The sequence below is a fragment of the Paenibacillus silvestris genome, assembly GCF_009882985.1.
In the GTDB taxonomy this organism is placed as follows: Bacteria; Bacillota; Bacilli; order Paenibacillales; family NBRC-103111; genus Paenibacillus_E; species Paenibacillus_E silvestris.
In genome coordinates, this window is sequence record NZ_WTUZ01000022.1 from 870,436 (window position 1) to 928,106 (window position 57,671).

Below are 57,671 nucleotides of genomic sequence, written 5' to 3' on the forward strand. Positions count from 1 at the left end.
GGCCAAACTTGTGGGCTTAATAGGTGAGACATAATGAGAGCGATGTATCTTTTGCAGAAAATGGGACGTTCCTTAATGATTCCGATTGCGGTGCTGCCGGCGGCATCCATTCTTTTACGTATAGGCAAAATGACGTTCAGTGATCCATTTCTTATGCAGGTGGCTCATATTTTTGAGTCAGGCGGAAGCGCGATTTTTGATAATTTGCCATTAATTTTTGCGATCGGTATTGCCATCGGATTGACGTCCGGAGATGGTGTCGCTGCCTTGGCGGCTACGGTTGGGTATCTCGTGTTTAATAATGTTTTGCAGCTTTTTCATACAGGGACGGACTCGGCTGAGCGCTTGGATATGGGGGTACTAGGAGGGATGCTTGTTGGCGTCCTGTCCGCCTCTCTCTTTAATCGCTTCCAGCATATACAGCTGCCTAAAGCTTTAGGTTTTTTTGGCGGGAAGCGTTTTGTTCCGCTGCTAACAGCGTTGGTGATGGTTTTTCTAGGGCTGGTGATGGGCTCCATCTGGCCTCCGGTGCAAAGAGCGATTAGCGTATTCGGATTATGGATTGTTGATAATGGGAATGTCGGCGTGCTCATCTATGGCATTATGAATCGGCTGCTGATTCCTACAGGCTTGCATCACATCATTAACAATATCGCCTGGTTTCAAATAGGGGATTACAGTACGGCAACGGGTAAAATCGTACATGGCGACATCTCCAGATTTTTCGCAGGCGATCCAGAAGCGGGTATGTTCATGACCGGGTTTTATCCCGTGATTATGTTCGGACTTCCGGCAGCAGCCTTAGCTTTAATCAAAAGTTCACCAAAGGTCAATAAACCATTGGTTGTTCCAGTTTTGCTAAGCGCCGGTTTGACGAGCTTTTTAACAGGTGTAACAGAGCCGATTGAGTTTGCGTTTATGTTCGTTGCTCCTGGCTTATACGTCATCCATGCCTGCTTAACGGGCATTTCCATGCTGCTTATGAACGTGCTTCAAGTAAAAATGGGATTTGGTTTTTCAGCAGGATTTATCGATTTTTTACTTAATTGGCACATCTCTACGAACCCATATCTCATTCTCATTGTTGGAATTGGATATTTCATTCTCTATTATGCAACGTTCCGGGTGTATCTGCATGTCTTTCCGATGAAAGCTTCTGTTCGTGATGAAACGGCTGAAATAGAAACGGTGGATGCAAGTCCTCCTATTGAGACGAAAGAAGATCGTCCGAGCCGCATTTTAAGACATATTGGTGGATCTTCAAACATCATTTCGATTGACGCATGCATCACGCGATTACGCTTGCTTGTTAATGAAGAGAAACTTGTGATGGATAATGAACTCAAGGATCTCGGTGCAATAGGGGTTATCAGGCTTGGAAAAGGGAATGTTCACGTTGTATTCGGCACGGAATCTGAGCAGATTCGCGAGAGTATTAAACCGATGCTTCACACACATAAAGACAAATCAGGACAAGCCTAAATATCCCCCACAAAGTGACGTATGCCTTCGAAGTCTATGCCATTTACTTTGCGGGGATCCCGAAATAAAGATTAGGAGGCGTCTTATGATTGAACGGACGATCATTCATGTACTCTCACACAATGTGGTGATGGCGCATTTGACATCAGGGAAAAATTCGATAGCTTTTGGTAAGGGGATCGGCTTTAAAAAGACGCCAGGCATGCCAATTGATGAAACGGAAATTACGCAAGAATTTCTGCTGCATACATCAGAAGTGCTTAAGAACTATGAACAAATTCTCAATGCGGTAGATGTGAAAATTATTGGGATCACCGAAGAGGTGATCGCCTATGCGCAGAGCATGCTGGAAGGCGATTTCTCGGAGACGATTCATGCTTCATTAGTAGACCATATCAATTTTGCGGTTGAGCGGCAGAAACGAGGCATTTTCATCACAAATCCCTTTGCCTATGAAATTGGTTATATGTACCCGGAGGAGTATAAAGTAGCCAAGAAGTCAGTCGAATTCCTCAACGATCATCTTGATGTCAAATTACCAGAGGATGAGGTTGCCTTTTTGACGATGCACTTTAATAGTGCACGCAAAAAGGAGCAGGCCTCGGATTCCTTGGCGGTAGTCAGAATCGTATCGAAAACAATCGAATCGGCCAAAGAGTTAGGTTTTAATTTCGACGATTCCTTCTCTACATTGCGGTTCATCAGCCATTTGAAGGGTGTCATTGAACGGGTCAAGCAAAAAAAGACGCTTCAAAATATGCTGTTGGATAAAATCAAAGAAGAATACGGGGACACCTATGTGAAAGCAAAAGTGCTCTCACTTATGCTCAGCGATGCGCTTCAATTGGAAGTGCCGGATGACGAGACTGGTTATCTTACGATGCACTTGGAACGACTACTTATGCGCTCAGAAGTATAGCGTTTGGCTAGTGAAATCTATTTCCTTGCAACCTTCGTGGAGCAGGGATTTTTTGTTTGAAAAAATGACTTTAAGCCTTACTTCGGATTGCATAATTGGGCATTGTCAGCTAAACTGACTGTTAGAGTCATTAGAGAACGGAGTGCATAGGACATGCTGTATAAGAAGTTAGCAAAACCGATTTTGTTTCGAATGGACCCTGAGAAGGCGCATCATCTGACCATTGACGGTCTAAGTGCGGTAACTCGTTTCCCAGGCGGAGCGCAATTACTTAAATCGATGTACGGAGTGCAGAACTCGCCTCTCATGAACCAGCGAATATGGGGACTTGAGTTCGCCAACCCGGTTGGCTTAGCCGCAGGATTAGACAAGAATGCAAAAGCGGTGAAAGGTTTCTCTCAGTTAGGGTTTGGATTCATGGAGGTTGGTACGATCACTCCCAAGCCGCAATCAGGCAATGAGCTGCCGCGGTTATTTCGTTTACCTGAAGACAGAGCGCTTATCAATCGGATGGGCTTCAATAATGTAGGGACGGACGAGATGGCGCACAACCTGCAAAAGACAGGCAAGCGTGAGATCCCTGTAGCGATCAACATAGGCAAAAACAAAACGACTCCAAATGAGCAGGCCGAAGAGGATTATCGGGCTTGTATCCGGGAGTTATATACATATGGCGACTTCTTTGTCGTCAATATTAGCTCACCAAATACGCCGGATTTGCGTAATTTACAACATGGGAATGATTTGAAGCGATTGCTTGATGCGGTTACGGCCGAGATGCAGCTTCAACAGCAAAAGAATGGCCATGCAGGTAAGCCAGTTCTTGTAAAAATAGCGCCGGATCTCACGGATGATGAGTTGGAATTAACCGTGCACGCGATTAAGGACAGCGGTGTATCTGGCATCATCGCGACGAACACAACGCTGAGCAGAGCAGGACTCGTCCATGCGAATCGTTCGCAAGCAGGCGGGCTCAGTGGAAGTCCGCTCACAGCGCGATCCACTGACGTCATTCGACGCGTCTATCAATTGACCGAAGGCAAGCTTCCGATCATTGGGGCAGGCGGGATATTTACGGCTAAGGACGCTTATGACAAGATTCGTGCTGGCGCCAGCTTAGTTGAAGTTTATACAGGATTAATCTATGAAGGTCCAGGCATTCTTACGAGTATTAATCAAGGACTTCAAGATTTACTTAAAAAAGATGGATATACTCATATTTCCCAGGCAATCGGTGCAGATCACAACTGACTTCATTCGGAATGGAGGAAAAATCAATGGATGGACGAGACTGGAAGAAATTTCTCCTGCCTTACGAACAAGCGGTAGAAGAGTTGAAAGTAAAATTTAAAACGCTGCGCGGCGAACTCAAAAGCAGGGAAGAATATGCCCCCATTGAATTCGTAACAGGCCGCGTTAAGAAAATATCAAGCATGTTGGAAAAAGCGAATCGATTGAACGTACCGATGGATCAATTAGAATCGGGCATTGAGGATATTGCTGGTATCCGGATAATGTGTCAGTTCGTTGAGGACATCGAGCGTCTGGCGGAACTCATTCGAAGTAGGCAGGATATGACGATTGTCTATGAGAAGGATTATATTACCAATAAGAAGCCAAGCGGATATCGAAGCTTTCATATCATTATTGAATATCCGGTACAAACGGCTTTAGGCATGAAGCGAATATTGGCCGAGGTGCAAATTCGAACACTTGCCATGAACTTCTGGGCTACGATTGAACATTCCTTGAATTATAAATATAAAGAGCAATTACCAGCTGATGTTAGGGCTCGTCTAAGCAAGGCGGCAGAGGCTGCCTATCTGTTAGATCAGGAAATGTCCAGCATTCGTGGGGAAATCGTCGAATCGCAGAAAATGTTTGAGGATAACTCGAATTTAGTTAATAAAGTACTCAGCAACATTCAGGAGCTTTATTTCTATCATAGATTTCGGGAAGCAGCGCAATTTCAGCTAAGATTCAACGAGATTTGGGAAACGGAAGACGGTTTAAGCGACTTATCTTCCGATCTTGAGATCGCAATCGCCCGAGCGAAAAAAGGAGATCAGAACTGATCTATGGCTGCTTACGATCGATTATATGTTGCTTACTTATATTATTTTAATGAGCTGCGCGATTATTTTGAATGTCATGAAGTGATGGAGGAGCTCTGGCTGGAAGAAGGCCGGAGCCCTCTATATCAAGGTCTACTGCAGATTGCAGTGGGCCTTTATCATCATGCGAATGGAAACGTAAGCGGTTCCATCAAGCTTTTTAGCGCAGGATTAGATAAGTTAGCGCCATACCCGGTGGATTCCCTTGGCATCGATTTAGGAAGATTGATTAACGAGAGCACGACCTATGTGACGAAACTGCACCGGATTAAAGAAGAACCATTCGCTCCGTACGACCTAACCATTCATCTCATAGACCCGGAACTAAGTGATCTTCTGGATGACATGAAGCTGCATCCACCCCAGCATGAGGAGGAGGAAGGCCATGATTGAGGTTCGCAAGCTGAGCAAATGGTATCAAGTTCACGAGCGTGAGCCAGGTTTCATTGCATCATTCAAAAGCTTGTTCCACCGTAAATTCCGCACGGTTAAAGCCGTAGATGATGTGTCCTTTTTCATCCCCGAAGGAGAAATCGTTGCCTTTCTTGGCCCGAATGGGGCTGGCAAAACAACAACGATGAAAGTCCTCACTGGACTGCTGCATCCTTCAGATGGTGAAGTGAATGTAGGCGGTTTCGTTCCATTTCAGCATAAAAAAGAATTCAAGAAGCAGATTTCTCTGGTCATGGGGCAGAAAAGCCAATTAATCTGGGATCTTCCCGCTGCAGAAACATTTCTCGTCAATAAAGTGATCTACGAAATACCTGATCAGGATTACGAGGAGACATTGGGTGACTTGGTACAGCTCCTGCAGCTGGAGGAAGTCATCCGCAAGCCAGTCAGGCAGCTCTCACTTGGAGAGCGAATGAAATGTGAGCTAGCTGCTGCGCTTCTGCATCGGCCAAGAATCGTGTTCCTCGATGAGCCGACGATTGGGCTTGATGTGAATATGCAGGAAGTCATGCGCCGGTTCATCCAGGATTACAGCCGCAAATATAAAGCAACCATTCTGCTCACTAGTCATTACATGGCTGATGTTACAGCATTATGTGAGCGTGTGCTTGTCATCGGCAAAGGGCGTCTGCTTTATGATGGGGCGATTAATCAGCTGATAGACAAGTACGCGCCTAACAAGCGTATTCGTCTTCAATTGGCCAAGCGTGCGCACGAGCGCGAGCTGGAGGATGTTATCCATGGAATGGGAACCATAGTCCACTATGCGTTTCCAGATCTCGATGTGGATGTACCCAGAGAGCAAGTTTCTGAGCTTTCGGCAAGGCTTCTATCCAAGCTGAATGTGCTGGATTTGACGATCGAAGATCCATCCATGGAATCGGTGATTGCCCAAGCTTTTGAGGCGAGGACCGAAGGGGGAAGCGCGGGAGCATGAGGGGATTAGCTTTATTTTGGCAAAAATATCGCGTCTTGCTTCGGGTGGAGTGGGCGGTTATGTTTGCATACCGCAGTGAGTCGCTGATCTGGATGGTTGGCGCTTTTATACAACCACTTGTCTCTATGGCCGTGTGGCTGTCTATTTCCAACAATCAAGCTATTGGCGGATATGATGCTCATGATTATATGGTGTATTTTCTTGGTGTTCTGCTGGTTGATCGTTTAACGAGTACCTGGGATGTATGGGAGCTAGACGCAAGTATTCAGGATGGATCGTTGTCTTCCAAGCTAGTTCGTCCTTTACACCCGGTTCATTGGAGCATCTCCCAAAACCTTGTGTACAAACTTTTTTTTGCGTTGCTCTTAATTCCTGCTTGGGCGATTGCCGCAGCATTGTTCCCTATGTTAAGGCTGACTATTTCCTTGGAAATAATTTTTCTTTTTTTATGCGCTATCGCGGTCTCTTCAGCCATCCGTTTTCTGATCGGTTTTGAATTTGGCTTGCTGGCCTTCTGGACGAATCGAGCTACGGCGATTTACAGCCTTTACGAGGGGTTCCATCTCTTTCTTGCTGGTCGAATAGCGCCCCTAAGCATGTTTCCTTCTTGGGTTGAAGACGTGGCTGCTTGGTTGCCTTTTTATGGTACAGTTGGTTTTCCTGTAGAGCTCCTAGTTGGTAAAATCGATCCAGGTTCGCCCGCAATCCTTCGGAATTTCGCGATTCAACTTGCTTGGCTCATCATTCTATTCGTAACATTCCGATTGCTGTGGAGAAAAGGTATTAAGAAATATGGCGCTGTTGGCGGATGAGAATGGAGGGGAGCCTTCGATGAAATATATTCGGTTATTTCGCGAATTTATGCGTGCGTGCTTGGTGGAGGAGTTCGAGTATCGCGCTAATTTTGCAGCGAATATGCTGTCGACGGTGTTTTGGCTGGTGATGGCGATCCTGACCGTGCAGTTATATTTTTATCGGACACAGGAGATTGGTGGTTGGGATTTCTATGAAGTGCTTGTCCTGCTGGGTATTTTCAATGCGGTGCATGGGTTTATTGAATTTATCTTACAGCCCAATATGTCTCGTCTAGTTAATCATATTCGCAAAGGAACATTGGATTTTGTATTGACGAAGCCCGTAGACAGCCAGTTTTATATTAGCTTCAGGCATCTTGTCTTCTGGCGCTTATCTGACGTGGTGCTTGGATTTGGCTTAGTTGCTTATGCACTCTGGCAGCTCCACGCTGTACCTAGCTTCGTCGAGCTCCTACAGTTTGCTATTGTGTTTCTGGCGTCTCTAGTCGTCGTTTATTCGCTTTGGATGGGGATGATGATGTTTTCCTTCTGGGCTGTAAAAGTCGATAATTTATCCTACTTATTCGGCTCATTTTTTGAAACGGCAAGGTTTCCGGTTTCTGTCTACAAAGGTTTTTTACGGTTTACGTTAACGTATATCTTCCCGATTGCTTTTATTACAACCTTTCCTGCTTCAGCACTTATTGGACGTATTAGTAGCTGGCAGGTCGCCTCAAGTGTAGGGATTGCCGTCATTTGTCTGACTTTGACACGCATCTTATGGAAGTTTGCGTTGCGGCATTATACAAGTGCAAGCAGTTGAAATTGTATAGGAATAAAGAGGACTTCTCCCCTTACGGTGGCAGAGGTCCTTTTTGTTTGGCCTCGGATTCGCCATACATAATTATGAGAGTCGAAGGGAAAACTTCCCACTAGATGAATTGATTTCAAATAGAGCTTGGTGGTGGCGATAATTAAAAATTCTTGGACCAAGACGCTACATCAACTATTCAACCATACAAGAACTCCAAGCACGCACTCCGAAGAGCAGGATGACCCTCTTGCGCATATAAGTCTTCTAAGCGATAGTTTATTGAATATCGAACAAGTCAAAGCGACTTTTGGAAACAGTGACGATCTCAAGACAGGTGAAATGTACCTGGAACTGGAGACTAACTACAAAATTGGCTTCGCCTTCCTTGAGCAGATGGTGGACAGAAACCTATTCCAGGATATTATGAATGGTTTGACTGCAAAATCGTCTGAACTCATGGAAGCCATGGAAACAGGGTTCTATGAACTGCCTGACTTAATGAAAAATATTCTTCAGACCTTAGGGGAAGTAAGAACGATCAAGGACTATCAAGAGGTATGCTATCGGATTTTGTCCGGAGAAACTGTGGTTTTTATCGATAGTTATACACAGGTGTTATCTGTGAATACGGCGGCTGAAGAACAGCGCTCGGTAGAGGAGCCGATGACGCAGTCCGTTGTGAGGGGCCCTCGCGATGGTTTTACGGAGTCGATAGGCACGAACATTTCACTTATTCGCAAGCGTATCAAAAGTCCGAATTTGTGGCTGGAGAGCATGACAATAGGCAGAGTTACCCAAACAACGGTTTCGATGATGTATATAAACGGGATTGTGAATGACAAAATTGTAGATGAAGTACGGCAGCGGCTTGAGCGAATTGATATTGACGGCATTCTTGAAAGTGGCAATATCGAGGAACTTATCCAAGACGAGACGTTCACGCCTTTCCCGACCGTATACAATACGGAGAGGCCTGATGTGATTGCATCTGGCTTGCTAGAGGGCCGCGTAGCCATTCTGGTGGATGGAACCCCCTTTGTGCTCGAAGCACCTGTCATCTTCACGCAGTTTTTTCAATCTTCGGAGGACTATTATCAACGAGCTGAATTTGCAACACTGATCCGCATATTGCGATATATGTGTTTTTTCATCTCTTTGATGGCGCCTTCCTTCTATATTGCGATGACGACCTTTCACCAAGAACTCGTACCCAGCTCACTATTATTTAACCTTGCAGCGCAGCGGGAAGGTATCCCTTTTCCTGCTTTTGTCGAAGCCTTATTAATGGAAGTGACGTTTGAGATTCTACGTGAAGCTGGCGTGCGACTTCCTAAGACGGTGGGACAAGCAGTTTCTATCGTAGGTGCGTTGGTTATTGGGCAGGGTGCTGTGGATGCAGGGCTCGTTTCACCAGCTATGGTCATTGTTGTTGCAATTACAGCAATTGCTAACTTTGTTATTCCAGCATTTAGTATGGGGATTCCTATACGCATCATCCGGTTTATTTTAATGGTATTTGCAGCTACATTCGGTCTATTCGGGATTACCGTTGGTTTAATCGCGATGGTTCAGCATCTATGTTCGCTTCGTTCATTCGGAGTGCCGTACATGTCTCCGATGGCTCCGTTCGTAATGGCTGATCAGAAGGATACTATTCTCAGATTGCCGCAATGGAGCTTATTCTCCAGACCTCGATTTATTAGTCAAAAGAACAATATTCGTGAAAATAATGCCCCGACAACTAAACCAAAACGCAAATAAAGGGGGAAAAGCCAATGAGAAGGTTAGGTCGTATACTGTGTACACTAAGCTTACTTGGCCTTGTACTCTCAGGGTGTTGGGATCGGCATGAATTGAATGATTTGGCCATTACAGTTGGTGTGGGATTTGATAAAAGCGGAGATGAATACTTAGTTACTGCGCAAATCGTAAATCCCAATGAGGTAGCTTCGAAAAAAGGGGCAGGCTACAGTACGCCTATCACAACCCTTTCAGCGACGGGGATTTCAACATTGGAAGCGGCAAGGAAATTAACGACTTCTGCTCCTCGTAAATTGTTTGCTTCCCATTTGCGGATTATCGTGATCGGTGAGGAGCTTGCGCGTGAAGGGGTTGCCAAGGTCTTGGATGGCATCACCAGAGATCATGAAATCCGATCTGATTTCTATATCATCGTTGCCAGAGGTACGACAGCCGCTAAAGTACTACAAATATTAACGCCGATTGAGAGGATTCCTGCTAATAAAATGTTCAAGACGTTAGAGACGTCAGAGAAAGCGTGGGCACCAACGGTCAGCGTGCGTATCGATCAGTTCATAACAAAGCTTAGTGAACCGACGACTGAATCCGTATTAACAGGAATTCGCATTGAAGGTGATGCAAAGAAAGGAAGCTCGAAGTCATCCCTTGCGGAGACAGAACCAATTACGAACTTGCAGTACACGGGGCTCGCACTTTTTAAAGAGGATAAATTGGTTGATTGGTTAAATGAGGAAGAAAGTAAAGGGTATAACTATATCATTGGAAACGTCAAAAGCACGATGGGGCATTTGAGATGTCCAAAAGGCGGAACGATAACGGTAGAAATTGTCCGTGCTAATTCCAAGATCAAAGGAGCAGTGAAAAATGGGAAGCCTGAAATCAACATCCATGTCATGTTAGAAGATAATATAAGTGAAGTTCAGTGTGATATTGATTTGCTAGACCCGGATACGATCCTTGAACTTGAGAAAATTGCGGCCAATTCCCTGAAAAAAGTTATGTATGATTCCATTAAAAAAGCAAAAGAGAATAAAGCGGATATTTTCGGTTTCGGTGAGGCTATTGAGGATGTAGCTCCAAAAGCATGGAAAAAGCTGGAGCCGGATTGGCCAAATGAATTCGCAGAGCTGCAAGTAAATATCTCCACAGACTTACACATCCGGCGCCTAGGTACAACGAATAACTCCATCATTATGCGCCCCGAAGAGGAGAGATGAGATGGGGGTTATCCTTTCAGTTTTGATCATTGCGACTCTCGCGGGGCTGCTTGAACTCCCGCAGCTGCTACGCAAACAGCTAATTGTCGAAAGCTGGGTATTTTCTTCGCTCTTATTCATAGGATCTGTGCTTTGCATTCTGCATTTTGAGAGGGTGAAGCTTCCGAATCCACTGGATTGGATTACGTATATCTATCGACCAATCAGTCAATTTGTTTTTGGCATTCTAAAATAGAGGTGATTCACATGATTGAGAAGGGTAGGATAGGCGTTCATCAGTTTACGATATTGACTGTTCTATTTACGATTGGCAGCGCTATCCTCATCGCTCCTTCGGGACTTGCCTATGATGCCAAACAGGATGCTTGGATTGCCGCTATTCTAGGACTTCTAGTAGGCCTGCTGCTCGTTCTCTTATACCTTGCTATTGGTCAACGTTTTCCTCAGAAAACACTGGCTGAATACTGCGAGGAGTTAATGGGGAAATGGATTGGAAAAGCCATTAGTTTGCTTTATTTCTGCTTTTTCTTCATTTTAGCTGCGCTGGTGCTTCGTAATTTAGGCGATTTCATTTCAACCCAAGTCCTTGTGGATACACCACTGCAATTTACACATATTTTCTTTTTGGCGATCGTCATCTTGGGCATTCGAAACGGGCTAGAAACCTTCACACGCACATCGGAAATATTCCTGCCATGGGTGCTGCTCTTTTTTTTCCTCATGTTCATTCTGCTGCCAACGCAAATGAAAACAACCAACATACTTCCAATACTCGGGTATGGCTTCAAACCTGTGGTACGTGCATCCCTTCCATTGATTGGAACCCCTTATTTGGAGCTTGTTGTCTTGTTAACGATTCTGCCTTTCGTAAATCAAACGCAAAAACTGGGAAAAGCTTTTCTTACTGGGGTTTCCATCGGAGGCAGCTTAATTGTTATCATTTCGCTTTTATCAATTCTTGTGTTGGGGGATGATTTGACTTCGGTTCAAATGTATCCTAGCTTCTCATTGGCCAGAAGAATTTCTATTGGCAGCTTCCTTGAACGACTTGAGGTTGTCATGGCGGGGATTTGGTTTATCACCATTTACTTTAAGCTAACGTTATGCCTGTATGCGTCTGCTGTGACCCTAGGCGCGATTTTTAAACTGAGTGAAATCCGGCAGTTATATCTTCCCTTGGGCATGAGCTTAGTTGTACTTTCGGTCATCGCGTACCCGAATTCCGCCTATTTCATTCAGTTTGCATCTAAAATATGGCTTTTTTACTCGGGAACCTTCGGGCTCATCATCCCTTTATTGCTCTTAGGTCTAGCTATCTTTCGAAAAAAAACCGGAAGCCATTGAAAAAAAAGCAGCGGAATCCGCTGCTTTTGTCGTACATATTAGCCTTTATATTTCTGGAAAAAAGCTTTAAACATTTCGGGCGTATTACCACCAGTAGCGCCAGCTTCAGGAACACCGCCAACAATGCGATCAACTTCCTTGCCATCTTTGTAGTAGATGAGAGTCGGCGTAGAGTCAACTTTGTACTTCTCCCAACCGTCTTTGAATTCTTCCAAATTGAATTGTTTGACATCAATGCCAAGCTCTTTTTCAATAGGAACAAGAACAGGAGTCGTGATTTTACAGTGCGGGCAAGTGGATGCGTAGTAGTACTGGAAAAAAGTTTCTTTGTTTTTCAACCTTTGATCGAGATCTTTAGGTAGAATTAGATTCTGGTAGTTCGGATCGTTCAATTGTTTCACAGTTTCCGGATTCAGCTTGGATGCCGCTACACCGTAAGGATTACCAGCGTTGGCTTGATCCGATGATTTGGTAGACTGCTGATTAACGAAATATAAACCCCCGAATAAAATAACGACAATGCCTAGATAAATAAGCAGCTTCTTCATTTCATGCACCTCATCTTGTGTTGTATACTAACTACTAAATTCGATAAAAAGTATAGCATATCCTGTGCATATTTTGAAAATAATTGGCTGTTTCGTGACAGTTCAGCTATAATAGCGGAGATAAAAGAGGAAAGAGAAGATGTCAGATGACCAAACAACTACCTCCCTTATTTAGGGATAAAATGATTGATTTATTAGGGGAAGAGGAATTTGAGCTCTTTCTGGCCTCTTACGACCAGCCGAGATCATTTGGTTTGAGGGTGAATACAGGTAAAATCACGAAAGCGGATTTTTTGGATAAAAGTCCGTTCGCGTTGGAACCCGTGCCGTGGGCGTCGGAAGGATTTTACTATGAAGAAGGAGAACGTCCTGGCAAGCATCCGTATTATCATACAGGACTTTATTATATTCAAGAACCAAGCGCTATGGCGCCAGTGGAGCTGCTTCAGGTGCAGCCTGGCGAAAAAGTGCTCGATTTGTGCGCAGCTCCCGGCGGGAAATCTACTCAAATTGCAGCCAAACTGCAGGGCGAGGGAGTTCTTGTTGTGAATGACAACCACTCGGACCGGGTGAAGGCGCTAGTTAAAAATTTAGAGCTTTTTGGCGTTCGAAATGCGGTCGTTTTGAATGAGCGGCCAGAGCGGATGCTGAATGTGTTTCAAGGTTATTTCGATAAAATATTAATTGATGCGCCTTGTTCGGGCGAAGGGATGTTCCGCAAGGAAGAAGATATGATGCAGCAATGGGAGCGTCATACGGTACAGGAATTTGCCGACATGCAGAGGGAATTACTTGGACAAGCAGCGCAAATGTTAGCGCCAGGCGGTACAATCGTGTATTCTACCTGCACGTTTTCTCCAGAGGAGAATGAGGCGCAGATTGCGGAATTTTTGGACAATCATCCAACGTTTGATGTAGTACCGGTTGAGCATTTCGACCATGGACAGCCGAATTGGCTTCGTGAACCTTGGTGTGAGGAGCATTACTCGGATCGCGCTCGCGAAGCGGTTGCTGGGACTGCGCGGCTTTGGCCTCATCGTTTGCGTGGTGAGGGGCATTATGTGGCTGTGCTGCGGTGTGGTGATGAGGGTGTTGGTGCGGATGTTGGAGAGATTGTCAGGGTGGATGCTGGTGGTAAAGCGAAGGCGGACGCTGGAGTGATAGCGATGTCGGATGCTGGAGTGAGAGCGATGTCGGATGCTGGAGTGAGAGCGATGTCGGATGCTGGAGTGATAGTGAAGGCAGATGCAGGAGTAAGAGCGATGGCGGATGCTGGAGTGATAGTGAAGGCAGATGCAGGAGTAAGAGCGATGGCGGATGCTGGAATGAGAGCGAAGACCAATGCTGGAGTGATAGCGAAGGCAGATGCAGGAGCGAAGGCAAGGACGGACGCAGGAGCGGGGCGCAGCGGACGTGATGCGCTGCGTGGGAAGGGCCGCGCGGGGACGGAGTCCCGCGTGAGCTTGGAGCCGCTTCAGGCGTTCGAAGACGAGCTGCTGCGCAGCGAGCCTTTCGCCGCTTTGCGGCTCGTCTGTTACGGCGAGCACGCGTATGCGTCGCCGGTGGGTTTGCCTGAGCTGCACGGACTGAAAGTCGTGCGGCCTGGCTGGTACATCGGCGCGCTGCACCGCGGCCGATTCGAGCCGTCCCATGCGCTAGCCATGGGACTGCGCATGCGCGAAGCCAAGCGAGTGCTGAGCTTGGCTTCGCGCGACGAGCGAGCCCTTCGGTACCTGAAGGGCGAGACGCTCGAAGTCGCGGAGAGCGAGATTATCCGCGATCCGGAAGTGACCAAGGCAGCCAAAGGCTACTGCCTTGTCTGCATTGACGACCATCCTGTCGGCTGGGGCAAATGGCTGGACGGGATGCTGAAGAACGAATACCCGCCTGGCTGGAGGTGGACCTAAGCGGTCATGAAACAAACACAACGGCTCGATAAAATACTCGCCCACGTGGGCATTGGCTCGCGCTCTGAACTCAAGCGCCTTGCGAAAGAAGGCGCAATATATGTGAACGGCGCGAAGGTCAAAGACAGCGGGATGCAAGTCAATCCCGATAAGGACACCATTATGGTAAACGGGGAAACTGTTCGCTACAGGGAGTTCGTTTACCTGATGATGAATAAACCGCAAGGCGTGGTTTCTGCAACTGAGGATAATCGTGATCGCACCGTGGTGGATCTTTTGGATGCGGCCTATGCGCCATTCGAAGTTTTCCCGGTGGGCCGGTTAGACAAGGATACCGAAGGTTTTCTTTTGCTTACCAATGATGGGAAGCTGTCGCACAACCTGCTTTCTCCTCGTAAGCATGTCCCTAAGACTTATTTTGCTAAGGTTGAGTGGGAAGTTACCGAGAAAGATATTGAGGCATTTTCGCAAGGAGTGACCTTGGATGATGGGTATGAGACGCTCCCGGGTATCTTGAAAATTCTTAGTGTCGGCAACGAAGCTGGTGGAGTGGTTTCCGAGATTGAATTAACGATCATGGAAGGTAAGTTTCATCAGGTGAAACGGATGTTTCAAGCAGTAGGTAAAAAAGTTGCCTACCTTAAGCGCATTTCCATGGGCCCGCTTGCCTTGGATTCAAGCCTAGCATTAGGTGAAGTGAGAGAGTTGACGGATGAGGAGCTTACAGCTCTGAGAAATGCCCACGACATTCAAAATTAGACATTTACAAAAATACTAGTATATGGTATTTTTGGAGTAATACAAACGTTTTGTGCGGAAGAACCGCCCATGTCATCGTTGAGTTTTGTGCATCGCGATGGTAGGGTGGTTTTTTATGTTTTTTTTGTTGTTGTATACCAAATATGTTAGTTGTTAGAAATGAAAGAGAGGTTCATTATGAAAAAAAGATTCTCTATATTGGGTATTACAGTGCTTTGTGCAGTATCCATAGGACTCAATGTCATGGATTCCTCGGCTCAGAGTCCATCTCGTTTCAATGACATTTTACAGCATTGGGCGGAATCGTCTATTCTAGCTGCTGTTCAAAAGAAGTACGTTGACGGTTACGAAGATGGTACTTTTAAACCTGATACCCCAATAAGCCGTGCTGAATTTATCAAAATGGTAGCGTTGGCAACAGGTGAGAAGGTTAACAAAGTCAATGGGGATGGTTGGTTTCAGCCCTACGTAGATCGTTTGAAAGAGCAGGGAATAATCCCTGATGAGTTTCCAGAGAGGTATAACGAACCGCTGCAAAGATATGAGATGTCAATTTTGAGTGTGCGAAGTGTTGATAAAACTTTGAAAGGATCTATGGTTGATTCTACTAGAATGGGACTAATTCATGGCGTAAGTAGAACTGATCTGGACGTTTATGGAACGAGTTCGCGTGCTCAGGCGATTACGGTTATTGAGCGGATTCTGGCTGCCAAGAATGGAGAGAAACTGCAGGTTGATAAGTATGCGGCGAGTGCGGCTGAGATTGCTGAAACTGGGAGTAATGTTGGGACTATGTTGGGGTTAAAAGCAAGGGAAGTAGGGACTGAATGGCCATATGGCACTGGTGTGACTGTGAAGTTGAACCAATTAATCATTGCTGATCCATCTGATCCTGATGATCCATATATGAATTTGATTAAGATGAGTACATTTGATAACGAGTTAGATAAGACAGAAAATGTTGTTGTTCTTGCTAACTTTACTGTAAAAGTTGAGGTTGCAGGAGTAAACAATGGTGAGCTACATCCTTATCAATTACTTACTTTGCTTGATCAAACTGATCAAATGTTACTAGCTGAGCAGCAATTGAAGCGTTGGATTCGGTTTGATGAACCACAAATTCAAACAGGCTTTGTCGCTTTTTCCAGGCTGAGAAGTAGCACCATTAATGGATTTACATTCGACATTTTAGGAAAGAAAGTCCCTATGGCGACGATGTGAGGGGTGGAGAAACTGCGAATTTATTTGCATTGCTCAATCGTGATTTTATTATTCTCTGAATTATTATTTCCGATTTTTGGGATTAATTCTGCTCAAGCATCTGGAATAAAGAGATTATATTATAATTATGAAACGGCTACCTACCTTGAAACGATAATTGAAACTCAGTATTCTTCCTCGTCAGTAAAAAGTTTTACTGAGGATATTAGTTCTTATATCATTGGTTCTATAAGTAGTGTCAGTCTAAAGAACAATGGAGTTGATAGATCTTCGAATGTCACGTTCTCAGGTACATCAGTTTCAGTCGGTAATCTAGAAGGCTCGAGTATAACTGTATATGGAAAATCAGAGACTAAACCAATGCATCAAATTTATCGTCAACCGAAAGGTCAGATATGGGAACATAAGGGAAGTAAAACAGTTGCAATAGAATTTAACGGTGTTTACGGATTTCCTAAGTCTCCCTATCCAGGAGCTATTCCTCTATATGGTCGCGAAAGATATAGTACAACCCCATTTAATTACTCATCAATCACTAGCAATGGCCCTGATTTAAGGTATTCATACAGTTCCAGTCAATATTTAAAAGATGGTCAAACAAACATAAATGGTCATGTTGCAAGTGGAGATAAGGTCAAAGATTATAATAAAGAAGGTTACGCAGTTACTTCTGCTTACGAAGTTACCAGACCAGATAAATGGTTTAGTTTAGCTTCAGTAGCATCACTTGACCCGCTTGATCCAAATGCAATTATTTCAGACGGGGATAAGCTTGCACAGAATTCTATAGAAATCTATGATGCCCAGAAATATAAATCATCATATGGAGCTATTCCCTTATCTGTAGGCCAAGGAACACTAGCAGGTCAAGGTATGATTCGTACAATGATGTTGCTGGATGATTCTGTTCCGGAAGAGCAAATTGAAGAATCCCCAGATTCCGACGGCTCAGGAGGCCTATCCCGGAATTACCAAATGTACGCCATAGGCCTATGGAAAGGAGAAACCTACAAATACCAAACCTACATCGAAGTCACCTACACCCCACCAAACAAACCCGATCTAGCGGCAATATCGATCGATGCCGGCAGTTGTGTCCTATCGGGATCAAGCACGAACCTCACCATCAAGTTCAAAAACACTGGAATTTCCATCCCGAGTGGCAGCTCATTCAAAGTAACAGTAGCTGCCGACGGCGCAGTGTTTAGAACGTTCACCTACACGGCAGGACTTCCGCCAGGAGAGACCAAAACCGAGACAGTCCCCTTCACATTCAACAGTACTAAATCCATTACGCTCACCGTAGATTCCAATGATGATATTTCAGAAACCTCCTCTACCAATAATGTGATTTCTCAAATCATTACTCCACAAGCTAGCTGTGCACCTACTGGCGGTAGCTACTCGGGGAAAACCTCAGCAGACAAACCTACAGTGCCATGGAAAGATTCAAACTTGATCAAAGCGGACTGGACAATTCCATCCAGTTGTACACCAGTTAGAGGGCGTTTTATTTTATCTCAAGCAACTGGAGAATATGTTCAATATGGGTGGAGTTCGCTCAATAGCACATCTGTGAACGATATGTCTATTTTTGCTTACGGGATGATGGGCTTCATTGGCTATCCAGGCAACATGCAAAGTGGACAAGTAGATATTTCTTATAAACTTGAGGATAGTTGTGGTGGAACTTCTTATTTTTATGAGGGGAAGTTTACGCTAGGTCCCAAGCCTCCGAATAGACCGCCACAATTCGAAATCGGATGGTTCCCAGAAAATGATTACAACAGTCGTACCCCCATGTCGGAGGCTGTAGTTGGGGACAAGCTAAACGTACGTTTACTGCCTGAAATTGCGCCTAACCATTATGATCCTGATGATGATTTTGTTACTTTTGAATGGTTGTTTGCGAACAGCTCAAGTGATTGGGTCAAAGGTTTTCCTTCGATGGGTTATTCTAAAGGCGAGGATAAACTGACATGGTTAACAGCTTCAACAGCAGGAGAACACACAATTACGGCAAAAATGTGCGATGACAAAGGAGCTTGTACGCAAAAAGATGCCACAATAACTATCATGCGTCCAGAGCCGGTTCCGTGCATAAATGTTCCAAACCGCGTCGTGCAAAATCGCCCTCTGGTGCCAAATGCTATTAATGGGGCTTGTAGTCGGCCAGCCAAGAACAGGACAATTTCGCAATACTTTTGGACGAATAATCTTGCTGTATACCCCAATGTTGGCATGGAGACTGTCACTCTTGAGGTCAAAGATAACTATGGCATACGAAGCTTGCTAGAGAATATAGCAATCAAAACCATCAATGTTGTCGAGGACAAACCACCTATTGCTGCAATTAATCTTCCGCTTTTTGCGGTTCGTGGAAACATTCCATTTCGAGATATGTCTTTTAGTCCCGACGGAGATGTCATTATTGAAACTACGATAAGCTTTGTATATGACAGCAATAATGATGGGATTTTTAACGATCACATGCCATTTCAACTACCTATTACCGTAGGCGGAATGGCACAACTACCTGCCGATAAGGTTGGTAAGTATAAGTTAACAGTCAAAACGAAGGAAGATTGGGGGCTAACAGACAGGAAATCCTTTGTGATCGATATCAAAAATGACTCGCCTGAGGTCGCATTCACAGTAACAAGTGCAAATCCAGAACCTCCTTTGTTTCAAACCATAAATGAGAACGAAATGCTGATGGCATTCGGAGAGCAGTGGGAAGGTTCATCACTTGCAAATACAAGTTTACATAAAACAAAGGATATTGGATTCACATACAACCCTATTACGAAAGGATTTACATCTCATTTTGGAAAATCGCCATATAAAGCTCCTGCCAATGGTTTAATTTTTACTCGTGCTATGGAAACCGTTGGGGTTGAAGTGGGAAGCAGCTTTAGCATGCCACTATTGTATGGCACTCAATTTATAGGTAATAAAAGTGGATCGGCAGTTCGTGGTGCTATCTCCTACACAATGCAATTAGCTAATAGGTATGGAGTCCCCTACGGCACGCCAACGACAATACAGCTTAATGGTATTGGTATTACCGCATCACCAACAGCGAGCAATCCGGGCAATTATTTAGTATATGACGCCAAAGGCGGCAGCTATAGTTTATCTTGTAGATATTTTTATGAAAATGACTCGGATGATAATGATACTTATCATTGGTGGTGTGACTATACAAGGAAAAATGCTTCTGGTCAGACTTCCTGGATCAAAAGCTTTGAGAATTACAGCAAGACGATTTCCAGTTATTTCGAGCTGCCAACACAGCCTTATCATATTGGCAATGCTAATAACATGGAGATTAATGATGATGGTTCCAAAATAAAAATACCTTACGTTCTTTTTAACCCCAGTTATTGTTTCTACTGTGGTGGCGGTGATCTCTCACGTTGGTATGATGTGGAATCAGGATTAGAGGTACCTTCTGGAACCATTACGAGGCCAAGTTCAGGGAATGGAGCTGTATATGAAGACGCGGAGGTAGCCTTATATGCTCATCAAGATTATACGAGCACCTATAGCCATTCTAATTATTCAAATAGTGGCAGCAGCTCGGCTGATAGAGGAACATACATCAATTATTTGACTTCGTATAACAAACAAACGGGTATTACTAAGCGATTAGATGTCAGTACGGTCAATCGAGATGATAGCAGTCAATCTCTGAATGGAATTGTTATTAGAGGTGAGGGTTGGAGTCGTTCAACTAGCTCGATCGTGGAAGTAAAGTGGGATGTTTCTGAGGATGGATACGTGTATATTGTAGACGGGTTTAACAAGGTAATAGTGGCTGATAAATTTGCTACTAAAATAGCAGAATACACGACGGCAAATTTACGTCCAATGAACAACTCAAGTAATGAACAACTTTTATTTGAAAAAAGACAGTTTACAATTAGCGCCTCAGGATTTGGGGATGACGGTGAATATTATTTACAGCTCCAAGAACGATACTACAAACTAAGAAGATATAATTTTAAGTGGGCGTCTTGTGGCGGTTGCAATGGAGGCAGTTACGTCTCAAGTTATGACGAAGATTCCACGGGTTCTTTTAACAAGTTTTATACGTATACGCTAAAGGGTACTACTGCTAGTGCTAAAATCTATGCATCTTCTGAGGTTGGCCAAGTTTTGAAAAAGGACACTGATATAGCCGATGCGGATTACTACTTTGACTTTATGCAATCGAGTTTGAATGTTAGCTTGAACTCACCTTCGGGGTTTATTTTTCGAGCACAAAACAATAGGAACATGTATAGGCTGGAGCTGACATCAAATTCGATTTCTCTATCCAAAATTGTGAACGGGAATCGTACTGTACTTAGAACAAGTCCTATTCATCTTAACACGACTGATTTTTTAAACCTTAAAATTTCGGTGAGAGGGTCCAAAATGAAGGTCCGGTTAGGACAACTCCCCGTTATTGAAGTATCGGATTCTACGTTCACTTCTGGCACTTATGGAGCATTCATCGGGGGATTCGGTTCTCATTATCGCAATGTTTTTGTGAAAATTCCTATAGTAGATAACACGACAATTAGCGATGTAGGAATAGCTGGAGAAGAGTTAATTTACGGGATAACGTATGAGGACGCTGAAAAAGATCCGCATTTAGTTGTTAAAGACAAATGGAAATATGAGCACACGGATTCGATGAAATTTTTGGATGCTGGTGATGGAAAAAGCGGCTTGTCTGGTTATCATGGTCAAACATTAATAGGCGCTCCAATGAAAATACTTGATAAAGTTGGTTTATATAAACTGACGTACATTGGTGCTGATGATCCTGCTCCACCAAGTTATGCTTATCCTAATGCAACTTTTGCTGATTACTTGTCTGAGTCAGATCCTTATTCGAGAAATGTTTTGATTCATCGCAAACCAATTAGCAAGTTAAACTGCAGCCAAGATTTGTATTATAAGGTGACATGCGATGATTCTCAAAGCCATGACCCAGATCGATGGTTAAGTGCAACTAATTACTCTTCAGAGTCAACAGGTATTAACTATGACTCAACCAAAGGAATCCTTGATCGCAGATATGAACATATCCTTCCGGACGGAACTACAGTGCCTGGACTAATCGATCGAGTCAAAGAAATAGGACTCTATACTTTCCGGGTAGCTGTAAAAGATGAGTACAATGCTTGGTCTGACTGGGCAGAATCGTATATTTGGTTAGAGGCACCGCCAACCAATCATGCCCCTTTTGCAGATATAACGAACCCTGCCAGTACGGACTTTAATAACCCATCTGGGGCGGCATCAGCAAACCCGCTATTTACTTGGAATGCAGTAGACTATGATGCGGATAGTTCCATTGTAAAATCTGAAATCCAAGTTCAATACTACGATTACAATTATTATAGTAATCCGCAGTATCAATGGGTAAATCAGTTTTCTTCTTCACTTTCACTAAGCAGCAACCTGAAAAGTGACGGTTCGACGGTTGGTTTAAGTTACACAGTTCCTATGTCTTTACAGGATAATAGAGTTTACAAGGCTAGAATACGAGTACAGGATGAACAAGGCTTATGGTCGGAATGGTCAGAGAAATATTTCAGCAAAGGATATCCGCCATCGTCAGTGTTGACTTATCCGAATGGCACACATGCTAACCCTACTCCGATTACTAGCGGATCGCTTATACCTACTTGGAATCAATCAGATCCAGACGTTCCAACCCAGTTTAAAAACTTTCAATACCGAATCCTAGATGAAATGGGGACTCAAGTTACATACACGTATCATGGGTATAGGAGTAGTGCAATTCGCGTAGGCAGCTATGCGCAATCTTGCAGCTATGATAATGAAACAAGGGCATGGCAGTATTGCAATTATACTACGACAAGCACTTCTTGGACGGTTCATCCAGTCGAACAATTCGATTTGTCGGTACTTGAAGGAATACTTGGTCCGTTTCAAGTTCAGGTACGTGTATCTGACGGCAGGTACTGGTCCGAATGGTCCAACTCCGGATGGTTTACCTTGAACAGACCTCCCTCAGCGACTATGAAAATACCTAATGGGACGCAAGCAGCGCCTACGATTTATTCTGTTCCTCGACCAACTTTCCAATGGACGCAGACAGACCCAGATCCTGGAACAACCTTCTCCTATGTTCAGGTGCAAATTACGAATGAATCTAATGACGTATTGGTCTTGGATTCGGGACAAATGTATCAAGGAACTGCTTCCAGCGAGGGAAGCTGGCAAGCTAGTCTCAATCTCCCTTCAGGGCAAAAACTACGCGTCAGGGCAAGAGTATTCGATGGAGTTGTATGGTCTGATTATTCAGCGCAAACATGGTTCTATATCAATAGGGCGCCTGTTGCTGAGTTTGACTGGACGCCCAAACCAGTTTGGGAAGGGGATGTGGTTCAAAGCATCAATTCCTCCTCTGATCCTGATGGAGATCGTCTAAGTTATGCCTGGAAATTAGAGCAGCCTAATGGCACGGAGGTTATTTTTTCGTCACAAAATATTAGCCATAAGTTCCTGACTCCTGGTATTTATAAAGTGACACTTACTGTGTCGGACGGGTTACTTTCAAGCTCGGTTGTCAAAATGATTACCGCAGCACCGTTGACGATTCACTCCGATGTCACATATACGAATAATTGGCTGCTTTTACATGAGAAAAGCGGTCACCAAACAGCTTCGGCTCCAAAGGATTTTTACTCTGGTGAAATATTCATTGCATCCAGTCGGAGCTCTCCAGCACCTGTCGACGAAGTTACGGCGTGGATGGATACATCGGGGTTGGACGGTAAAAGGCTTTATGTATCAGAGCAGTTAACTCCGGCAGCAGGTGATGCAACATCTTTTTGGGGAGAAATTTTTGATGCCAAATTCCATTCATTCTCGGAGGGGTTGCCCGAAGGCTTGCAAACGATTCATTTTCGTATACGATATCGCAATGGCGTAATAAAAACTGAGGATATTCACGTGAATATTATCGGCAATGTCAATAAATCAGTGGGTGTTCATAGGGTTCAATAATTTCAAAGCAGTTATCTTCGGATAACTGCTTTTTGGATGAAACGGTGAATCCTAAGCTGTGCTATGATACAATTAGTCGAGAAAAAAGCTGTGCCTAAGGGAGCGAGAAAACCTTGAACTATCGTTTAATTGCATTGGATGTTGATGGAACGCTGTTGAATGACGATCATGAATTAACCGAGCAAACGATTGAGACGATTCAGGAAGTACACGATCGAGGAGCACATATCGTATTGTGTACAGGAAGAGCTCCTGATAGCACGCTGCCTATCCTGCAGCAGCTTGGATTAGAAGGAACGATGATTACGCATAATGGAGCGGCAATCGTTCACGCAGATGAACGTGGTAAATCATTAATTAACGAGTTTTCCTTTACACTGCCAGAAATTTCCACTATGTTGGATTATGTGAGAAGAGAGGGCATTCATTTCGATGTCTGCACGTCTTTTAACATGTATATCGAGAGAATTGGCGAATATGAAAAAGAGATGTACACGAAGTTCCTGATTAATCCTAAGCTTGTGACGGATGTTTCCGAGTTAGGCTTGCCGATTGTGAAGTTCACACTTTTCAGTAAGCCAGAGGTCCTAGATCGTGTTCAACTGGAATGGGAAGAACAGCAATTATACGGTCAATTGCGGATGATTCGAAGTGGCGATTTATTCATTGATGTGATGAGCGCTAAGGCGAATAAAGGAAATGCGCTCAAAGCGCTGGCTGCAACGTTAGAGATCGATTCGAGCGAAATTCTCGCCATTGGCAATTACTACAACGATTTAGAGATGATGGCATTTGCTGGTCTTGGTATCGCTGTAGAAAATTCACCAGACGGGGTGAAGGAAGCCGCGGATGCAGTGACCGCTTCGAATAATGATGAAGGTGTGCATAAAGCCCTAGTTAAATATTGTTTATAAGTTGAATTTCCTATAAAATCCTCGATTTTTGGGGATTTTTGTCGTTTAAGGGGTTCTTCGTACTACTAGGCTATGGTAGAATGAGGGAAATAGACTAGACGGCGGTGGTGTAAATAATGGGAAAAGAACAGAAAACATGTAGTACGAAGAATAAAATAGTAGGGGCTATTGCAAGTACGGCGATGATCGCTGTGCCATTTTTGACAGTGCCTGTTGCGGCGAATGAAATTGGATTTCATCCATACCCAGAAGAAGTGGACAAAATACAGACGATTATTGTGCCGCAGAATGGATCTAAATATATAGATTTAACCGCATTGGAGTCTTTCTATGGCACTAGCAATCTGTCTATTATTCAGGCTGAGAATACAAATCCAAATGGTATTACGATTGCTGGCTTTACGGGTGTAAACGGCATCTATCAAATAAAGGCAAGTGCAAATGCAGTAGGTAAAGCGACATTCACGGTAACAGGAATTCGCTACTCAGGTGAATCAGAGACACCGACGAACATCACAGATACTTTCGATGTTATGGTTGTTGCTAATACTGGCGACGCAGATGAATTCAAGTATGATATAACGAATGCATTAACGGCGATGATGGTGTTCCCTGAGCAGTATCAAACTAACGATCAGGTCAAGGGATTGCTTCGCAACGTAAGCCCTAAGACGGTTGTTGAGAATAGTCCAATTAACTATGACGGACATAATACTGCTCCATTTCCAATTGGAAATGAGGAGAGAATCCATGGTTTCGTTGGTCAAGGGATTTCTAAATATAGCATCCGGGATAGCTTGAGGAATTATTTTTCTGATGCGGATGTAAGACCGGTTGAGGGCGAGTATTACGAACATGATGAATTAGATGCTATTTTCGTAGAAAACGAGAATATCCGAATCGAAGAGGATTACGAAGGATATAAGTTAATTCCGCTGCAAAGTGGCGATTTTGATCTGGATGTTGTAGTTGTAGATCATCATGGTGGCATCACCAAAGGGAAAATTCCGTTCCATTTTGAAAATGCAGAAAAATTCTATTTGGATGATGAGTCAACAATCAAGGTGGATTTGCGTGATTATTTCCCGAATGCTCATGAAATTGCAAATTTTTACGTGCAGGAAGGTAATTCAAGTTTCGTGAATATATCGGACAATGAAGCTACATTCAAACCAGATACGGTACCTCATACTTATACAATTGTTGCTGCTTACATGAATGACAATACAGATTATTACACATTCAGTGTTATTCCAAAAGATAGCTTGCACAATATTAGCTTACTTACAAGCAGTGAATTGGATTTAAATCTACCCTCTCTACTCTTGCCAAATCCTAGTCCAAATGTAACTTACTCCGTGTATTCAAATACTGAGCATGTCAATGGATTAACGTATGGGATAGAGAGTTCCCAAGACTTAATTTTCGAAGCCGTCAATGATGCAATGATTAATTCAATCCTTGATGTCACAGTTACAGCAAAAGATTTGACGAATCATATAACCATTAAAGATAACTTGCAAGTAAAAGTTGTTCCTTATGTATTTGAAAATTACAGCCAAACCGTCGGAATAAGAACTACGGAATTATTTAATTTTGGCATTAATAAAAACGAGATTGAGGTTACTTCACCATTTGCCCTGTCGGGTATGTTTGGAAGCTATAGCACGGTGAGTGCCCCTGCGAACAGTGGTACAGGTACAGTTGTTATAACGTTAAACTACAAAGATGAAATTATTTACAAAATTCCGTTCACTTACCCCAACCAACCATCATTAGATTAATCAGGTGACCCCTATGCTATCAAAACAATCTTCACTTATTGACGATTTAAGGAATAGAAGATACAAAGATGCTGAAACAGCTTCTAAGGATTTAATAAGAGCAAATCCGCTGGAAGCCCAATCATGGGTTTTTCTTGGGGAAGCACTGATGCATCAAGGCTACGGGGATGCTGCTAATAAAGTTTTCCAGCGCGCATGGCTCCTTGACCCTGAAGCCACTTGGGTAGCTCCTATCCTACATACACTTAAATCAGTTCCTCTTGGTGATGAGCGTGTAGACATAGAAGGGCTGCTCCGAGTAAGAAAAGTCACGATTACCGCTGGCATTATTTCGTGTAATATGGAGGATACGATTGTTCGTTGTTTGGAATCGCTTCAAGGTGCTGTAGACCACATCGTATTATTAGATTGTTCAACGGATCGTACGGCAGAGCTTGCTTCGCAATTCGCAAATGTCAGGGTTATTCCTTTTGTATGGGAGGATGATTTTGCCGCGGCTCGAAATAGGGGGCTGACGCATATGACGACGGATTGGGTATTTTGGATGGATGCAGATGAGTTTTTGATCAAAGAAGATGTAGACACCATTAGAGAAGTTGCAGGTCTTTACCATGACTCACCTTTGCCCGTAATTTTGTGTCTATGGCAGATTAACTTCATTCAAGGCCAATTAAAGCACAATTTTGCTCAAACCAGAATATTTCCACTCCGTCGCGGACTTCGTTATTGGGGAAGAGTGCATGAACAGGTTGGGACTGAATTAGGGTTATATCATGCGGAAGCTTCACGCCATAAAGTTAAGGTTAGAGTTTTTCATGATGGTTATGAGCCAGAAATCATGGCAAGCAAGGGAAAGATCGATCGAAATTTATCTTTATTACGAATGATGATTCAAGAGGAGCCTGGTAACCCCGCATGGTGGTTTTATCAGGGGAGGGAGCTCCTAGGGGCGGGTCAACAAGAAGAGGCTGTGAAATCACTTATCGAGGCAGAACGCAAAGCAGGGACTCAACCTCTTTTTGGTAGATTACTTGAAATTTATAAATTTTTGATTGATATTTATTTCTTGCGTCGTGATTGGAAGAAGGCTGAATTATATTGTAAGAAAGCTTTGGATTATCAATCTGACTTTCCTGATGCCCATTACATGCTAGCACAGGTCCGTATGAAACAAGCCGATCAGCTGTATAAGGATGCGGAGCTTGGACTTCAGCAAGCCAAAGAAGCTTTCCATTCTTTTCGGAGCATCGTAGCGCCTGATCATGAGATTGCGGAGTGGAAGTCTGATGCGGGTTTAGGGGATATCGCGTTTCGTTCCGGGAAACTTGCAATGGCAAGGAAGTGCTATTCGAATGTTAGTCGGAAAAATAATGCAAGTTTAACAAATGTCATAAGCAAAAAACTCGCAGCCATTGAAGCCGAACGGCAACGTTTAAATCAACAAAGCGAATAAAAAGACTGTTCCTCATCATGATGATGGAACAGCCTTTTTTTAATCACAGATTAAAGAACAAATGCACTAGTGATGATAACCAACAAGATGAAAAGCACCAAGATAGCACCTACGTTATTGTATCCAGCAGACATGTCAGAATCCCTCCCTCTTGACTCTATAGGATAGCATATGATGTGAAGGACATAAGTGTATAGACGTTTATCCTGTATACTCATATTTTGGACGATATTGGGACAATCTACAGAAGACTTATTAGATCTGTAGAGGAGGCGAAGAAAGTCGTGGCCGATATGATGCTTAGACCCGACCTGAAAACAGCAGGCGGAGAAGTCTGCGATATTATGTACAATGGGGAGTTTGTCGGTACGTTAACGCTAGTCTACAGGGAATCGGATCGACTTAAGGGCTCGATTCATCTGGAGCGGCAGTCTATTGCGCAAGAGGACAAAGAGAGTGTGTATACATTTGTCGAGTCATACATTCAGAGTGTCATTGATGCACTAGCTATTGAGGAGTGCGAAGTCGTAGCCAACCATAGTGATTATGATTTTGTGATCGCAACCGATCATGCCATTGGGCTTGATCTTGCGGAAGAGGATGACGGCACAGATCAATACTATTTGGATGACGATGATGCTGATTATGAATGGGTGAACGATGATGAAATTAAGTTTGATGATATCGAGGGGACGAACGGGCCCGAAAATTTGTATATGATTGAGCAGCGCAGGCAGCAACTGGGGTACGAGCTTGTCATTGTTGGAGAGTATAGAAATCTCGTTGAATACCATGTATATGATAAAGAATCGGAGCTGGTTGCTGAGGCCATCACGCATATGTACGGTTCAGAGGTGAATGGGGAAGTCATATGGCGATTTGATCCTTTTGACGAAGAAATGGATTTGGTGACGGAACTGATTGTAGCCGATTACGATGAAGATGAAACGGATACCTTCATTTTCAATATGATCTTTGAAGGGGAAGTGATTGATACCGTCGAGCTAACACATATTGATTTATTGGAGCTTGTGGATGACATTCGAGAAGAATCATTAATGCCACCGGATCCAGAGGATTACACAATTACTTTGGCAAGGGATGACGGGGATACGCTGACGTATGAGATATATCAGCAATCGTATGGCGGCCTACCCATTGGGACAGCAACAGTGGACATTAGTTCAAGGCAGCTAACTGGCTTCATTGACTTCCGGGAGCCTGGTGATTCCGATGATCGAGAACTTATCGCGGCTTTGTTGCTGGATGAGCTGGATAAAGAAAAAGATTACGAAACCTTCAATGTATCCATGCTGTATCGGAATAAGCTGATTGACGAAATATGGTTTGAAACCGATCAGCTCCACTGACCGTGAAGAAAAAGAAAGGCATGAACTCCCCATTCTGTTCGGAGAGCCATGCCTTTTTCTGCTGTATTAGAATGTGTTGGAAACTGTAATTTGATCTAAGGACAAACGGCCAGCAGCACGAGCTGGCGTAGCCGCCAAACCAACGGTGATTAACATAACGGGTAAGTAACGAGCTGGAACGTTGAAAGCTTCAACGAATTTAGCCGCGTCATATCCGCCCATTGGACAAGTGTCATAGCCCATTGCTTTCGCAGCAATCATAAGCTGCATAGCTGCTAGGGAAGCATTGCGAATTGCTTCATCACGAGCAACTTGCGGGTATTGATACACATTTTCAATTTGAGCAACTAGGCTGTCTTTTACTTCTTTTGGCATGTGGCCGGCTTCAACAGCGGGTCCGAAAACTAGCTCAGCATTTTTGTTGGCTTCGAGATCACCAAGAACGGCAATAACAACGGAGCTTTCTGCAATTTGCTTTTGACCGTATGCAATTGGAAGCAGTTTCTCTTTTTGAGCTTGATCATCAATGACAACCAGTTTCCAGTGTTGAAGATTCCATGAAGATGGCGCTTGGGAGGTAGAAGTTAAAAGCTGCTCAAGATCAGCCTGCGGCATTTTGTGACCAGCTTGATATTGTTTAACGGAATGACGATCTTCCAAAACTTGTAGAACTGCGGATTGTACTTGTGTGCTCATGTAAAATTCCTCCAAAAAATGATATTGTAAAAAAATAAAATGTAAAATTATTGTATTAATCATAAAAAATGCAAGGCTAAAATCGACAATTTACTGTAATGTTAAGTGTTATAGTTATACTTGTCAAGGGGACTTCCGTGATGTCGGAAAATGTTGGATAATGGAAGTAGAAAGGGGTTGTCCCTCTTGAAAATGACGCAAAAAGAGTTGAGCCACCTTGTATTTCTATCCGAAGTTGTCCTGACAGGCAAGAAGAAGAGCCTAATGGAAGAAACGCTGCAATGCCTGCTCTATATCGTAAAATCATTGGAAGAGGTTGAGCTTCCGGATACGGTTGTCAATCAAATCGAAAGCTTGATGGCCATGATTGAATCGGATTTGCGCGATGAGAATGAGCGGATGCAGGAAATCAGGGGCCACCTGGATTGGACGCAAAAGCGAAAGCGAAATCCGCCAGATGTTGATAGATTGTGAGAAATGGTCTCGCCATGATATAATGTAGAGTACTGTTTTTTTTATAATTAAGAGGTGATAGATATGAGCTATGAAATCCCAAGAGATGTGCAAATGTTGGGACGTGACATCACAGAGAACCAATTAAAATATCATCACAAATCCGTTTTGATTTCTAAGGAATTTACGTTTGACAGTGCGCATCATCTGCATTGTTATGAGGGAAAATGTAAAAATCTGCACGGCCACACCTATAAGCTGCAAGTAATTATGCGCGGTAAGGTTGACAGCCGAGGGATCGCAATAGATTTTGGAGATATTAAACGTATTGCAAAAGAACGCGTCATTGATCGTTTGGATCATAAATATTTGAACGATGTGTTGCCGCCAATGAATACTACGGCTGAAAATATGGTTGTTTGGATGTATGAGGAGATTCATCAGGCGCTCCTGGATGAACAACTGTATCCAGCTATTAAGCTGGAAGAAATCCGGCTGTGGGAGACGCCGACCTCCTACGCGGCCATCACTCGCTCGATGATGGAGGAGGAAGAGTAATGCGAGATATCCGCATTCCGATGGTCGAGATCTTCGAGACGGTTGAAGGCGAAGGGACCCGTGCCGGGTTCCCAACGGTCTTCGTCCGTCTTTTTGGTTGCAACCTGCGCTGCACGTGGTGTGACACCAAGTACAGCTACCCACCCGCGGAAGCGGAGAACGTCATGACCATTGCTGAAATTATCAGCAAGGTCAGTTCGTTCCGCTCCCGGCATATTTGCCTGACCGGCGGCGAGCCGCTCCTGTACGGCGAGAAGTCGCTCGCACTCATCGACGCGCTCGCTGAGCTGGAGCAGGTCGATGACCTGCACATAGAGACGAACGGCGCGATCGATCTCGCTATGTTTGTAGAACGTGTATCCTCACCGAAGGTGCGATACATTATGGACTTTAAGCTCCCTGACTCCGGTGAGATGGAGCAGATGATTGTCAGCAACTTCGGCTTGCTGCGCGAGCAGGATGAGCTGAAGTTCGTGATCGGCAGCGAGCACGATTTCCGCACGGCCGTGGACGTGCTTGAGAAGTATCCGACGAAGGCGCTGCCGATGTTCAGCCCTGTGTGGGAGACGATGCCGCCGCACAAACTCGTCCAGCATATGCTAGAAGCTGGACTTTCCAAAGTAAAGCTGAATATGCAGCTGCACAAGATTATCTGGGATCCGGCGATGCGCGGCGTTTAGCCGCTCGTCAGCCGTGGTATCCCTTTTTTCACAACAATTTAGAAGATAAATGAGGTGTCTTTATGAGCATAAGCAACGATAAGAAGAAAAGAGCCGTTATTATTTTGAGCGGAGGCCTGGACAGTACCACGTGCATGGGGATTGCCCAAGAGGCGGGATACGACCTGTATCCGATTTCTTTTGACTATGGACAGCGCCATAAGATTGAACTGGAAAATGCGAAGCAAGTCGCGGAACACTATGGTGTGAGTCAGCGGCACAAAATAATTAAGCTTGATTTCTTTCGTGACTTTGGCGGCAGTGCCTTAACGGATGATAGCATTGATGTGCCTAATGTGATGAACGGAGAAGCGGAAGAATCCGAAATTCCGGTGACTTACGTACCTGGCCGTAATCTGATGTTTCTTTCCATCGCAACGTCTTATGCGGAAGTAACGGGCTCCGAGGCGATCTATATCGGTGTGAATGCCCTTGATTACAGCGGATACCCGGATTGCCGTCCGGAATTTATTCATAAAGTGGAAGAAGTGATTGCCCTGGGAACCAAGGTAGGTGTAGAGGGGAAAGGTATCACGATTGAAACGCCGCTCATTGATTGGACGAAAGCGAAGATCATTGAGGAAGGCTTGAAAATCGGAGTTCCCTATGAGCTGACAACTTCTTGCTACAACGGAAAAGCTGAAGCCTGTGGCGTATGTGACAGCTGCAGACTGCGATTGAAAGGCTTTGAAGAAGCGGGTTCGAAGGACCCTATTCCTTATCTGTAAGCAGTTCAAAGCTGGATGAAAGGCAGGGCGTATCGTGACCAGAATCATGGTGGTGGATGATGACGCGGACATCAGGGAGCTGATTCGCGTATATTTGGTTGGAGAAGGCTTGACGGTATCGCAAGCTAGCAATGGTGTTGAAGCGCTCAGCATGCTCGAAACGACCCCGGCGGATCTAGTTGTTATGGATATAATGATGCCATTGATGGACGGTTGGGAATTATGCCGCGAGCTCAGGGCGCGTTACGACGATTTGCCTCTGCTGATGGTTACGGCCAAAAGCGAGTCCGTACATAAGGTGAAGGGGTTTCAGCTTGGCACGGACGATTACCTCGTGAAGCCGTTTGACCCATTGGAACTGGTGATGCGGGTCAAAGCTTTGCTGAAGCGATATAGCATTAACGCCTCGCAGACGATCTCGGTCGGTAATGTTGTCATAGACCGTACGGCTTATGAAGTACGTTTGCAGGATCAACGAATGTCACTCCCGCTAAAAGAGTTTGAATTACTCTATAAGCTGGCTAGTTATCCAGCGCAAATTTTCACACGAACACAGCTCATTGAACAGATCTGGGGGATCGATTACGAAGGTGATGATCGGACTGTTGATGTGCATGTCAAAAGACTGCGAGAGCGGTTCGAGCCGCTGACCGAAGAGTTTCGGATAGCCACCATCCGAGGATTGGGGTACAGACTTGAGGTGAAAGCATGATCAAGTCGCTCTACCTCCGCGTGGTGCTGACGTTCTTAGCCGTTGTGGTCGTGAGTGTGTCGGTTGCATTTCCGCTGGCTACGATATTTTTCAGAAATCTGATTACGAACGAGTTCCAGGATGAGATGCTCACGATTGGTAATCAAATTATCAAGTTAAGCGAAGACATGCAGGTTAAGCAGCTTGATTCTTTTGTTACGGGGAGCAACCGTTTTAATGATAACTACATTTTCACATTATTTAATGAAAATGGAGAGCCCATGACGGCGGTATCCTTAAATAAAAACGGTGTTCCCCGTATTGAAGCGTCGGAAGTTGCCTTTGTTTTGAAAGGCAGTGTGTACAAAAGCTTAGATTACGGCATGATCAGAGATCCCTTGAAGGACATGAAGGTGGGCATTCCTCTTAAAGTTGGAGATAAGACGTTTGCTCTTTTCATTCATCCGTACTTATCCGAAACAACCCGCCGACAAGTACAGACGGCTGTCATTACGGTTCTGGTTATTGTGCTTATTGTCGGCAGTCTGCTCATTCTCGTTGCCTCCCGGTATTTGGTGAATCCGCTGAAAAAATTAACGCTGGCAACCCAGCGGCTGGCACGCGGAAACTTCAATGTGCACGTTGCGGTCATGCAGAAAGATGAGCTGGGAGAGCTTGCCGCTAGCTTCAATCACATGGCTGGCGAGCTTAAGCAGCTTGAGCAGATGCGGCAGGACTTTGTTTCGAACGTGTCGCACGAAATTCAAACGCCGCTTACATCGATTCGCGGCTTTTCCAAGGCATTGCGGGGTTCCGAAATTGAGGAGTCCGAACGGGAGCGGTACTTGGAAATCATTGAACGTGAAAGCGAGCGGTTATCTCGCCTTAGCGATAATTTGTTAAAACTGGCTTCGCTGGAATCTGAGCATCACCCCTTTCATCCATCCACATTTGATTTGGATGAGCAACTCCGAAGAATTGTCGTCTTTTATGAACCGTTATGGTCAGAAAAGCAGCTTGATATGGACCTGTCTTTACCGAGAGTCAAAATTGCTGCGGATTCGGATCAATTGAACCAGGTGTGGATGAATCTGATAGGAAATGCGGTCAAATTCACGCCTGTCGGAGGCCATATTTTTGTAAAGCTTGTCCCTTTAAGAGATCGCGTTCAGATCTGGGTTCAAGATAATGGGATCGGCATTGCGGAGGAAGATCAAAGCCGGATATTCGAGCGGTTCTTCAAAGTAGATCAAGCGAGGCAGCGGGATACGGGAAGCGGGCTTGGGCTTGCGATTGTAAGGAAAATTATCGACCTGCATCAAGGCACGATCGAGGTTCGGAGTGAACAAGGGAAAGGAACTCAATTTCTAGTTACTCTTCCAATTTTGACCTATACATCGAAGAAATAATGAAGAAATAATGAACATCGAAAGCTTGGAAAGCTTATTTCCAGGCTTTTTTGTTGTTTGTTCATATTGGGTTCATATTTGAAATGTATCTTATAGAAACAATCATTAGACGAGGGGAGTAAAGGAATGAATCGACTCACATACTTTTCCATGAAAAATGTTTCGGCATTATTCATTATCATGATCATGCTTTTTGCAGGCGGCTTGTATTCTTCATCGCAGCTTAAAGTAGAGAACATGCCGAACGTTTCTTTCCCAGTAGTTGCTGTTACGACTACGTATACAGGTGCACCAAAGGATGTCATGGATGAAATTACATCACCGATAGAGAAGAAGCTTGCGAATCTCGAAGATCTGGATTCGATGCAATCGACATCAAGTGATAACTTCTCCATGATCATTTTAATGTTCAAGCAAGATGTGGATGTTGATAAAAAGAAACAGGCTGTTCAGGATATGCTTGGTGAAGTTTCTCTCCCTGCAACTGCAGCAGCACCTAAAGCGTCGACATTCGGCGCGGCTTCATTCCCTTCCAACTATTTAGTTGCTTATGCCGATAATGGCATCAGCCAAACTGAGCTTGATAAATCTTTTAAGGATAAAATTAAGCCAGGTCTTGAAGGAATCAAAGGGATTGACCACATGGACGTGATCGGAGCCAGAGACACCTCGCTGGATATTGAGCTGGATGCCTCCGCGCTTGATGTCTATGGCTTATCACCAGGCATGGTATCGAATGCGATTAATGCCGCAGCGACCAAAAGTCCGATCGGCAGCGTAGAAATCAGCGGCAACGACAAGATGACGCGTGTAACGGGCAACTTGTCCAGCTTGTATGAGTTGGAGCAGCTAGAAATCACAACGCCAAAAGGCGATATCGTAACGCTAGATCAGGTTGCGAACGTCAAAGCGATTACGGAATCTGATTTCATCGGCCGATTGGATAGCAAGCCGGCGATTGGGATGATTTTGTACAAAGCAGGCAGTGCAAATGCCGTTGAATTCTCTGATGAGATTCAGAAACAGATTGAAGACTGGAAAACAACTTTGCCTAACGTAACTTTCAAAAATACGTACGATAGTGCAGACCAAATTAATGAATCGATTTCAGGACTTATACGTGAAGGTATCGTAGGGGCTGTATTGGCCTCCTTAATGATCTTGATTTTCCTACGTAATGTTCGGATGACGCTTATTGTTCTTGTGTCGATCCCACTTTCAATTTTGATTACATTACTATTAATGTCTAGCTTAGGCTTGACGCTCAATACGATGACCCTCGGCGGTATCTTTATTGCCGTAGGCCGGGTCGTGGATGACTCGATTGTTGTTATTGAAAATATATATGCCTCCTTGCAGAAAGCGCAGCAGCGCAATGAATCCGTTATTGCTTTGGCGACGAAGCAGGTATCGATGGCAATTACGTCTTCCACACTTGCAACTGTTGGGGTATTCGCACCGCTTGCTTTGGTTACGGGCGTTGTCGGCGGATTCTTTAGACCTTTTGCCTTAACCATCGCTTGTGCGTTGCTTTCTTCCTTGATTGTAGCTTTAACGGTTATTCCGATGTTGGCTAAACTGCTTGTTCTTCGCAGCAAACCAAGTAAAGTTCATCACGATGAGTCGCAACCAACGAAGCTAACTACGTTTTACGAGAAAGTATTGACTTGGAGCTTGAAAAACAGAATCAAAACGCTGCTTGCCTCAGCGCTAATGCTTGTTGTGACAATGGCAGCAACCATTCCATTCTTGTCCGTGGCCTTCTTACCTGAATCAAGTGCCGCGACGACGATGTATTTCCAATTGAAGCTGCCTTATTCGACTTCATTCGAAGCGACAGATGCGAAAACGAAGGAAATCGAAAAAGTGTTGTTAGATACGAAAGACTCGAATGGCGAGCCTGTCTTTAAATTTGTGGAATCTTTAGTCGGTTATGCTGGCAATGATGATGAGCGTACACCGTATGCTTCACAGATTTTCGTTCAAGTAAACGATAAAGTTGATGGTAATCAAGTAAAAGATGAAATGAAGGCTTATATTCTTTCAGAATTGCCAAGTGGATCTGAGGTTGAACCAAAAGCAATGGAAGGTGATTTCGGGGTTTCATCGACGGATTTTGCCTATACGCTGCAAGGTGATGATCAACTTCAACTGGAGAAAGCAGCCAAGATCGTGAAGGATAAGCTGCAAACTTTCCCAGAGCTTGCTGAGATTGAAGATAATTTAAGTGATGCCAAAACAGAGATAGAGATTGCTGTAGATCAGAAAAAAGCAAGAGCTTATGGGCTCAGCTCCTCATCTGTTCGAGATACAGCACGTGCCTGGATTCAAAAACAAAGTCTGGGAGATATGAAATTTGATAATATCACGTATACAACTACGGTATCGTTAGACAAATCGGACAAAAATACGCTTGAAAAACTAGGTAACATTCCGTTAGCTGGATCAAATGGATCAACGATTCTGCTCAAGGAAGTAGCCAAAATTAACGAAACGAAGGGTGCTGCATCACTTGCACGTGAAGATCAGCAGCAGCTTGTCAAAGTATCAGCCAAAATTAATGATACCAATAAAACCGGCGTAAGTGCTAAACTTACCGCGGCATTAAAAGATGTTGAATTACCTGAAGGCGTGACACCGAAAGTAACGGGTGTTTCCGACGATGTCAATGAGAGCTTCGGTCAATTGTTCGTCGCCATGGGAGCTGCGATTTTCGTCGTTTACCTCATCATGGTTCTGGCTTTTGGAAACGCAAGTGCACCATTTGCCATCTTGTTCTCTCTACCGCTTGCGGTTATCGGAGGGCTGCTCGGACTCGTTATTGCCCGCGAGCCGCTAACAGTTACATCTATGATTGGTTTCCTCATGCTCATCGGAATTGTCGTCACGAATGCGATCGTCTTGATCGACCGTGCGCAGCAGCTGCGTCATGAAGGCTACACGGTTCGCCATGCTCTAATTGAAGCAGGGAAAGTGCGACTTCGTCCGATTATTATGACAGCTGGAGCTACGATTATGGCTTTGGTGCCGCTGGCATTAGGTATTTCTGCAGAAGGCGGGTTGATTGGTAAAGGACTGGGTGTTGTCGTTATCGGTGGTCTGATTACCTCTACCGTTCTTACTCTAGTAGTCGTACCTATTGTTTACGAGTTGATTGAAAGCATAAAGAACCGCATAGGTCGCATGTTCAATCGTAAAAAAGATAACCAAAACACAACTACAAGTACGATAGAGGTATAAGGAGGCACATAGATGATTAACGATAGTTCGCGAAAACGTAAATTTAGATATCGCTCGATGGGCGTGATTGCGCTACTGACCGCTGCTGCGGTCTTAGCGTCCGCATGCGCAGCACCAGGGTCCAAGGGGGCAGCGACGGTTTCACTGGCGCCAAAAGCGGTTAAAACAGAAGCTGTTAAGAAGCAAAAAATTAGCAATCCCATTGAACAAGTTGCCGATGTAGCGGCAGGAACGACTCTGGATGTTGTTTCAAAAGCAAATGGTGAAGTACTGAGCGTGGTGAAAAAACGTGGAGAGTACGTGGAAAAAGGTGAAGTCTTGTTCGTAATTGATAATAAAGACGCCTTATCTGCACAACGGAAAAGCCAGCTAGCTTTAAAAAGCGCGCAAGAATCTTTACAACAAGCACGAGACAATAAAGTGAACAATCGCAAGGATCTGGCGGATAATGTGGCAAGATCGCAAACCGCTTTGACCAATGCTCAGCAAGATTACAACAAAACTCGTAATGATTTTGATGCTGGGACAGTGGTTCAACATCAAGTGGACCAAATGAAGCAAGCTTTGGATAATGCACAGATGAATCTGGATGCTGCGCAAAGCAAGCTGTCGGCCTTTGATAATTCCGATTCGATTTCTTCTGCACAAACACAGGCAGAATCTGCCAGTTTATCCTTAGAGGATGCGACGCGGTCTTTAGAGAATTATGAAGTGAAGGCACCGGGCAGCGGCGTACTAACTGACTTCAATGTGGTCGTGGGGCAGACAGTATCTGCGGCTGCTGGAAAGGTCGGTCAAGTTCAGCAAATTGATCCGATTAAAATCAAAACCGAGCTTACAGAAACCAACTACCAACTTGTTAAAGGGAAACAAGAGCTAGTTTTCTATAATCCAGATACACCGGACAAAAAAGGAACAGCGAAAATTAGCTATTTAGCTCCAATCATGAGCACAGCAACCAAAACATACACGCTTGAGTTGGAGGTTCCAAATAGTGATCACGGGCTTCAGCCAGGTAACAGGTTCATGGTGCAGCTGACAACGGAAACTGAAGAGCAAGTAGTCTCTATTCCTACACTTAGTGTGATTCGTGAAGAATCGGATACTTTCGTCTTCGTTGAACAAGGTGATCAGTATGTGAAACGCAAAGTGAAACTTGGACGGATCAGTGGAGAGTTCCAAGAAGTGATAGATGGCGTAAAAGATGGAGAGAAATTAGTCATTTCCGGACAGAACACTTTGAAGGACGGGCAAAAGGTAGAAAGCGCGAGTGCTTCTCCAGCAGCGACTACAACGCCAGCAGCGAAATAAATCAGCAGCGATATTACTCAAAGAGGAGCGTATATACATGAAAAAAAGACCATGGAAATCTAGTCTGACCGCCATTATGCTTGGCGCGATGATCGTGCAAGGCGGTACTGCCGTATGGGCAGCCGATGCTGCTCCAACCGCACCTGTTAGTGCACCTACTGTTAATTATGGATTAACAAGTGACATCCGCGCAGCCGTGAAAAGTGTAGCCGTGACGCCAACAGCGTCCGGTTCACAACTTGCTGTTACGGTTCGCTTATACAATGGTGGCGTGACACAGAACCGAGTACCTGAGCACGAGCTTCGTGTGCAAACTTCGAGCGGCGTTTCCTACACGCTGAAGCCAAGCGGAACCAATAAAGAGTCCTTGCAGCCGAAGGAAATTGGCGAACTTGTTTATATGACAGCCGTTGATACGAAGGAAATTGGCACGATTGATCAGCTTTCTTTCGTCAACGTAGACGTATACTCCTACCCGAAAGTGGAAAAAACGTTGCTTGCTATGCCAACTAATTCCGTTTGGTATGGCGCTATGGGAAGTGCCGCCTTACAAAACCTTAATAACGTTACTTGGGGCCAATCGTTCGTAATCCCAGGTGTAAACTCTGGAATCACCTATACAGCGGTTGAAACTTCTATGCAAAACACAACGGCTGGACGCGTAGCAGTAGTAACTGTTCTTGCTAGCAATCCAGGTGCAGGCCGCGAAACAGTGCCAGCCTTCCGTATGGATGCTCAGTCCGAAACGAAGAACTATGAAGGAAAACGTGCGGAAGTAGAACCTGTTACGTTGGAAGCTGGCGAGCAAAAGTATATTCATTTTGCAATCCCAGTTGAAAACGGTGTGACATTGTCTAACCTGGTGGTTTTATCAACTGATACTTTTGTTGCAAAAGGTGCAGCCGAGGCGGCAACAGCAGCAACTACAGTAGCAACAGGTAAGCTGGCTATCGCATGGCCAAAACAACAAGGATCTACAACCGCCGTTCCTTATACGATCGGTCAACCGATTGCGTTTGATGCCTTGACTAAAGTGGTCGACAAATCAACGCAAGTCTCTTTGATGGAGCTTCATCTGCACGAGAATCCAGGTGAAGGTTTCAAAACAGCTGTGGCGAAGTTCAAACTAACGAATACAAGCACATCGCCAATTGCGTTACCAGCGTTCGTGTCGGAGCTTGTGAGTACACAAGGATTAACGTACCAAGGAGCTCGTCAAGCCAATGTGACAGAAATGATGAATCCTGGACTTAGCTACGTTGTGAGCTACTCCTACATTGTTCCTCAATCCGAAGAGGGAACAAGCTTCTCTCTGAAGCTGCTTGATACCGTAGCTGCCGCGCCTTATACGACGACAATTGCAGCACTGCAAACGGATCTGCAGCAGGAAGAAGCAGAAGATTCAACGATTTCCTTGTATCCTTTTGATCTGAAAATTAATGATGTGGCTGTTAACACGCAAACGACAGCTCAATTGACGTATACGTACAAGGTTCGTCTGGATATGGATATCAAACAAAAAGAGAATGTCGTTGTCGACAATAATTTCTCGAAATTGAGATTTGAGATTGTCGATAGTGCGGGACGCGTTCTGGGCTCCAAGGATGCGGCTTTCACAGGTGTAAATAAATTGATTAGCGGCGTACAAATGATAGATGCTTCGAACATTACAACGGATCAATTTAGCTACCCATTCACAGTGAATGTGTATGAAACAATTGAAACGGCTAACGGTACTGCAAAACGTTTATTAAAAGTAATTAAATAAAATGGATATTGAAAAAGCACCCAAGTTGGGTGCTTTTTTTGGTTAAACACGCGCCTTAACCGACTTCGCATAATCCGAGGGAGACATGCCAACCGTCTTCTTGAAGTCTCTGGAGAAATAATGAATGCTGGCATAGCCGAGCATCGCGGCAATTTCGGTGAAATTGTAATGGTCTTCTCGAATGTAGGTTTTGGCCTGTTCGATTTTCAGAGATTTGAAGGCTTCTAAGACACCCGTTTGCATTTGGGACTGGAAAAGCTCCTTTAATCGGCTTTTTCCCAAGTGAAACGTCTGGCATAACTGATCCTGGGTAAAAGATTGTGAGAGATTGTCCTTCAGGTAAGCCACGATTTGCTGAACGATGCGTTGTTCGGCTTTTTCTTTTTGAAGAGACGACTGTTTAATCTTAATGGCTGCATCTATGGGGGTAGAGGCTTGTTTCTGATTGCGAATCAGGGTAATAAGCAAAGCTTCCAAGTACGTTTTGATCAACTGCTCGCTGGCAAAAGGGGCTTCGGGATTCCGTTCAAGATTATGAACGGAAGGCCTGTCGAAGGGAGGCAGAAATGCCTGAAACCCCTCTTGGATAATGAGGGATAGCATATTTCTTTCCCGGTCGCCAAGGGGGACAACTTTATTTTCAAAATCAGACATCGCTGCTGACGCGCATTCGAAGGAAATAACGATAAGATTAGGCGGTTTATGTTCATGCTTTACACTAACTGTATGGAACTCCTCAGGTTTATGAAAGATCATATGCCCCTGCTGAAGGGTGTGGATGTGATCATCGGCCCGAACCTCGACTTCACCTTTGTCGACATATAGAAGTTCCCAGAAGTCGTGTTGTTCGCCGTCAAACACATATCCCTTCGCATACTCAAAATAGTGAAAGGAAATGAGATGATGTATGGTTATTGATTCTTGAAGCTGTATGCGTGGGAATTCCATGCTGTCCGTCCTTTCATAGCGTCGTGTGGTGGTAGGACACAGCCTTATTTTAACATATTCGTTTTTGCAAAAGTGCAAATAAATCGGCTTTTTGGATAAATCTTATCTTGCCAACCTCTCTTATAATAAAGGAAAGAGATGGAGGAGATAACGATGAAAAAAGGGATTAATATTTGGTCATTTCCAGGCTCCATGAAGGTGGAGGCATGTATAGCTGTCGCGAAGGATGCTGGGTTCGATGGTATCGAGCTGGCGTTGAACGAAACAGGCGAACTTAGTCTTGAAAGTAATGAAAGCGAAATCAAACAATACCGCCAGCTTGCCGATGATAAAGGGATTGAGCTAACGAGCTTAGCCAGCGGTTTATATTGGACGTACTCCCTCACAAGTGGACATGCTGGAACGCGTCAAAAAGCGAAAGAAATCATCAAAAAGCAGCTGGAAAGCGCAGCGATTTTGGGCGTAGACACGATATTGGTTGTGCCTGGAGCAGTTGGCGTCGATTTCATTCCGGACTCTGAAGTTGTGCCATATGATCAAGCTTACGATTATGCTCTTGAAGGGATTAGTGAGCTGTCTGCGGTTGCGGAATCTCTCAAGGTATCCATCGGCATTGAAAATGTTTGGAATAAATTATTGTTATCACCGCTTGAACTCAGAGATTTCATTGATAAAATCAATTCGCCATATGTCGGTTCCTACTTCGACGTTGGGAATGTCTTATTTGCAGGTTACCCGGAGCACTGGATTTCAATCCTGAATCATCGCATCAAAAAAGTGCATTTCAAAGATTATCGACGCGCTGCAGGCGGCTTGCACGGATTCGTCGATCTGCTTGCAGGTGATGTGAACTATCCGGAAGTGATGAAGGCATTGCAAGCTATCGGCTATGAGGACTATGTCATCGCAGAAATGATTCCTGGCTATACGCATCACGGACAGCAAATTATTTATAATACATCAGGTGCTATGGATGCCATTCTGGGGAGGAAATAAGCCATGTTAAAAATTGGATTAATCGGATTAGGTTTTATGGGCAGAACGCATCTGGAAAATTACATTCGTCTTGAAGCCGAAGGCGTTCCGATGAAAGTCGTTGCCCTATGCGATATTGACATTGAAAAGCTGGAAGGACATGCAGCAGGAGGTAACATTGATACGGGAGCTTCCAGTATTGACTTCAGCGTTTATAATAAGTACACAAGTGTTGCAGAAATGATTGAGAAAGAGCAGCTTGATTGTGTGGATATGACACTGCCAACGTTTTTGCACAGAGAAATTTCCATTCAATGTTTGAATAAGGGTCTTCATGTTTTGTGTGAAAAGCCGATGGCACTGAATGCAGAAGAGTGTAAGGACATGATTGAAGCTGCCGAGCGGAACGGGAAACAGCTGATGGTCGGCCAATGCCTGCGCTTCTGGCCAGCCTATGAGTATTTGAAACAAGTTGTCGCAAGTGAAACGTACGGCCAAGTTCTTGCTGGTTACTTCTACCGCGGCGGCGGAACGCCGACTTGGGGACCGTGGCTGTTGCAGAATGCGAAAAGCGGCGGGGCGCTGCTCGACATGCACGTGCATGATATCGATATGATCAACTGGTTGTTTGGTAAACCAGAATCCGTCTCCTCCTTGGCTCGTAACGTGGTGCCAGGTAGTGGGTACGATATTGTTTCAACGAACTATTTGTACGAAGATGGCAAGGTCATCAATGCGCAAGCAGACTGGACGCTGCAAGGAGATTATGGCTTCGATATGCAGTTCCGGGTAAATTTCGAAAAAGCTAACGTCGTTTTCACAGCAGACGGTTTGAAAGTCAATGTGAACGATGGTCCTGGCTTCAGTCCTGAGATCTCAGCAGAGATGGGCTATTACCAGGAGCTCAAATATTTCGTTGAGACGTTGATTTCTGGCCAGGATGTAGCAACGGCCACGCCTTTCAGTACAATGGACAGCATTGTCATTGCGGAGGCAGAAATTGAATCAGCTGATAATCGCGGTGCATGGGTTCGCGTCAAATAGCTTTGAATCAATAAAACAACCTTGGACTTTCTCGGAAGAGAAATTCAAGGTTGTTTTATTGGATTTTAGTAGCATTTGACTGAAATCGCTTACGTATCCTAAACTAAAGGCAATTGAAATTGAGGAGCATAGAAAATGATAGACACCCAGTCAACAGCAACTTGGAAAAAGCTCAGTCTATTCGCCATTACGTGGCCGATCTTCATTGACTCCGTTCTGCGGATGATGCTCGGTACTGCGGATGTGTTCATGCTCAGTCGGATCTCAGATGAAGTAACCGGAGCGGTCGGATTAGCGAATGAAATCATCGTATTCTGCATCTTGATGTTTGGCTTCGTCGGAATCGGAACGAGTGTAGCGGTAGCGCAGAATTTGGGCGCAGGCAGGGCCAAGGAAGCGAGTCGTATTTCAGCCTTGGCGATTACCATCAACTTGATATTCGGGATCGTCGTCAGCATCGTCTTGGTCGTATTTGGCGAATCGATCATGCAACTAATGAACTTGGCTCCTGACCAGATTGCCATAGCTAAGAAATACCTGAATCTCATCAGTGCTTTTATTTGGATAGAAGCATTGTCGTATGCAGTATCCTCGGTCCTTCGTTCGAATGGTCAGACGAGAGACGTTATGTACGTGACGCTTGGTGTGAACGTGATCCACGTCGTTGGTAACGTCCTGCTCATCTTCGGGAATCTCGGATTTCCTGAGTGGGGTGTAACGGGGGCGGCGGTCTCCACAGTCATAAGCCGTTTTCTTGGACTTATCGTCCTTTTCGTAATTTTATATCGCCGGATTCCGTTCCCGATTCGCTTCAAGAATTATATTACGTTCGATAAGCGTATTGTGAAGCAAATCTTGAGCATTGGACTCCCTTCTGCGGGAGAGCACTTGTCCTGGCAATCTCAATATCTCATGATTGTGAGCTTCGTGAATATCATCGGTCAAGTCGCGTTAAGCACGCACGTGTATGTGATGAATGTTACAAATTACTTCATGGCGCTTGGGATGGCGATCGGTATGGGTACGGAGATCATCGTAGGTCATATGGTTGGTGCCGGCGAGTTCAAAGCAGCGTACCATAAGCTTATTCGCAGTCTGAGAATGACATTTCTACTCACTTTTGTGGTTGTTGGTATCGCATCTATTTTCCGTAAAGAGCTGCTAGGGCTATTTACAGACAATCCAGAGATTATTGCGATGGGATCGGGGATTTTGCTGCTAAGCGTAATTCTCGAGCCTGGTCGAACGTTCAATCTAGTGGTTATTAATTCACTCCGCGCTGCGGGTGATGCTAGATTTCCAGTTGCCATGGGTGTTCTCTCCATGTGGGGTGTTGCCGTACCGCTTGCGTATTGGCTGGGCATTCATATGAAGATGGGGCTTCTAGGTGTATGGATTGCCTTTGCGGTTGATGAGTGGCTGCGAGGCTTGATTATGTATTTACGATGGAGAAGCCGCGTATGGGAGACCAAAGCGCTGGTGAAACCTACTGGCGGCGGCGTCGCAGCCAATTCATAACTGAAAAGCACAGGGCCCCTAAGGGTTCCTGTGCTTTTCTGGGTTGGAGGTTGACTACACACGGCTGCTGGTGGCTGGTGTAATACTATTCTATTCCGTTTTCTTCTAAAATAACTGGATGTTTGGAGGATATAGTAGAAAAAATGCTAGTGTCCCGCTCACTGGGCTATTGCTTCGTAAAACCAGTATAAATGTGTATGGAATCTCTCAGAAATTCTGCGGTTCCTGGTTGTTTATCATCATAGTAGGCTTTAAATCTTTCATCATCTACATACATTTGGGCTAGACCGGCATGTGCCTCTTTGCTGTATTCACTCCAATAATAGGATAGCCATTGTTTGTGCAAATCCGCGGCTTTTTGGGCGGCCGCACTAGCGGGATCTCCCGTTTTGAAAGCTTCTGCAAGTGAGTCGGTCACTTCACCTGCAAGACGCGTAACCTCGTCATACTGCTCTTGCGTCATATGTTTCAATTTATGATTCGATTGATTGACCTGCTCTTCCCCATATTTCTCCCGAATTTCTTTCCCATATTTGTTCTCATTCTCATCCATCAGTTGTTGTTTGAAGCCTTCGAATTTCTCTTTATTTGACATGGCTGTTCTCCCTTCATGTAACACTAGCGTTTTTTCAACATTGGCAATCAACGCATCAAGCTGAGCTCTTCTCTCCATTAGCTGTACATGATGTTCTTTAAGAGCATCCTCTGCGTTAAAGGTGGGGGCGGTTATGATTTCTTTGATGCGATCCAGATTAACACCTAATTCTCTGTAAAATAAAATCTGCTGGAGTCTATCAACTTCGTTCTGTCCATAGAATCGATACCCGGAAGAATTGATTCTTGCCGGCTTAAGGAGCTCAATTTCATCATAATAGCGAAGCGTTCTGGTGCTTACACCTGCCAACTTCCCTAGGCTCTGCACGGTGTATTCCATCTGTTCACCTCCTGACAACTTAACTCTACAGCTTTACGCTGCGTGAATGTCAACGATATTTTTATAGCCAAAACCAAGAAACTAAGTTATACAAGCTCTAATCAACGAATAAGATATTACGAGCCTTAGGGCTTGTATGTCTAAAGAGTGAATGGGTGATTGAGATGTATGTGATGCTAAGCTTTCTACTATTGGGTTTATCACTTTCCGCGCCGATTGGTCCTATTAACGCCGCCATGCTGGATAGAGGCATCAAGCGTGGCTTTGTCCATGCGTGGATGGTGGGGATTGGCGGTATGCTTGCGGACGTTATCATGATTGTTCTCATTTATTTCGGTCTTGTTCACTTTCTTACAACACCATTTATGAAGACATTTCTATGGCTATTTGGTTGTTTTATTTTACTCTACACGGGAATTGAAAGTGTCGTTGGTGCTGGCAAGTTGAAAACGGAGGGTTACAAGTCGGAAGAGACGTTGGCCAAATCTTTTTTTACAGGATTAATTATGTCGATCAGTTCTCCGTTGTCAATCCTATTTTGGATAGGGATTTATGGATCGGTGTTGGCGGAAACGATTGCTAAGTATGATAGAAATCACGTTCTGCTATATACGGGGATCATGTTCGTGGGCATTATCCTGTGGGATCTCATCATGGCTTCATTAGCCAGTGTCTTTCGGAGATTCCTTACGCCGCGCGGGCTTTCGGTTATCTCTATCGTTTCAGGGTTATCCCTGATCGGTTTTGGTCTGCATTTTGGATTAAAAGCTTTTCATGCCCTCTTCAATTAACCTCTTCCCCTATCATTAAGTTGCTCCTTCGTGATTATCGGGTTTGGGCATGGACAACTTGTCAGGATGGAAAGTGGTGACCGAACCAGGCGCATTCTTTCTCCATTTGAAGCTAAGCCCAAGAGTCACAAGGCCAATCAATACGATGAATAAAAGACTGATCCAGAAGCCTGGCCGGCTCGTCGGATGAAAGGCGGTGCCAGTTATAGCGGTTAGAATAAGAAGCATGCCTGTGTATCTTTTGATTTTCCCCCACCGGGATAACTGCAGTAATCGGCCTGATGAGAGCAGGATGAACAGCCAATTCATCAGCAGCATAATGCCTGCCGCTGTGGTGATGTACGCATACAATTTCTCAGGTAGAAGCAAGGCCATGAGCACCGCAGCCGTTATTCCGCCCGTCGTAAACCCGAGGGCGGGTAACGGCATTTTGCGCTTGCCGCCTGTTCGTTTAGCGAATATGGCGGGAGCATTGTGACCTTGCGCTAACGTGATCAGGATCGTTGTAACCGCAAATAGGGAAGCGACCATCGTCGAAAATCCCGCGATGATTAGAATCGCATTGAAGGCATGGGGGACAAAAGGGAGTTGATAAGAACCTAAGGCCACCTGAAAAGGGCTTTCTTTCCCTTGGAGATTGCTCAGAGGGATTAAAGCCAAGGCGAGTGCTAACGAGGCGATATAGATGATGGTTAACAGAAGAATCATCATGTTACCAGCTTTAGGCGCCTCTTCAGGCCGCTTAAGTCTGGCGGCCATGATGCCCAAGATTTCAATGCCGCCAAAGGCGTAATAAGCATAGATGAAAGATGACCAAATGCCGACTCCCCCCTTTGGTAAGTAGGCTTCCTTGGCAGTCGGAAACTTCGGCGGGTATGTGCCTGTAAGGAATCCAAGAACCGCCGCACCTGCGATAATGACAAACATCACAATGGCGGATACTTTGATGATGGCAAATATATGCTCGGCACGTTCAAAGACTTTGGTCCCTAGCAGAATAACGCCAAGTCCTATTAGGGCGTAGACCGTCGCAAAGACCCACATCGGTAACTTAGGGAACCAGAAGCGGGTGAAAAAGGATAAAGCTGTTAACTGGCTACCCATAATTAATAGCTCTGAGCACCAATAGACCCAGCCGCTGCTAAAGCCAGCCCAGCGGCCGAAAGCTTGGGCCGCATAGGTTTGAAATGAGCCTTGCTGGGGATCCTTGCCTGTCATTTTGGCCAGAACATCAAAGACGAGATAAGTGCCGAAAGCTGCGAGTATAAACAAGAAAAGGACGGAGACGCCGCCCATTTGAATAGCGATTCCAGAGCCTAGGAAATACCCGGTACCTATTGTGCAAGCGACTCCGAGTAAACTCAGCTGCCACCACTTCATTCCCTGGGACTTACTCGTACTCATCTTGTCGGGCATGTTGCCTCCTAAAGCCGTTCATTTGATAACAATAGCTGTTATTATAGCTTGACCACTGGTAAAATATACGGGAGATCATGCCATCTGAGCGAACAGCTGGTTGTCACGAAGGATGACGTTATAAGAGGCGAGTCTGGCGCTAGGTACATTATGACAGCGTCCTGTATGTACTTCAAAGGTCCAACCGTGCAAAGGGCATTCGAGCTCTCCGTCAATCAGATCCACGGTGTAACCGCCATGAGGGCAAACACTTGAGTAAAGATTGTACTGGTCATCGTCTACCTGCATCAAAAAATACAAGTCACGGTCAAGCTGAACCTCCACAGGAAAAGTAGTAAATTGATCAATGGAGCCGATAAGGATTTCCTTCATGGCTTGAGTCTCCTTTTTCGAATAGAGTTAGCTTGATTATAATCCACTGCCTTGCTGAGACCAAGAGTGAGTTGTGACAAACAAAGGAGTACGATACAAATGAACAAAATCAATCCATTATTAGAAGCGTTTCAACAAACGAACTTCCCCGTTGGCGGCCACGGCAAAAGAAATATTCAAGTATTGATAGATGCCTTGCAGGACGTTGATGGTCAAACAGATGGAGATACTTATGGCAATGGCAAGCTAATTGAGGATTTCCAAGAGGAAATGGCCGCGTTTCTTGGTAAAGAATCTGCCGTCTTCTTCCCAAGTGGAACGATGGCTCAACAAATTGCTTTGCGAATCTGGTGCGATCATAAAGGGATCAAGAAAGTCGCATATCACCCGCTCAGCCATTTGGAAATCCATGAGGAGGACGGGCTGAAGGAGCTTCATCACATCCAGCCAATTCTGCTTGGTGAGAAAGATCGACTGATTCGTCTGGAAGATGTGCTGCATATAAAAGAAGATATCGCTTGTTTGTTGCTGGAATTGCCGCAGCGGGAAATTGGCGGACAGCTGCCAGATTACGAAGAGCTTGTACAAATCTCGGCCTATTGCCGCAGTCATGGCATCAAATTACATTTGGATGGGGCTAGGCTCTACGAAATTCTTCCTTATTATCAGAAGTCTGCGCGCGAAATCTGTGAGCTGTTTGATAGTGTCTACATTTCTTTCTACAAGGGGATTGGCGGCATTGCTGGGGCATTGCTTGCGGGAGACGAGACGTTCACGAAGCAGTCTAAAGTGTGGAAAAGGCGCCACGGCGGCGATTTGATCAGTCTATACCCGTATATCCTGAGTGCGAGCCATTATTTCAAGCAGCGTTTGAATAAAATGGGGCAATATTACGAGGAAGCCATCGAACTTGCTGCCTTGTACAATCAGGTTCCTGGCGTTGCTACGACCCCTAGTAAACCGGTCACAAATATGTTCCACGTACATATCAATAGGCCAAAAGAGCAGATGGAATCCCTGTTGGTCAACTTATATGAGGCAACAGGCGTTGGACTTACTCATTATCTGAAAGAAATAAATGAGACATCATGCTGTTATGAGGTTTCCATCGGTGATCGGTATGCAAATGTACCGAAGGAAGAGCTTAGGAAAGCTTTTGCATGGATGGAGAGTCATTTGATCGAAAATGGCGTTTAGACTGTCGATTAAATCCCCAAACTGGTAACAGGAGGGGATTTTTTGATGTTATTTTCAGCCATAAAGCCAATGGGTGTCAGCTTCGGTGAGGAGCCTTTTGACGATCAACACTTTATTTATGAGCCGAAATGGGATGGCGTTCGAATCCTTATCCATAAGCAAGGAGGCCGTATTGAGGCCTATTCGCGGAGTGGAAGAGCTGTAACGCACAAATTCCCAGAGCTGCAGGATGCAATAAGTGCGATTAAAACACATTCTGCTATTTTGGATTGTGAAGGCATTGTACTCCGCCGTAACGGGGCGCCTGCATTTGATGATTTTATGTATCGGGATCGGATCAGTCAATTAGGAAAAATAAACCGAGCGGTGCATACACATCCGGTGACTTTTGTTGCTTTCGATCTTTTGTATACAGATAGAGAGCATCTAAATGAGCCTTTAGTTGAGAGGAAAAAGCGTCTAGCTGCTGTCGTTGATTCTACTCCAGTGCTGATGCCGACGTTGTTTGTGGAGGCGCAGGGGAAGGCGCTTTTTGAAACGATGAAAGAACGGAGTATGGAAGGAATTGTGGCCAAACGGAAAAGCTCGATGTATGTGCCTGATACTAGAAGCAGCGAGTGGCTTAAGATTAAGCACGTGAAGAGCATAGATGTGGAAATATTAGGGTACAGAATGGACCCTTTCGAGCTGGTCATCGGATTGAATTTCAGGACGGTGAAGCATAAGCCGGTTGGTGTAGTGGCAGAAGGTATTACCGCGGCGGACAGGGCATGGTTTGTTGCTATAGCAGCGCCACTAGTGATGGGAAAAGAGGGAAACACGCAGAAGATGGAGCCGCGTCTGTGCTGCCGAATTGATTATTTGGATCGAACGGATATGCATCAGTTAAAGATGACGACGTTTCGAGGGTTTCTACTTGATAAGAAGCCTGAGGATTGTGTTTGGCATTATTGAGATTTGTTCACAGGGGCATACTTAAATTGAAACATTTCAACTTGGTAAAAAAAGTATGATAAAATAGTTTCTATGCAGAGTAAAAAAATAAGCAGGAGGTTGGTCCGACGCGATGTTTGAACACTTGGTTTGTTTTAAATTTAAGGAGACTTTAGCTGCGCAGAAGGAACAGGAAGTAATTGAGAAATTGTTGTCTTTGAAAGGTAAAATTCCGGGCATTGTCCAGATTACTGCAGGTGTAAATGAGACAGAAGAAACAGGAAATATTCAGGGATATACGATAGGATTACGGGTGACCTTCCAAGATCGGGAGTCTTTGCAGCAGTACGGCCCTCATCCGGCTCATCAGGAGTTTGTGCAATCGGTCAAAGGTATCCTTGAAAATGTAATTGTGATTGATTATCCTATTCAATAATAATGGGGATGGATTGGAAGAGGACTGGCAGCTTGTGCCGGTTCTCTTTTGCTTTTTTTGGGGAACTACAGGTCACTATTTCGCTGAAAAGATAGGTTTTCACGTATAAGGGGAACTGTCGTCCGCTATTTCAATGATTTCACCTGAAAAGGTTGCCATGCAGGGCGAATATGGCCCTGTAGTTTCCCTCGGTATCGGAATTGCTGGGTTTCCTCTAATTTAGGGGACTCTAGTTCCCTTCCGAGATTTGTGTCGTTCCCCTTATTTCCCATTAAGGAAATGAAGTAGCAGGCTAGAGAGTTGGGGAATAGTATTAGCGCGGTAAAATAATTTTCAACTTAAGGAAGGTGTCTGCTAGTGCAACAATGGAAGGGAAGTAAGCAAAGAACGAGAATTGGTGTGTTTGCTGGGAAATATCTAGGTGTTGCTATTCTGTCGGTCATGCTGCTGTTGTATGTACCGAATCTGGCAGGAGCAGTTGGGAAACCCGCCAATGGTCCTGATGTATTCGTCATTCAGGGAATGCTGAAGACACTCGGCAGCTATTCAGGTGAAATCAACGGCTACTATGATGATGTGACCGTGAGGGGAGTTAAGTATTTTCAGAAAAAACACGGGCTTCCCGTGACAGGAGCGGTTGATAACCGAACCCTCGAGTCAATCACTTATGCTTATATACGTGCTAAAGGAGCAGGACAAGGTGGAGGCGGTGGCAGCCAAGGCGGTGGCCATGGTCATGGGGAAGGTAAAGGGCATGGCGGAGGCGGCAAAGGTCAAGGCGGAACCGGAGGTAGCCAAGGTGGCGGTGGCCAAGGTGGAACTGGTGGCGGCCAAGGCGGTGGTCAAGGCCAGGGTGAAGGTAAAGGCTTCGGCGGCGGCAAAGGTCAAGGCGGAACTGGAGGCGGCCAAGGTGGTGGTCAAGGCCAGGGTGAAGGTAAAGGCTTTGGCGGCGGCAAAGGTCAAGGCGGAACTGGAGGCGGCCAAGGCGGTGGCCAGGGTCAGGGTGAAGGTAAAGGCTTTGGCGGCGGCAAAGGTCAAGGCGGAACTGGAGGCGGACAAGTCCCGAGTACTCCGACACCTGCGCCGAATGGAAATGGCTATAAAGCACCGAATGGCAACGGAGGACAGACACCTATGCCAAATGGCAATGGTGGGCAGGCACCAGCACCAAACGGAAATGGCTATAAAGCACCCAATGGCAATGGAGGGCAGACACCAATGCCAAACGGCAATGGTTCTAAAGTGCCTAACGGTAATGGAGGACAAGCTCCTGCACCAAATGGCAATGGCAACGGCAACGGCAACGGTAATGGAGCTCAAACGCCAAATGGCAATGGGAACAATGGTAACGGAAATGGCAATGGCAACGGCAGTCAGTCCAACGATGACTAATTGGCGTTAGGTAGGAAGGCCTGTTTCATCCGTATAGGATGAAATGGGCTTTTTTTATTGGGGGGAGCCGAAAGGTTACCCTATATACTTGCACGTGATGGCGAAATAGCGGTAATTTCTACAGTTAAAAATGGCGCTGAGAAAGGATTCTGCGGAGTAACGGGAGTTTCTCCAGTTAATTCGGCCGATGTGGCCGCTTTTGTAGGAAAAACTAAAGAAATAACAGGAGAATTTCCATCTAATCCTAAATTAATGGCTAAATTGAAAGAATTAGCGGTACTATTTCCAGCTAAAACTCAAGACTACCGCCCCAAATCTCATGCAAGGACGCAGTGTCAACGACTTTATGTCGTAGGCGGGTCCTCAACCTTCGATTCCTGACGCTGCTTCCAGAATAATACGGTCAACATTCGTTCGACCCATTCTTTGTCTTCCTCGGTTAAAAGAATGCCATCGAACAGAAGCTCATTCTCGCGCAGAAACCGCCGTAAATTGACAGGGTTACTTTGGAACTTCTCTGTTGAAGGCGTTGATTCCAAATATCCGGCTATGTCCATTAATTCAGAATAAGACGTATTGAGCCCTTCGGAAAGCTTCATCAACACTTCCGGAGACGGGATGCCGCGATTGCCGTTTTCTAGCTGGGAGATGTATGCCGCGGATACGCCGGAACGGTCAGCTAGCTCTCGCAGGGTAAAACCTTTTAATTTACGCAAATCTCGTAATTTATCATAGAAATACATGAATTTCACCCTCACGATTCGAAAAGTAAACAGTAGTAAACATTTTAATAATATCAGTATACAAAAGTAATTACAATGCGTGTAGGGCTGGGATATTGCCGGAAACGATGTTGTTTAAAGTAAACTATTTTGATTGCAATAGTTAATTTGTGTGATATAATAGAAACAAGGGGAACAAAATGAGAACGGGAGGGGAGCAGAAACGAATGAAAATAATGAGCACGAAGATCAAGGCTAACACAGATGCTTTTATTAAGGCTAGAGTTGTCAAAGGTTACTCGCAGCGAGAACTGGCAAGACATTCGGGTTTAAGTCATGCCTATGTCAGTCTGCTAGAACGAGCGATTAAATCGGTAGGACCCTCCACTGCGAAGAAATTAAGCGATCTGCTCGATAAGGAATTAGAAGAGTTGTTTCGAATAGAGATGCAGCCTAGACCCTAGCGAACTCCTGGATTAGCCATTCATTATTTATAATGATTGGTTTTTTTATTTTTACTATTTACAAAAAAAAGCCATGCTCTCAATGAATGAGAACATGGCCAATTCGTTATGGAAGTTTATTTAATAGTTAATAATTCCGGATATAGAGCATTAACGCCACCAGAAAGACCTTTTTGAACATTAGTGCTAATGTCGTCCGCAATAATCTCATACAGACCATTTTCAATCCCATTAATAGCGATTTCTGCAATTTTCTTCGGATCCGATTTCGGTTTTTCTAGTCCTTTGGTCATGTCCGTATCCATATAGCCAACATGCAACCCTGAAACGGTAATGTTTTTTGGCGCTAAGCTTAAACGTAGGGCATTTGTCATGGACCATTCTGCGGATTTTGCCGCGGAGTAGGCTCCTGTGCTATCTGTTGTGTACCAGGAGAGTACGGATAAAATATTAAGAATCGATCCTCCGCCGTTTTTCTCCAAGACAGGTGCAAAATCTCGAACCATGGAGAGTGTACCGAATACATGCGTATCAAACTCTAAGTGGATGTCATCCCAGCTGCCTGTCAGAACTGAAGCCCCTGTTGATGTACCTGCATTATTAATAAGCAGTGTGACATCAGAAGCTGTTGAGGCTGCCGCTTTCACAGACTCCGGATTCGTGATATCGAGCTGAATAGGAATCGCTCCGGGAATATTAACGGACTCCGGATTTCTTGCACCTGCATATACTTTTGCACCGCGTTTTAAAAGTTCCTCTGCTAAGTGCTTACCTAAACCTCTATTTGCTCCAGTGACTAAGGCTACTTGTTTTGAAATATTCATGTTGAATCGCTCCTTTATGTTTTAAAATATGATGACCGTAATATATTATAACCATAATATTTTAAAACCGTCAACTGCATAATAAAAGATAACTGAGTTTTACCCCAACTCATTATGTGATAATATGATATATATAATATTCAGAATAATAGATAGAGGGTGTTTACATGCCTTATCCAGAAGGACATAAATTAAAAGTTCGGAATCGCATTCTTACAAGCGCAGCTGATGCATTCAGAAGAAATGGAATTCGGGAATCCAGTGTCCCCTCCATTATGAAGGGTGCCGGATTAACCCATGGGGGATTCTACTCTCATTTTGAAAATAAAGAAGAACTGGTTGCTGAGACCTGCAATTTTGTCGTAAGCAATACAATTGATGAACTGCGAACATCGACACGAAATGAACATTCGGATACGGATGAACCGGAAATCAACCGAATCATTGATTTTTATTTGAGCCCTTATCATCGAGATCACGCAGAAAATGGGTGCATCGTTCCGATTCTATCCGGCGAAATAGCCCAGTGCTCAGCTGACCTTCAGGAGATTCTCAGTCATGCGTTGAATCAATATATTGCATTCATAGGTGAAATTTCAGGCAGTGATGAAATAACAAGCGGGGTAGTCCTGAGCATCATGGTGGGATCACTCCTTTTAGCTAGAAGTGTTAAGGATCCTGTACTAAGCGCTAATATACTTAATCAAGCAAAAGTGCAGGCAAAGGCGATATTTAAGTCTTCCCCAATGTAAGAACCTATATGTGAGAACATGTTTAAGTAAGAAATATGTTTAAAAAGGCATTTGACACTTACTTACACGTTAGTTATAATTCCCTTCATGGACACAAAAAAACAGATCGTTAGGCTTGCCCTCGAGCTAATCAGAGAAAAAGGTTTTCTCTCAATTGGGTATGATGACCTTGCTCAGCAGCTTGGAATAACAAGAGCAGCAATTCATTATCATTTTGAGAAAAAAGAGGATCTAGGTATTGCAGTAACCCAGATGATGATCCAAGATTTAATTGACCTGGATACGTATGTAAGCTCTACTAGGTTAACAATTGAGGAGAAGCTTGACCATTTTTTAATAAAGCAGATTGAACCATTTTCTGAAAAACAAATTTGTTCTATTTCTTCCTTGCAATCTGATGTTGAGTCGTTGCCGGATAGTGTTAAGGAAAAACTACAAGAAGTAACTAAACTAGAGTTAAAAGTCCTTGTAAATATTATTTCTGAATTTAAAATAGATGATGTAACCGCAGATACAGAATATATCGAAGAACTTGCGGCAACCATACTTTCCGCGGTTAAAGGAGCATTGCTGTATAGAAGGGTAATTGGAGATTCTTCTTTATACCCAAAAGTGATTAAGCAAATCAAACGATTATTACTTTGAAATGATATATTTCCCTATTTTGACCATTGCAAGTGTGGAAATAGGATGATATATTTTTTCAAGCGACGAATACTTACTTGCAAGTAAGTAAATGAAAAAGTAGGTTGATATGTTTTCGATAAAAGAAAGTGAAATTGCGCAACTTTTTTGATGAGTACTTACTTGCAAGTAAGTAAATGTAGCGGAGAATAAAACTGGTTTGAAAAATACTTACTTGCAAGCAAGTAAAGGTGGTGAGGCTTTCGACAAAGCAATTACAATTTCATTTCCAAAGTGTGGATAGAACGAAGTTATTCGGAGTCATGAAATCTGATAGTCGACTTGAGTAACGCATATATAGACCTGTAAATGTAGATGTAAACTTATCAAGAGAAATATAGACAAGGGAGAGAAGAAAAATGAAAAAACTTGAAGGCAAAGTGGCATTGGTAACTGGAGGTAACAGCGGGATCGGTCTAGCAACAGCAAAGCGTTTTGTAGAAGAAGGGGCATATGTTTACATCACGGGAAGACGCAAAGAGCAACTTGACGAAGCATTAAACGAAATTGGCTCAAACGTTACTGGATTTTTAGGTGATATTTCAGATCTTGCCGAAATTGATCGATTATATGCATTGATTCAAGAAAAACATGGTCGGGTTGATGTGATTTTTGCCAATGCAGGCACCGCGGAATTTCTGCCTTTGAGCCAAGTGACGGAAGAACATTTTGATACCTTGTTCCGTGTTAACGTTAAAGGTGTATTATTTACGGTGCAAAAGGCGCTTCCACTGCTGAGCAACGGAGCCTCCATCATTCTGAACAGTTCGATTAACGGCTCCATTGGACAACCAGCAACAAGTGTGTACGGTGCAACAAAAGCGGCTTTGCGAAACTTTGTAAGAACTTGGATTCTTGATCTGAAGGACCAAAATATTCGATTCAACGTTGTTAGCCCAGGCCCAGTCGAAACACCCGGTTTAGCTGCAGTTGCAGGTCCAGACCGAGCAGCTCAAACGGCAATGTTCGATTATTTGAAAACAACAGTACCAATGGGTCGCCTTGCACAACCTGAAGAAATTGCCAAAGCAGTTCTGTTCTTGGCATCTGATGATAGTAGCTTTGTTAGTGGCACTGAACTCTTTGTTGATGGTGGTTCCGCTCAAATCTAATGTTGACAGTTAAATTGGCCAATGTTTCAACATTGACAAGAACAGGTGTGGTACATGAATGAGCAGACCAAGAGAATTTGATTATGAGCAGGTTTTACATGCTGCAACTGATGTTTTTAGAGAGCACGGGTATCATGCATCTTCTTACGAGCTTTTAATGAAGGGAACGAGTTTAAAGAAGCAAAGTTTGTATGGTGCATTCGGTGATAAAAAGTCACTTTTTGAAAAGTCTATTTCTTTTTACTGCAGTAATTTTCTAACTCGATTTGAGAAAATGATGAGCCTAAACTCATCTGGCTTAGATGCCCTGCGCTGTATGCAAAAGAATTTATTGAAAACCGATCCTGAAGAATTAGATGTGGGCTGTCTGATTGTAAACTCTACACTGGAAGTGACGAGTCCTGAATTTTCATTTGTTAAAGAAAATTTTGACAACATGTTTCACGGGATCAAGGTTATTTTGAATCAGGTGATTTTGGCTGGTCAAGAAGAGGGCACCATTACTAAAAAAATACCAAGTGAGCAACTAGCTTTTAATATGGCAAATTCGATTATAGGGATTAGGGTTATGATACGAGCAAATATGCCAAAAGATCAAATCCAAGCGGTATTAGATGCGGCGATTGAAACAATCGTCATTTAATTTTTGGAGCCATATACTTCTTTTTATTTGTTATTGACTACGCAGTCTAAATCTAAGTTTTATTGACTGTGTAGTCAATAACTGATTATTATTGACCGCACAGTCAATATCTTACTTA

At 44.4% G+C, this 57,671-nt stretch carries 50 protein-coding genes; 42 read left to right on the forward strand and 8 right to left on the reverse strand.

Annotated features, from left to right (window positions below):
* Nucleotides 1-33: 33 nt before the first annotated feature.
* The 12 genes from GQF01_RS24355 to GQF01_RS24410 all read left to right on the forward strand — a co-directional run bounded on the left by GQF01_RS24355 (nt 34) and on the right by GQF01_RS24410 (nt 11,835).
* Nucleotides 34-1,482 (forward strand): PTS transporter subunit EIIC, encoded by a 1,449-nt coding sequence (locus GQF01_RS24355; RefSeq protein ID WP_235960206.1) that lies wholly within the window; start codon nt 34-36, stop codon nt 1,480-1,482.
* An 85-nt stretch (nt 1,483-1,567) separates the two neighbouring features.
* Nucleotides 1,568-2,401, forward strand: a complete 834-nt coding sequence (locus GQF01_RS24360) for a PRD domain-containing protein (protein WP_161409335.1) — start codon at nt 1,568-1,570, stop codon at nt 2,399-2,401.
* A gap of 153 nt (nt 2,402-2,554) precedes the next feature.
* Nucleotides 2,555-3,652, forward strand: a complete 1,098-nt coding sequence (locus tag GQF01_RS24365) for a quinone-dependent dihydroorotate dehydrogenase (RefSeq protein ID WP_161409337.1) — start codon at nt 2,555-2,557, stop codon at nt 3,650-3,652.
* Between the two features lie 26 nt (nt 3,653-3,678).
* A complete protein-coding gene (locus tag GQF01_RS24370) occupies nt 3,679-4,476 on the forward strand; it encodes a GTP pyrophosphokinase (RefSeq protein ID WP_161409339.1) in 798 nt (265 codons plus the stop codon).
* Between the two features lie 3 nt (nt 4,477-4,479).
* Nucleotides 4,480-4,908 carry a DUF309 domain-containing protein gene (locus GQF01_RS24375; protein WP_161409341.1) on the forward strand — a complete coding sequence of 143 codons (429 nt, stop codon included), beginning with the start codon at nt 4,480-4,482 and terminating at the stop codon, nt 4,906-4,908.
* Nucleotides 4,901-5,905 carry an ABC transporter ATP-binding protein gene (locus tag GQF01_RS24380; RefSeq protein ID WP_161409343.1) on the forward strand — a complete coding sequence of 335 codons (1,005 nt, stop codon included), beginning with the start codon at nt 4,901-4,903 and terminating at the stop codon, nt 5,903-5,905. Before GQF01_RS24375 ends, GQF01_RS24380 begins: the two co-directional genes overlap by 8 nt.
* Nucleotides 5,902-6,717 carry an ABC transporter permease gene (locus GQF01_RS24385; protein WP_161409346.1) on the forward strand — a complete coding sequence of 272 codons (816 nt, stop codon included), beginning with the start codon at nt 5,902-5,904 and terminating at the stop codon, nt 6,715-6,717. The genes GQF01_RS24380 and GQF01_RS24385 overlap by 4 nt, the downstream gene beginning before the upstream one ends.
* A gap of 19 nt (nt 6,718-6,736) precedes the next feature.
* Nucleotides 6,737-7,522, forward strand: coding sequence for an ABC transporter permease (locus GQF01_RS24390; RefSeq protein ID WP_161409347.1), 786 nt, complete (start codon nt 6,737-6,739; stop codon nt 7,520-7,522).
* A gap of 141 nt (nt 7,523-7,663) precedes the next feature.
* Nucleotides 7,664-9,274: a spore germination protein gene (locus GQF01_RS24395; protein WP_328803520.1), complete on the forward strand. Its 1,611-nt coding sequence runs from the start codon at nt 7,664-7,666 to the stop codon at nt 9,272-9,274.
* Between the two features lie 14 nt (nt 9,275-9,288).
* Complete coding sequence (locus GQF01_RS24400; protein WP_161409349.1) at nt 9,289-10,491, forward strand: Ger(x)C family spore germination protein; 1,203 nt, start codon at nt 9,289-9,291, stop codon at nt 10,489-10,491.
* Between the two features lies 1 nt (nt 10,492).
* Nucleotides 10,493-10,726 carry a hypothetical protein gene (locus tag GQF01_RS24405; protein ID WP_161409351.1) on the forward strand — a complete coding sequence of 78 codons (234 nt, stop codon included), beginning with the start codon at nt 10,493-10,495 and terminating at the stop codon, nt 10,724-10,726.
* An 11-nt stretch (nt 10,727-10,737) separates the two neighbouring features.
* The gene (locus tag GQF01_RS24410; RefSeq protein ID WP_161409352.1) at nt 10,738-11,835 is read left to right on the forward strand and encodes a GerAB/ArcD/ProY family transporter; all 1,098 of its coding nucleotides are present in this window, start codon (nt 10,738-10,740) and stop codon (nt 11,833-11,835) included.
* A 38-nt stretch (nt 11,836-11,873) separates the two neighbouring features.
* Here the strand turns inward: GQF01_RS24410 and GQF01_RS24415 are convergent, their stop codons facing one another.
* A complete protein-coding gene (locus GQF01_RS24415; protein ID WP_127454514.1) occupies nt 11,874-12,383 on the reverse strand; it encodes a thioredoxin family protein in 510 nt (169 codons plus the stop codon).
* Between the two features lie 146 nt (nt 12,384-12,529).
* Between GQF01_RS24415 and GQF01_RS24420 the strand changes: the two genes are divergently transcribed.
* The 8 genes from GQF01_RS24420 to GQF01_RS24455 all read left to right on the forward strand — a co-directional run bounded on the left by GQF01_RS24420 (nt 12,530) and on the right by GQF01_RS24455 (nt 28,823).
* On the forward strand, nt 12,530-14,290 hold the full coding sequence (locus GQF01_RS24420) for an RsmF rRNA methyltransferase first C-terminal domain-containing protein (RefSeq protein WP_161409354.1): 1,761 nt from the start codon (nt 12,530-12,532) through the stop codon (nt 14,288-14,290).
* Nucleotides 14,291-14,296: 6 nt separating this feature from the next.
* The gene (locus tag GQF01_RS24425) at nt 14,297-15,049 is read left to right on the forward strand and encodes a pseudouridine synthase (protein ID WP_161409356.1); all 753 of its coding nucleotides are present in this window, start codon (nt 14,297-14,299) and stop codon (nt 15,047-15,049) included.
* 177 nt (nt 15,050-15,226) lie between these two features.
* Entirely contained in the window at nt 15,227-16,270 is a 1,044-nt protein-coding gene (locus tag GQF01_RS24430) for an S-layer homology domain-containing protein (RefSeq protein WP_161409359.1), read from the forward strand.
* Between the two features lie 39 nt (nt 16,271-16,309).
* Entirely contained in the window at nt 16,310-23,302 is a 6,993-nt protein-coding gene (locus GQF01_RS24435; protein ID WP_161409361.1) for a PKD domain-containing protein, read from the forward strand.
* A 113-nt stretch (nt 23,303-23,415) separates the two neighbouring features.
* Nucleotides 23,416-24,216, forward strand: coding sequence for a Cof-type HAD-IIB family hydrolase (locus GQF01_RS24440; protein WP_161409362.1), 801 nt, complete (start codon nt 23,416-23,418; stop codon nt 24,214-24,216).
* A gap of 116 nt (nt 24,217-24,332) precedes the next feature.
* Nucleotides 24,333-26,000, forward strand: coding sequence for a hypothetical protein (locus GQF01_RS24445; protein WP_161409365.1), 1,668 nt, complete (start codon nt 24,333-24,335; stop codon nt 25,998-26,000).
* Nucleotides 26,001-26,013: 13 nt separating this feature from the next.
* Nucleotides 26,014-27,453, forward strand: coding sequence for a glycosyltransferase family 2 protein (locus tag GQF01_RS24450; RefSeq protein ID WP_161409367.1), 1,440 nt, complete (start codon nt 26,014-26,016; stop codon nt 27,451-27,453).
* 293 nt (nt 27,454-27,746) lie between these two features.
* Nucleotides 27,747-28,823 carry a hypothetical protein gene (locus GQF01_RS24455; RefSeq protein ID WP_202556718.1) on the forward strand — a complete coding sequence of 359 codons (1,077 nt, stop codon included), beginning with the start codon at nt 27,747-27,749 and terminating at the stop codon, nt 28,821-28,823.
* Nucleotides 28,824-28,889: 66 nt separating this feature from the next.
* Here the strand turns inward: GQF01_RS24455 and GQF01_RS24460 are convergent, their stop codons facing one another.
* Nucleotides 28,890-29,519, reverse strand: coding sequence for a nitroreductase family protein (locus tag GQF01_RS24460; protein WP_161409370.1), 630 nt, complete (start codon nt 29,517-29,519; stop codon nt 28,890-28,892).
* Between the two features lie 192 nt (nt 29,520-29,711).
* Here GQF01_RS24460 and GQF01_RS24465 point away from each other — a divergent pair, with 192 nt between their 5' ends.
* From GQF01_RS24465 to GQF01_RS24505, 9 genes are all read left to right on the forward strand, one after another.
* Complete coding sequence (locus GQF01_RS24465; protein WP_235960464.1) at nt 29,712-29,993, forward strand: hypothetical protein; 282 nt, start codon at nt 29,712-29,714, stop codon at nt 29,991-29,993.
* 63 nt (nt 29,994-30,056) lie between these two features.
* On the forward strand, nt 30,057-30,530 hold the full coding sequence (gene queD / locus GQF01_RS24470) for a 6-carboxytetrahydropterin synthase QueD (protein ID WP_161409373.1): 474 nt from the start codon (nt 30,057-30,059) through the stop codon (nt 30,528-30,530).
* Nucleotides 30,530-31,210 (forward strand): 7-carboxy-7-deazaguanine synthase QueE, encoded by a 681-nt coding sequence (locus GQF01_RS24475; RefSeq protein WP_145659180.1) that lies wholly within the window; start codon nt 30,530-30,532, stop codon nt 31,208-31,210. The genes queD and GQF01_RS24475 overlap by 1 nt, the downstream gene beginning before the upstream one ends.
* A 62-nt stretch (nt 31,211-31,272) precedes the next feature.
* Entirely contained in the window at nt 31,273-31,977 is a 705-nt protein-coding gene (gene queC / locus GQF01_RS24480; RefSeq protein ID WP_161409375.1) for a 7-cyano-7-deazaguanine synthase QueC, read from the forward strand.
* A gap of 34 nt (nt 31,978-32,011) precedes the next feature.
* The gene (locus GQF01_RS24485; RefSeq protein ID WP_161409377.1) at nt 32,012-32,689 is read left to right on the forward strand and encodes a response regulator transcription factor; all 678 of its coding nucleotides are present in this window, start codon (nt 32,012-32,014) and stop codon (nt 32,687-32,689) included.
* On the forward strand, nt 32,686-34,077 hold the full coding sequence (locus GQF01_RS24490; protein WP_161409378.1) for a sensor histidine kinase: 1,392 nt from the start codon (nt 32,686-32,688) through the stop codon (nt 34,075-34,077). Before GQF01_RS24485 ends, GQF01_RS24490 begins: the two co-directional genes overlap by 4 nt.
* Nucleotides 34,078-34,203: 126 nt before the next feature.
* Nucleotides 34,204-37,317 (forward strand): efflux RND transporter permease subunit, encoded by a 3,114-nt coding sequence (locus GQF01_RS24495; protein WP_161409380.1) that lies wholly within the window; start codon nt 34,204-34,206, stop codon nt 37,315-37,317.
* A gap of 12 nt (nt 37,318-37,329) precedes the next feature.
* Nucleotides 37,330-38,628 (forward strand): efflux RND transporter periplasmic adaptor subunit, encoded by a 1,299-nt coding sequence (locus GQF01_RS24500; RefSeq protein WP_161409382.1) that lies wholly within the window; start codon nt 37,330-37,332, stop codon nt 38,626-38,628.
* Nucleotides 38,629-38,665: 37 nt separating this feature from the next.
* Nucleotides 38,666-40,396 (forward strand): hypothetical protein, encoded by a 1,731-nt coding sequence (locus GQF01_RS24505; RefSeq protein WP_161409384.1) that lies wholly within the window; start codon nt 38,666-38,668, stop codon nt 40,394-40,396.
* Nucleotides 40,397-40,438: 42 nt separating this feature from the next.
* On the opposite strand, the gene GQF01_RS24510 is transcribed toward GQF01_RS24505, so the two are convergent.
* Nucleotides 40,439-41,344, reverse strand: a complete 906-nt coding sequence (locus tag GQF01_RS24510; RefSeq protein WP_161409386.1) for an AraC family transcriptional regulator — start codon at nt 41,342-41,344, stop codon at nt 40,439-40,441.
* A gap of 153 nt (nt 41,345-41,497) precedes the next feature.
* Here GQF01_RS24510 and GQF01_RS24515 point away from each other — a divergent pair, with 153 nt between their 5' ends.
* The 3 genes from GQF01_RS24515 (at nt 41,498) to GQF01_RS24525 (ending at nt 44,881) form a co-directional block, all read left to right on the forward strand.
* Nucleotides 41,498-42,340 carry a sugar phosphate isomerase/epimerase family protein gene (locus GQF01_RS24515; RefSeq protein ID WP_161409388.1) on the forward strand — a complete coding sequence of 281 codons (843 nt, stop codon included), beginning with the start codon at nt 41,498-41,500 and terminating at the stop codon, nt 42,338-42,340.
* 3 nt (nt 42,341-42,343) lie between these two features.
* A complete protein-coding gene (locus GQF01_RS24520) occupies nt 42,344-43,363 on the forward strand; it encodes a Gfo/Idh/MocA family protein (protein ID WP_161409389.1) in 1,020 nt (339 codons plus the stop codon).
* 135 nt (nt 43,364-43,498) lie between these two features.
* The gene (locus GQF01_RS24525; protein WP_202556637.1) at nt 43,499-44,881 is read left to right on the forward strand and encodes an MATE family efflux transporter; all 1,383 of its coding nucleotides are present in this window, start codon (nt 43,499-43,501) and stop codon (nt 44,879-44,881) included.
* Nucleotides 44,882-45,047: 166 nt separating this feature from the next.
* Here GQF01_RS24525 and GQF01_RS24530 read toward each other — a convergent pair whose 3' ends face one another.
* Nucleotides 45,048-45,815 (reverse strand): MerR family transcriptional regulator, encoded by a 768-nt coding sequence (locus tag GQF01_RS24530; RefSeq protein ID WP_161409391.1) that lies wholly within the window; start codon nt 45,813-45,815, stop codon nt 45,048-45,050.
* Nucleotides 45,816-45,979: 164 nt separating this feature from the next.
* Between GQF01_RS24530 and GQF01_RS24535 the strand changes: the two genes are divergently transcribed.
* On the forward strand, nt 45,980-46,606 hold the full coding sequence (locus GQF01_RS24535; RefSeq protein ID WP_161409924.1) for a LysE family transporter: 627 nt from the start codon (nt 45,980-45,982) through the stop codon (nt 46,604-46,606).
* 15 nt (nt 46,607-46,621) lie between these two features.
* On the opposite strand, the gene GQF01_RS24540 is transcribed toward GQF01_RS24535, so the two are convergent.
* Nucleotides 46,622-48,022, reverse strand: coding sequence for an amino acid permease (locus GQF01_RS24540; RefSeq protein WP_161409393.1), 1,401 nt, complete (start codon nt 48,020-48,022; stop codon nt 46,622-46,624).
* Between the two features lie 75 nt (nt 48,023-48,097).
* Nucleotides 48,098-48,394, reverse strand: a complete 297-nt coding sequence (locus GQF01_RS24545) for a Rieske (2Fe-2S) protein (protein WP_161409395.1) — start codon at nt 48,392-48,394, stop codon at nt 48,098-48,100.
* Nucleotides 48,395-48,493: 99 nt separating this feature from the next.
* Between GQF01_RS24545 and GQF01_RS24550 the strand changes: the two genes are divergently transcribed.
* The 4 genes from GQF01_RS24550 (at nt 48,494) to GQF01_RS36690 (ending at nt 52,352) form a co-directional block, all read left to right on the forward strand.
* The gene (locus GQF01_RS24550; protein WP_161409397.1) at nt 48,494-49,591 is read left to right on the forward strand and encodes a threonine aldolase family protein; all 1,098 of its coding nucleotides are present in this window, start codon (nt 48,494-48,496) and stop codon (nt 49,589-49,591) included.
* Nucleotides 49,592-49,636: 45 nt separating this feature from the next.
* Nucleotides 49,637-50,545, forward strand: coding sequence for an ATP-dependent DNA ligase (locus GQF01_RS24555; RefSeq protein WP_161409925.1), 909 nt, complete (start codon nt 49,637-49,639; stop codon nt 50,543-50,545).
* A gap of 112 nt (nt 50,546-50,657) precedes the next feature.
* Nucleotides 50,658-50,960 (forward strand): Dabb family protein, encoded by a 303-nt coding sequence (locus tag GQF01_RS24560; protein WP_161409399.1) that lies wholly within the window; start codon nt 50,658-50,660, stop codon nt 50,958-50,960.
* Nucleotides 50,961-51,317: 357 nt separating this feature from the next.
* Nucleotides 51,318-52,352 carry a peptidoglycan-binding domain-containing protein gene (locus GQF01_RS36690; protein ID WP_328803522.1) on the forward strand — a complete coding sequence of 345 codons (1,035 nt, stop codon included), beginning with the start codon at nt 51,318-51,320 and terminating at the stop codon, nt 52,350-52,352.
* Nucleotides 52,353-52,696: 344 nt separating this feature from the next.
* Here the strand turns inward: GQF01_RS36690 and GQF01_RS24570 are convergent, their stop codons facing one another.
* Nucleotides 52,697-53,095 (reverse strand): helix-turn-helix domain-containing protein, encoded by a 399-nt coding sequence (locus GQF01_RS24570; protein ID WP_161409400.1) that lies wholly within the window; start codon nt 53,093-53,095, stop codon nt 52,697-52,699.
* 206 nt (nt 53,096-53,301) lie between these two features.
* Here GQF01_RS24570 and GQF01_RS24575 point away from each other — a divergent pair, with 206 nt between their 5' ends.
* Nucleotides 53,302-53,538: a helix-turn-helix domain-containing protein gene (locus GQF01_RS24575; protein ID WP_235960215.1), complete on the forward strand. Its 237-nt coding sequence runs from the start codon at nt 53,302-53,304 to the stop codon at nt 53,536-53,538.
* Between the two features lie 116 nt (nt 53,539-53,654).
* On the opposite strand, the gene GQF01_RS24580 is transcribed toward GQF01_RS24575, so the two are convergent.
* The gene (locus tag GQF01_RS24580; protein WP_161409401.1) at nt 53,655-54,362 is read right to left on the reverse strand and encodes an SDR family oxidoreductase; all 708 of its coding nucleotides are present in this window, start codon (nt 54,360-54,362) and stop codon (nt 53,655-53,657) included.
* A gap of 167 nt (nt 54,363-54,529) precedes the next feature.
* Between GQF01_RS24580 and GQF01_RS24585 the strand changes: the two genes are divergently transcribed.
* From GQF01_RS24585 to GQF01_RS24600, 4 genes are all read left to right on the forward strand, one after another.
* Nucleotides 54,530-55,114, forward strand: coding sequence for a TetR/AcrR family transcriptional regulator (locus GQF01_RS24585; protein ID WP_161409402.1), 585 nt, complete (start codon nt 54,530-54,532; stop codon nt 55,112-55,114).
* An 87-nt stretch (nt 55,115-55,201) separates the two neighbouring features.
* The gene (locus GQF01_RS24590; protein ID WP_161409403.1) at nt 55,202-55,759 is read left to right on the forward strand and encodes a TetR/AcrR family transcriptional regulator; all 558 of its coding nucleotides are present in this window, start codon (nt 55,202-55,204) and stop codon (nt 55,757-55,759) included.
* A 398-nt stretch (nt 55,760-56,157) separates the two neighbouring features.
* Entirely contained in the window at nt 56,158-56,910 is a 753-nt protein-coding gene (locus GQF01_RS24595; RefSeq protein ID WP_161409404.1) for a glucose 1-dehydrogenase, read from the forward strand.
* 58 nt (nt 56,911-56,968) lie between these two features.
* Nucleotides 56,969-57,553 (forward strand): TetR/AcrR family transcriptional regulator, encoded by a 585-nt coding sequence (locus GQF01_RS24600; RefSeq protein ID WP_161409405.1) that lies wholly within the window; start codon nt 56,969-56,971, stop codon nt 57,551-57,553.
* Nucleotides 57,554-57,671 lie beyond the last annotated feature (118 nt).

Bases quoted from the DNA above. Each gene is read 5' to 3' on its own strand.
- GQF01_RS24355 (WP_235960206.1), top strand. From the start codon at position 34: ATGAGAGCGATGTATCTTTTGCAGAAAATGGGACGTTCCTTAATGATT.
- GQF01_RS24360 (WP_161409335.1), top strand. From the start codon at position 1,568: ATGATTGAACGGACGATCATTCATGTACTCTCACACAATGTGGTGATG.
- GQF01_RS24365 (WP_161409337.1), top strand. From the start codon at position 2,555: ATGCTGTATAAGAAGTTAGCAAAACCGATTTTGTTTCGAATGGACCCT.
- GQF01_RS24370 (WP_161409339.1), top strand. From the start codon at position 3,679: ATGGATGGACGAGACTGGAAGAAATTTCTCCTGCCTTACGAACAAGCG.
- GQF01_RS24375 (WP_161409341.1), top strand. From the start codon at position 4,480: ATGGCTGCTTACGATCGATTATATGTTGCTTACTTATATTATTTTAAT.
- GQF01_RS24380 (WP_161409343.1), top strand. From the start codon at position 4,901: ATGATTGAGGTTCGCAAGCTGAGCAAATGGTATCAAGTTCACGAGCGT.
- GQF01_RS24385 (WP_161409346.1), top strand. From the start codon at position 5,902: ATGAGGGGATTAGCTTTATTTTGGCAAAAATATCGCGTCTTGCTTCGG.
- GQF01_RS24390 (WP_161409347.1), top strand. From the start codon at position 6,737: ATGAAATATATTCGGTTATTTCGCGAATTTATGCGTGCGTGCTTGGTG.
- GQF01_RS24400 (WP_161409349.1), top strand. From the start codon at position 9,289: ATGAGAAGGTTAGGTCGTATACTGTGTACACTAAGCTTACTTGGCCTT.
- GQF01_RS24405 (WP_161409351.1), top strand. From the start codon at position 10,493: ATGGGGGTTATCCTTTCAGTTTTGATCATTGCGACTCTCGCGGGGCTG.
- GQF01_RS24410 (WP_161409352.1), top strand. From the start codon at position 10,738: ATGATTGAGAAGGGTAGGATAGGCGTTCATCAGTTTACGATATTGACT.
- GQF01_RS24415 (WP_127454514.1), bottom strand. From the start codon at position 12,383: ATGAAGAAGCTGCTTATTTATCTAGGCATTGTCGTTATTTTATTCGGG.
- GQF01_RS24420 (WP_161409354.1), top strand. From the start codon at position 12,530: ATGACCAAACAACTACCTCCCTTATTTAGGGATAAAATGATTGATTTA.
- GQF01_RS24425 (WP_161409356.1), top strand. From the start codon at position 14,297: ATGAAACAAACACAACGGCTCGATAAAATACTCGCCCACGTGGGCATT.
- GQF01_RS24430 (WP_161409359.1), top strand. From the start codon at position 15,227: ATGAAAAAAAGATTCTCTATATTGGGTATTACAGTGCTTTGTGCAGTA.
- GQF01_RS24445 (WP_161409365.1), top strand. From the start codon at position 24,333: ATGGGAAAAGAACAGAAAACATGTAGTACGAAGAATAAAATAGTAGGG.
- GQF01_RS24450 (WP_161409367.1), top strand. From the start codon at position 26,014: ATGCTATCAAAACAATCTTCACTTATTGACGATTTAAGGAATAGAAGA.
- GQF01_RS24455 (WP_202556718.1), top strand. From the start codon at position 27,747: ATGATGCTTAGACCCGACCTGAAAACAGCAGGCGGAGAAGTCTGCGAT.
- GQF01_RS24460 (WP_161409370.1), bottom strand. From the start codon at position 29,519: ATGAGCACACAAGTACAATCCGCAGTTCTACAAGTTTTGGAAGATCGT.
- GQF01_RS24465 (WP_235960464.1), top strand. From the start codon at position 29,712: ATGACGCAAAAAGAGTTGAGCCACCTTGTATTTCTATCCGAAGTTGTC.
- queD (WP_161409373.1), top strand. From the start codon at position 30,057: ATGAGCTATGAAATCCCAAGAGATGTGCAAATGTTGGGACGTGACATC.
- GQF01_RS24475 (WP_145659180.1), top strand. From the start codon at position 30,530: ATGCGAGATATCCGCATTCCGATGGTCGAGATCTTCGAGACGGTTGAA.
- queC (WP_161409375.1), top strand. From the start codon at position 31,273: ATGAGCATAAGCAACGATAAGAAGAAAAGAGCCGTTATTATTTTGAGC.
- GQF01_RS24490 (WP_161409378.1), top strand. From the start codon at position 32,686: ATGATCAAGTCGCTCTACCTCCGCGTGGTGCTGACGTTCTTAGCCGTT.
- GQF01_RS24495 (WP_161409380.1), top strand. From the start codon at position 34,204: ATGAATCGACTCACATACTTTTCCATGAAAAATGTTTCGGCATTATTC.
- GQF01_RS24500 (WP_161409382.1), top strand. From the start codon at position 37,330: ATGATTAACGATAGTTCGCGAAAACGTAAATTTAGATATCGCTCGATG.
- GQF01_RS24505 (WP_161409384.1), top strand. From the start codon at position 38,666: ATGAAAAAAAGACCATGGAAATCTAGTCTGACCGCCATTATGCTTGGC.
- GQF01_RS24510 (WP_161409386.1), bottom strand. From the start codon at position 41,344: ATGGAATTCCCACGCATACAGCTTCAAGAATCAATAACCATACATCAT.
- GQF01_RS24515 (WP_161409388.1), top strand. From the start codon at position 41,498: ATGAAAAAAGGGATTAATATTTGGTCATTTCCAGGCTCCATGAAGGTG.
- GQF01_RS24520 (WP_161409389.1), top strand. From the start codon at position 42,344: ATGTTAAAAATTGGATTAATCGGATTAGGTTTTATGGGCAGAACGCAT.
- GQF01_RS24525 (WP_202556637.1), top strand. From the start codon at position 43,499: ATGATAGACACCCAGTCAACAGCAACTTGGAAAAAGCTCAGTCTATTC.
- GQF01_RS24530 (WP_161409391.1), bottom strand. From the start codon at position 45,815: ATGGAATACACCGTGCAGAGCCTAGGGAAGTTGGCAGGTGTAAGCACC.
- GQF01_RS24535 (WP_161409924.1), top strand. From the start codon at position 45,980: ATGTATGTGATGCTAAGCTTTCTACTATTGGGTTTATCACTTTCCGCG.
- GQF01_RS24540 (WP_161409393.1), bottom strand. From the start codon at position 48,022: ATGCCCGACAAGATGAGTACGAGTAAGTCCCAGGGAATGAAGTGGTGG.
- GQF01_RS24545 (WP_161409395.1), bottom strand. From the start codon at position 48,394: ATGAAGGAAATCCTTATCGGCTCCATTGATCAATTTACTACTTTTCCT.
- GQF01_RS24550 (WP_161409397.1), top strand. From the start codon at position 48,494: ATGAACAAAATCAATCCATTATTAGAAGCGTTTCAACAAACGAACTTC.
- GQF01_RS24555 (WP_161409925.1), top strand. From the start codon at position 49,637: ATGTTATTTTCAGCCATAAAGCCAATGGGTGTCAGCTTCGGTGAGGAG.
- GQF01_RS24560 (WP_161409399.1), top strand. From the start codon at position 50,658: ATGTTTGAACACTTGGTTTGTTTTAAATTTAAGGAGACTTTAGCTGCG.
- GQF01_RS24570 (WP_161409400.1), bottom strand. From the start codon at position 53,095: ATGTATTTCTATGATAAATTACGAGATTTGCGTAAATTAAAAGGTTTT.
- GQF01_RS24575 (WP_235960215.1), top strand. From the start codon at position 53,302: ATGAAAATAATGAGCACGAAGATCAAGGCTAACACAGATGCTTTTATT.
- GQF01_RS24580 (WP_161409401.1), bottom strand. From the start codon at position 54,362: ATGAATATTTCAAAACAAGTAGCCTTAGTCACTGGAGCAAATAGAGGT.
- GQF01_RS24585 (WP_161409402.1), top strand. From the start codon at position 54,530: ATGCCTTATCCAGAAGGACATAAATTAAAAGTTCGGAATCGCATTCTT.
- GQF01_RS24590 (WP_161409403.1), top strand. From the start codon at position 55,202: ATGGACACAAAAAAACAGATCGTTAGGCTTGCCCTCGAGCTAATCAGA.
- GQF01_RS24595 (WP_161409404.1), top strand. From the start codon at position 56,158: ATGAAAAAACTTGAAGGCAAAGTGGCATTGGTAACTGGAGGTAACAGC.
- GQF01_RS24600 (WP_161409405.1), top strand. From the start codon at position 56,969: ATGAGCAGACCAAGAGAATTTGATTATGAGCAGGTTTTACATGCTGCA.